Here is a 57671-nt window from a genome sequence, read left to right as displayed (position 1 = left end):
GCCATAGGGCACATCGAAATGGGCCACGCCGTAATAAGGTAAAAATGAAACTACACTGTCAGGTGTTATTTTTAAATCATACTCCGAAGTAAGCTGGATTGTTCCGCCGCTAAGCGGTATCGCATTGTTAGCGCTAAAGGTGTAGTGTTTGGTTTCGATGTTATTTTTAATTGCCGCCCTTTTTTGCTCTTTTTTATTTTGTGCAAAAGATGCAGAGGTCCCTATACCAACTATCAGCATAAGGATCAACAGGTTTCTTAAAGTTTTCATACACTCGTAAGATGAATAACGGAGAACTTTTCCATAAAATTATACAAAATTTATTCCACATTAGTCAATTCCCTGTTGTTTTTGTGTAACACCAGCAGCGTTGGCCGGATGTTAATTTGCACGACCGGGGTAAAGATAACCGTGGTATATCATGCGCGACCGCCGCACACTATTTACTATCAGGGTAGCGTTGCCATCTTCGTATATTTCCAGTACGATCTTGTTAATGTCGTCAACATCGTTAGGCGTCATGGTAACCTGTTGCCCGTTCTTTTTTAAGGTTTTAACACTATATCCAAAATCTAATGACCTGAGGTTTAAATTTGCGGTCTGATCTACGTAAGCATTTCCGGATATGGAGTTGCCTGCGAACGGCAGCACTGAGGTCAAGCTGTCTCTGGTAACCTGCATATAATATGTTTGTCCGCCCTGGGAAGTCACAAAGGTATATTCGATACTATTTACGCTATTCCTGATCGCAAATTTCAGCGCAGCCGCTTTTTCTGCTTTAGTTGATTGAGCATAACTGAGACTACTGCAAATGACCACCAAGGCAGTAAGTAAGGTTTTTGGATATATCATAAAAGGTTTAGAATTAACAAAATAAAGATACTCAAACTTTTTAAGTTTCGACCAAAAAAAGGCCCCGGTTTAACCAGGGCCTAAACATTCTGCTAAAATGATATTTATATCAGGTTAACGCTGCGGTTGACAAACTCCGTCAATTCTGCCCCGGTCAGCAAGCCTTGCGAAAGCAGTGCCAGGTCAAAAGCTTGTTTGGCCAATTGCGATTGTGTCTCTTCACTTTCCTGCTCCAGTATCTTGCTTACCAATTTGTGGTTAGCGTTGATAATTACTTTATAATTGTCGGGCATATTGCCATAAAAGCCCATTCCTCCGCCCATGGCCGCCATTTCCTTCATGCGGCGCATAAATTCGTCCATGGTAACTGTTACGGGCAGGTCGTCAGGATTTAAGCTTTCCAGTTCAACTTTGTAAGCGGGTTTATTAATGGCGTTATCAAAAATTGTTTTTACCCGGGCCGATTGTTCCTCGGTAAGGATATGGGCGGGGTTATCATCTTTTTTGATCAGTTTATCAGCTACATCGGAATCCACACGTTTTAACGATGTTTTTTCCAGTTTTTGCTCCAGGCTGCTTATAAAATGATTATCGATGGGCGAATTCATCAGCAAAACATCGTAACCTTTTTTGTTGGCCGACTGGATAAACGCATCCTGTTTTTGCGGGTCGTTGGTATAAATGTAAACCAGGCGATCGTCCTTGTCGGTCTGAACAGGGGCCACCTTCTCCTTGTATTCCTCCAAAGTAAAATTCTTTTTGTCGGTATTGGTCAGCAGGACAAATTCTTTGGCCTTATCATAAAACTTGTCTTCGCTCACCATACCATATTTTACGAAAAGACCAATATCCGGCCATTTCTCTTCGTATGCTGCGCGATCATTCTTAAACAATTCTGCCAGTTTATCAGCTACCTTTTTAGTAATGTAGCTGTTGATCTTTTTTACGTTACCATCGGCCTGCAGAAAGCTTCTTGATACGTTAAGCGGGATATCCGGCGAATCAATAACGCCGTGCAGCAACATCAGGAACTCGGGCACGATGTCTTTTACCTCATCGGTGATGAACACCTGGCGCGAAAATAACTTGATCTTGTTCCGCTGGAAATCAAAATCATTCTTCACTTTGGGGAAATAAAGTACCCCCGTAAGGTTGAACGGATAATCGACGTTCAAGTGTATCCAGAACAGCGGATCTTCCGAGAACGGGTAAAGCTGTTTATAAAAATCGAGGTAATCCTCGTCCTTCAGGTCGTTCGGCGATTTGGTCCAGATAGGGTTGGTATCATTGATGATATTCGGAACCTCAACCGATTTGAATTTTGGCTTGCCTTCTTCATCCTCTCCATCGTGCTCCTCTTCCGTTTTTGTGCCGAAAATGACAGGCACGGGCAGGAAACGGCAATATTTATCCAGTATTTCCTGCAATTTATATTTACTCAGGAACTCTTCGTTATCCTTGTTGATATGGAGGGTGATCTCGGTACCGCGTTCGGTCAGGCTACCCTCGCTCAATTCAAATTCGGTACTTCCATCGCAGGTCCAATGAGCGGGTTCGGCGCCTTCCTGGTACGATAAGCTTTCAATATCCACCCTGTCGGCAACCATAAAGGCAGAATAGAAACCCAGGCCGAAACGCCCGATGATCTCGTTAGCGTCTTTAGCCTCCTTGAATTTCTCCATGAATTCTTCGGCGCCGGAGAAAGCGATCTGGTTGATATACTTTTTGATCTCTTCGGCTGTCATGCCGATACCATTGTCGGAGATGGTTATGGTTTTCTTAGCCTCGTCAAACGCCACTTCAACGCGCACATCGCCGATGTCACCTTTTACCTGGCCAAGCGAGCTCAGGCGTTTCAGTTTTTGTGTTGCGTCTACCGCGTTGGATACCAATTCGCGAAGGAATATTTCGTGATCGGAATACAGGAATTTTTTGATGATCGGGAAAATGTTCTCGGTATGTATCGAGATCGTTCCTTTTTCTTGCATAATCTATAATGGTTTTGGAGTAATTAATATGTCAGAACCCGGATTTATGAGATTAGAAGAATTGACAGGACTTAAGCATATACCAGTTCCGTAAATTCGCTAATTCAGTAAATTCTGATTCGAATTAGGTTTTATCAATGCTTGTTCCAAACGAGGTAAGGTTGTCAAATTGGCAGTATTAGTTAGATGGTCGGAAGGCTTTTCGGGAAATCAGTCAATAGAATTCAACAAAGCCTTAAATAGTGTCTTTAATTTTTTAACAGTTGCCTCATCGGTGATCTGACCATCGCCGATTTTGGTGCGAATAAAAGATATGAGCAGCGTTGTTTCGGGCACCAGTTTTGCATCTATGGCGCCTAATATTTTGATCATTGCCGCGTGGGCGTTTTCGCCACCGGTAGAAGCCGTAATTAAGGCCGTCGGCTTTCCTGAAAACGAACCGCTTGACACTGTCCAGTCCAATACATTTTTTAAAGCGCCGGGCACCCCAAAAGCATATTCGGGTGTGCAGATCACGACGCCATCCGCGCCAGCTATCTGCTCCCGCAGCCTGGTTACCGGTTCTGGCGGGTCATCATTATCAAGACCGGGGTCGAATGCCGGTATGCCTGCTATTCCATCGTAGATAACAAACTTTACATTTTCGCCGGGCAGGCTCTTTAGATATTCAAGAATGATATGATTCGACGACCCTGACCGTAGGCTGCCTGAAATAGCAAAGATATTTTTCATGATTTTTATTCGCAGCGTCAATTATAACAAATGAAAGGTTAGCGCCCTGTCAAATTTCAAAAATACGGTTAATAAATATGTAGTTTTGAAGCACGACCGGGTCCCATGTTTAGATTTTACAATAAGCATCGTCTTTTAATTGCGCGGGCAGCCCTCATCATTATTTTGATGGTGATCATTCGTACACTTGCGGACGCCCTGTACCATTTTAAGTCTAACTCAGGGTTAACCAATGCCCAACTAAATATGTATTTTATCGGGGCGATGGTGGCTTCGTCGTCGGCGTTGCTTTTATTTTTACTGTACCTTTGGCAAAAGTATAACTGGATGACCATTCTTGCTTTTATTACGGTAATTATATTAATTGGCATTAAGGTTCACTACATGGGTTGGGGCGTTTAGAGGGCGATGTAAATAATAAAACACGATAAATTGCTGTTCACGAATATGTTAAAAATGGGCCACTTTTTAACATGACCTATTTTAAAATTACCTGATAATCAATTAAATATGATAACTGTATATTTGGCAAGCGGCGGCGGCGTGAACACTTAGTGTACCGCGATTTTGTGAGGCAAATTCATAAACCTTTACTATTTTTACCAGCATTATCGCTTTAAATGAAACTTAAACCAACACAATCCCTTACGGCTGTGGTATTGCCGCTTATCCTTTATTCGTGTGCCGCAACCAAACCGCTTGCACCGGCTAACGTACCGACGGCCGGGATACCTGACATAGTTCAACCTGTATCCAATATCGAAGTGCCGGTTACGGTCGACCTTAAAAATTATTTTGTACAAGCCGAACATTCGGTACCCAATAAATATACCGATAACCAACAACCCTGCGAAGGCCTGCGATATCAATATGTGTTTACCCGAACACCTTTTACCATTGCGGGCAATAATAACGTGGTGAACCTCAGCTTTATTGGCAGCTACGGTTTTGCGGCATCCTATTGTGCCAAGTGCGCTATATTCCCCGGGTCGGGGCAAACGCCTATTGTACCGGTGATCTCAGCACAATGCGGCTGGGCAGGCGAGCAGCCGCGGCGTATGCAAATATCCTATCAGTCGACCATCAGCATTACCCCCGATTATCATTTGCGTTCAAAAACTATCCTTTATCCCGTCCCGAAGCCACTCGACCGCTGCAATGTGGTTATGGGAACGATAGACGTGACCGACAGGCTGATACAGTACATTACCGACCCTTTGAATGATTTGGGAAAGCAGGTGGATGCACGCATAGCGGCTTACAATATAAGGCCCATGGTTGAGCAGATATGGAAGAACCTTGCTACCGAGAGCAAAGCGGGGGATATGGGGTATGTCTACATCAACCCCGAGTCGGTGCGGCTGAGCAGTTTTAGCCTTAACGGGTCGCAACTTACATTTTCGGTCGGACTATCAGCCAAACCAATTTTTACCACGGTAAGCACACAACGACCCATAAAACCTTTGCCCAATTTATCGGCCTACACCCCGGCCAACGGTTTTAACGTTTATCTTGACCTGCAGGAAAACTATGATCACCTGACCAAAACTGTAAACCAGCAAGTGGTGGGAATGAAGGCCGACGTTGCCGGAAAAGAATTTATCGTAGATAATACTAAGATATGGGGGAGTGGTAAGCAGATAGTGATGCAGGTTGATTTTAAAGGCTCAAGTGCAGGCACTATTTACCTGGTTGGGACCCCAAATTACGACCCGAAAAGTCACGAATTATCATTCCCTGATCTAAGTTTCGATCTCCAAACCAAAGCGTGGATGCTGAAAGCGGCAAAATGGATGTTCAACGGCAAAATAACTGATATGATACGCCAACGGGCAATCTATAACATAAGTCAATTTTTGACCGATAGCAAAACCCGTGTCCAGAAGGAAATGAGTAAAGATATGGGGAATGGCATTCATTCGGATGTATCGATCCGAGATCTTGATATTAAAGCTATTTATCCAACCACGGAACAGTTGATCATCCGTACATTATCAGACGGACAAATTAAGGTGAAAGTGATCATGTAATAAATGTGTGGATCGGGGCCGGGAGGTAAATTTATTAACTGTAATAATAAAATTTTAAGCGTAATTTATATATTTGATCTGCCTGATTATATTTTACTATTGATTGTATGAAGAAAAAAGTGTTGATCGTCGAAAACGATCAGGATATACGAAACCTGGTTTCGTATATTTTGGAAGATGAGGGTTTTGAGACGTTTAGCTGTCCCGAACCCAAAGACCTGGAGGTGATACAAGAATTTAAACCCCATCTTATCCTTATAGACGAATTTATCAATAATCAACCTGGCCACAGGTTCTGTCTTAAGATCAAACAGTCCGACAATCTTAACAAAATCCCGGTTATCATCCTTTCCACTGCAAATAATATCGAAATGATCGTGGAAGAGTGTAAGGCAAATGATTATGTCCGCAAGCCTTTTGATGTACAGGAGATGGTAGACAAAGTGATGAACCTGATAGACAACACCCCGCTGATCGTTTAGCCCTGACCGCCGAGGGCGGATAGATTAATATGCGAATCTTTTGAATAACTGATATGCTATTGTAAATGCCCTTTTTTAACTAAATTTGATCTGATGAATAAAAGGCAGCAGCATACCGGTCTTTATTATTTTTTCGGGCTTAATAAGGGCACGTGGGTGCTCATTTTAGTGCACTTGTTTATCTTACTCTCGCTTGTTGTGCTTTTTTCTGCCATTATTGAGAAGATGCAGAACTATTAAGCCAACGAAAACTTGTTTTGCTCAACAAAATCCTTTAAACCCCAAAGAATTTTATCCCAGCCTTTTACAGACCGCTCGTACCTTTCTTCCACCCCCTCGCCAACGCCAACGTCGTCTGTAATGTGTACTATCGTTTCGCCGTTAATATATTCCAGTTCATCGGTTACGGTCGAAGAGCCGCCGCGGTCGCCCACCTCGCTGAAGAGCTTGTACCTCAACAACTTGTTTGGCTTCACTTCGGTAATAACACCTTCAAGTTTTATAGGTATCAGCAGGAAAATCCGGCCCTCAAATATGATCGGGCTGCCAACCTGCCAGTCGGAAAGCACCCTGCAGTTAAAGAAGTATTTTTTTGTCTTTTCCGGATTTGTCAGTGCATCCCAAACTACTTCGGCCGGTGCATGGATCGATATACTTTTTTTGACGACAAAATCTTTCATAAAGATTATCTTATGATCGGTATAAGCTGTTTTTCAAATTAAACAACCGCTTTTAGGAAATATTGTTTTAATTCCTGTTTACCGATCGGACTGATAAAAACTTACATGAATATAGCCCGCTTTTTATCCCACAAACTGCAATAAAAATGCAGAACCCTTTCCCTCGGTACTTTGTACCTGGATATTGCCTTTGTGCAATAACATGATCTGCTTACACAAACTGAGCCCTATGCCGCTACCGGTTTTCCGGGTGCTGAAGAACGGGATAAATATTTTGTCGAGCAGCTCCGGCGGCATACCAAGGCCATTATCAGCAACTTTGATTATAGTACGGCCATTGCCCACCTCAGCGGCCAGTGTAATACGAGGATCTTCTCTTTCTTTTACAGCCTCAATAGCATTTACCACCAGGTTGATCAATACCTGTTCTACCAGGTTCAAGTCGGCCTCAATAGCCAACGCCGGGTCGCGCAGCACTATTTCCAACTCGATATGTTTCTTGTCCATTGTTGGCGACATCAGGCTGCTCAGATTCTCGAACAAGTCGCGAACGAAAATCTTTTTCAGGTCAAGCTTGGTGATCTTATTCAGGTTGCGGTAACTCTCCGTAAATTTCAGCAAACCTTCGCTGCGGCGTTTGATGGTATCGATGCCGAGTTCAAGATCTTCCAGTTCTCCGTTCATACCGCCACCTTTTAACTCAGGACTTTGCAGCCTGTTCTTCAACGTGTCGGCCAGGGAAGAAATTGGCGCTACCGAATTCATAATTTCATGTGTCATCACACTAAGTAACTTTTGCCAGGCTTTAGACTCAGTTTCATCTAATGCCTCGCTTACGTTTTGGAAGGCGACCAGTTTGGATATCCGGTCATCGCTGCGCAGCACACTTGCCGAAACCAATATTTTAACCAGTTGTTGGTTACGGGATATAGTAATTACTTTGCTTTCGCCGGGTTTTAGTTTTACGATATCCTGGTAAAGCGCTTCTTCGCGTTTTTCAAGCGAATGGATGGTTTTTAGGTAAGGTACGCCTATGATCTTTTTGAAAGCCTCGTTTATCCACCCTGTCTCACCTGTTTCGTTATCGTAGGACAGGATACCGGTATCTACCAGTTCCAATATTTTTTGCAGGTAGTGGTATTGTGTCTCTCTTTCGCGGCTGATGAGTTTGAACGTGCTGTTGATCTCATTAAAGCCTTTTCGAAGGGGCTTGAGTTCCGTAGGGGCGCGGCGCACATCAAAATGCCTCGAAAAGTCACGGTAGTGTATGGATTCCACAAACTGGCTAACCTCGTCCTGGGCTTTTTTCTGGAAACGTATCATCTCTATCAGCTCATAAACCAGCAGGGGGCAGGTAATAACCAGGTACAGGTAATAACCCTGGCCTTCAACCGCCAGTATGGAAGTTGCGGTAAGGGTGATAAACAGGATAAGCACCCGCAGCAAAAGCCGCCATTCGTATCTCTTAAATATCATATTTGCTCAGTCTGCGGTATAAGGCCGTCCGTGTTAACCCTAATTCTTTGGCGGCACGGGTAATATTTCCATTGTTCTTTTCGATCACCCTCAATATGGCATTCTTTTCAAGCGTGCTCAGGGGAACGTTGTCAGCCTCGATGTTTTCCTCGGTAGGCGCCTCCAGTATAGAGAAGATCAGATCGTCCGCTTTCAACAACTGGTCATCGGCCATAATTACAGCGCGTTCTATAGTATACTGTAATTCGCGCACATTGCCGGGATAATTGTATTGTTTCAGTTTCTGCATTGCTCCCGGATCAAAATCGATTACGGGCTTTAAATATTTAGAGCTGTAAAGTTTGGCGAAATGCCTTGCGAGGATAATGATATCTTCGTTGCGCCGGCGTAAAGGCGGCATATTTATCTCAACAGTATTAATACGGTAAATCAGGTCCTTTCGGAAACGGTTCTCGTTGGCAAGCTCCTGCAGCGGAAGGTTAGTGGCGCAAATGAGCCTTATATCAACATCAACCGCCTTATTGGTACCCAGCCGGGTAACCTGCCTGTTTTGCAGCACTGTAAGTAACTTGGCCTGTTGAAGCAATGAAATGTTGCCTATTTCATCCAGAAACAAAGTTCCGCCGTGTGCGTCTTCGAATCGACCGGGCCTGTCTTCACGGGCATCTGTATAAGCTCCTTTTTTGTGCCCAAAAAGTTCGCTCTCGAATAAGGTGTCGGTAAGCGCACCAACATCCACTTTAATAAAGGGTTTATCGGCACGCAGCGACCGTTCGTGGATCGCCTTCGCCATCAGGTCCTTACCCGTGCCATTTTCACCCAGTATCAGGATATTAGCATCGGTAGGGGCAATCTTATTCACCTTGTGGAATATATCCTGCATTACTTCCGAGTCGCCCAGGATAGAGGTATCACCCGACGACTTTACCGAAGCTTTAGCCGGTTTTACACCTTCCTGCTTATCCAGTAATTCTTTGATCGTCGCTATTAATTTTTCATTGTGCCATGGCTTTACCACAAAATCGTCGGCCCCTTCTTTCAACGAGCGTACCGCAAGGTCGATATCGCCGTAAGCGGTTATCATGATGACGCACACATTCGGCTTCCACTCCTTTATTTTCCGTAGCCAGTATATCCCCTCGTTACCCGTATTGATGGCGCTGTTGAAATTCATATCCAGCAATACCAGGTCGATCTGGTTGCGTTGCAGCAGCCAGTTCAGGTTCTCCGGGTTTTTTTCGGTTATAACTTCACCGGCCTCGGTCTTAAGCAGCAGTTTAACCGCGGTTAATACGTCGGTATCATCATCAACAACTAAAACGGTCGCCTTTTTTAGTATCATATATTTAGTTAATGGTTAAAGGTTCGTAATTCATAGCAATCCCCTAAATTAGTAATATTACAGAAAGCGTACTATCATATATAATACCCGGATGCAATTTTTATGCTAATGATGATGGTTTTGGCAGTTAACGCTGTAATTAATTAACTGTGAACTATTAGGCGTTATCTATTTGCCGGGTTGTACCGGGCGCATTGTATCATAAACGGACACTTGCTGTAACAGAAGCGTACGCTTTAAATAGTTAATTTGATAGTAAATTGCTGAAAAACAGCATTTTAATTTGTGGCATATCTTTTTGTAAACAATACCAAAATATAATTTATAACTGTGGATAGAAAAATTGAAAAAAGCCGCTGGAACACCAAACGTATAATGACCATTGCTGGTATTACGGGCATTGTATTACTTGTTGCAGGCAGCATTTATTTTACCTCCGGAAAAAGTAAATACAATGTTCCGGTAGACAGAATTACGATCAGCGAAATTAAGAAAGGCCCATTTTCGGAATTTATTCCGGTAAACGGCGTGGTAATGCCCCAGACAACTATTTACCTGGATGCCGTTCAAGGTGGTACGGTACAGGAGAAATATGTAGAGGACGGTGCTAAACTTAAAAAAGGCGACCCGATTTTGAAGTTGTCTAATACTGACGTTGAAATAAGTCTCGCAAATTCAGAGAACCAGGTCTATAATGTTCAAACTCAAATGCAGATTTCAAAAAATAATGCGGCCCAAAACACGGTAGGTAAGCTACAGGCAATGGCCGATGCTGAAAGCGCATTTAAGGAGGCAGAACGCTTGTATACTGTAGATAAAAAACTTTATGCCCAAAAGGCGATAGGTTTGCAGGATTACCAGATTGCGGAAAATGCTTACAACTACCAACTGAGAAAAAGGAACCTTACAAGGCAGATATTAAAACAAGATACTGCTTTGAATAAAGTACAGGACGAGCAAGCCCAGGAACAGTATCGGCAAATGAAGAAAAGCCTGGAACTGATGCGAAAAGAAGTTGCCGACCTCACCGTGCGTGCACCCATAGACGGTCAGCTTACTTCTCTCGATGCTGAGATCGGTCAGAATAAAAACAGGGGCGAACACCTCGCCCAGATCGACGGTTTTTCGGGCCTGAAAGTACGGGCCAATGTGGATGAGCATTATATATCGAGGGTTTTTACAGGCATGACTGCCTATTACCCGACGGATGATAAAAACTACAAACTGGTTGTTAAAAAGGTTTTCAGTTCGGTAGGTACCGGCGGAACGTTCCAGGTAGATATGATGTTCGTGGGTGAAGTTCCGCAAGGTTTGAGAAAAGGCCAGACACTGCAGATAAGGCTGGTATTTAGCGACGAAGCGCCTGCATTGCTGTTGCCTAAAGGAGGTTTCTTCCAGCAAACCGGAGGTAACTGGATATTCAAAGTGAGCGATGACGGTAAAACGGCTTATAAGGTTGACATACAGCTGAACAGGCAAAACCCTGATTATTTTGAAGTAATACGCGGGCTGAAACCTGGTGATAAGGTTATCACTTCGAGCTATGAGAATTACGGCGACATACAGGAACTGGTGTTACAGAAGTAAGCCTTAACCAATCCCTCTCCGGTAGAGAGGGGTTTAAGAGGCAAATGTTAAAGGGGATAGCTATAAGAAAACTAATTATTTAACTAACATATAAAAATCAAATCCTTAACAATTAAACACAGGATTAGGAGGCACAAATGATAAAGATTACTGATTTAGAAAAGTACTACCGCACCGAAGAGGTGGAAACCATTGCGTTGAACAAATTATCGATGAATGTGAACACAGGTGAATTCGTTGCGATCATGGGCCCGTCGGGCTGCGGAAAATCAACCTTGCTCAATATTTTGGGTATGCTCGATGACCCGGACGGCGGCAGCTATGTATTTAACGACATAGAAGTAGCTCATTTTAACGAACGCAAACGCGCCGACTTGCGCAAGCATAACATCGGTTTCGTGTTCCAGAGTTTCAACCTGATCGACGAGCTTACCGTGTTTGAAAATGTGGAATTGCCGCTGATCTATACCGGGGTGCCAAGTTCGGAACGGGTAAAAAGGGTAGAAGAGGTATTGGACAAAATGCAGATCATGCACCGTCGCAACCACTATCCACAGCAATTATCTGGTGGTCAGCAACAGCGTGTGGCTATTGCCCGTGCGGTTGTAAACAAGCCTAAGCTGATACTGGCGGATGAGCCCACCGGTAACCTTGATAGCAGCAACGGTAACGATGTAATGGAACTGCTGACCGACCTGAACGAACAGGGTACCACCATCATCATGGTAACTCACTCTGAACACGACGCCCGTTACAGCCACCGCATTATACGCCTGCTCGACGGCCAGACTGTGGTCGAAAATATAATGATCTGATATACCAGGTCAGTCCCGGAACTGTATATAGTTTTATAATAACAGTTGATTAATGTGTCTCCCTAACTCCTTCTTTGAACCAAAGAAGGGGTTAGTTTGAGAGTTTATTTGCCCATTTTTAGTACTAAAAGCTATGTTCAAAAATTATGTAATCATCGCTTTCAGGAATATCAGGCGAAATTTCGGTTACGCATTCCTAAACGTATTCGGCCTGACCTTGGGCATTGCCTCCTGCCTTATCCTTTTCCTGGTGGTGAGGAATGAATTGACCTATGACAACTACGCCAAAGCTGACAGGATCTGCCGCGTTACCTTAAACGCTATTGATTTTAACTCCAATGTGTCGCTGGCCGTTGCGCCTAAGATGCGCAACGACTTTCCCGAGCTGGAGCAGGTTTCGCAGGTAATGTATAACAACAGCGCTATTATTAAGATCAATAGCCAGCGCTTTAAGGAAAACGACGTTGCCTTTGCCGATCAGTACCTGCCGCAGATATTTGATTTTCAATGGATATCCGGCAATCCAAAAACGGCGCTGGCCGAGCCAAACTCGATAGTGCTTACCGAAAGCGTAGCAAAAAAGTATTACGGTAATGATAACCCTATGGGGCAGGTCATCAATATCGAAAATCAATTTAATGCGAAGGTCACCGGCGTTATCAAAGACCAGCCCGGCAACCGCAGTGTGCCCATAAGAATACTGATCTCATTGGAAACGATAAAAGAGCGGGTGAAACAGGGCATGGGTAATTTCTGGAATATTGGTGGCGGTTACTTCACTTTTATTCTTTTACCGCAAAATTATCCTGTTCAACGTATCCAGGCACGTATCCCTGCGTTCCTGCACAAAAATTGGGATCTTAACCCAAAAGAAGTAAGGCTCCCGATCCAGCCCATAAAGAATATTCATTTCGATCAGCGTTATATCAATAACGTTATTACACCCACATCTAAAGATACTTATTATGCTTTATTCGGTGTGGCGTTGCTCATTGTTATTACGGCTTGCATCAACTTTGTCAACCTGGCCACGGCGCAGGCCATCAAGCGCGCCAAAGAGGTTGGGGTACGTAAAGTGCTTGGTGCCACACGCCCGCAACTGATCAAACAATTCCTGGGCGAAACCGCCATATTGGTGTTTTTAGCATTGGTTGCAGGCGTTATCCTGGCTTACACATTCTTATCAGGCGCCAATAACTGGATCGGTATTAATATTGATCCGCATCAACTGCTGCAGCCAATGGTTATCGGGTACATTTTTGGGGTTACCCTGCTGGTGATACTGATTGCCGGTTTGTACCCGGCTTTTGTCCAGTCGGCATTCCAACCGGTGGATTCGCTTAAAGACAAAGCCGGAAAATTTGTGAAGGGATTTTCATTGCGTAAAAGCCTGGTATTGGCACAGTTTGCTATTTCGCAGATCATGATCGTGGGTACGCTGGTGGTAGCAGGTCAGATGAATTATTTTAAGAACCAGGATCTTGGCTTTAAAAAGGATGCCGTAATTTCATTTTATATCCCTGACAATAAAAAAGCAGATGTACTGCGTCACGAGCTCGCCAGCAATCCCGGCATCGACCAGGTTACTTTTTCCAACGGTGCACCATCCTATAATAATGCTTTTAACAGTTTTACAGCGCCTGAATTCGGTATTACCAAAGATGGCATAACCGAACTGAAATTTGTAGACGAGAACTACATTGATCTGTTTGGGATGAAAATGCTGGCCGGGCAAAAGGTTTTTAAAAAATCCCCCCAAGACTCCGCTATAACGGTCGTGGCCAATGAAACCATGATCCATGAAATGAATATCATCGACCCTAATAAAGCCGTGGGCAAACAAATATTTTTTGATAAAACCCCTGCTACCATCATTGGCGTGGTTCAGGATTTTCAAAGTGAGTCCAAACATAAAAAACGCAGGGCGTGTGTACTAAGTTACATCCCCAACGGGTTTTTTATGGCGAGTATAAAAATGCGCCCGGGCAGTATAAATAAAACTATTGCACAGGTAGGGAAAACCTGGAATACGATGTTCCCCGATAACCTGTTTGATTACCAGTTCCTTGATGAACATATCGCGAAATTTTATACGCAGGAACAGAAAGTGTACACGGCGTTCCAGCTGTTCTCGTCCATAGCCATCATCATTGGTTGCCTGGGTTTGTACGGGCTGATCATGTTTGCCGCTGCTCAAAGAACCAAAGAAGTAGGCATCCGCAAAGTTTTGGGAGCTCCTGTCGTGAGTATCATCGCCCTTTTCTCGCGCGAGTTTGTCATCCTCATCGGCATAGCGTTTTTAATTGCAGCTCCATTAGGCTACTGGATAATGAATACCTGGCTAAGCAATTATGCCTATCATATCAGCATTAATGCGGGTCTGTTTATCATCGCGATAACCGCTTCCTTTGCAATAGCAGCGATAACTATAGCATACCAAACCATAAAGGCGGCATTGATTAACCCGGTGAAGAGTTTGCGGAGCGAATAAGCTGTTGTTACTGAAGAAAAGTTGGCAGTTTGCAACTAATGAACCATTGAACTAATGAACTAATACCATGATACGTAACTATTTTAAGATCGCATTTCGCCGCTTACAAAAGAATAAGCTTTACACATTTGTAAACATTGTAGGTTTAACTACAGGTATTGCCAGTTGCCTGCTGATAGGTTTATTTATCATTAATGAAGTAAGCTACGACAGGTTTAATGCCAATGCCGGCCGTATTGCACGGATAACGATGCAATATGACGAAGGCGGCAAACAAAAAGTAGCCCTGAGCGGCACCAAAGCGGGCCCGCAGATACAGCGGACCTTTCCGCAGGTTGAAGCTTTTGTGAGGATCATCGATAATTCGCGTATTGTCAAATACGGTAACGAAGTGTTCACAGAAAACCGTTTCCTGTATGCCGATTCATCGTTTCTGAAAGTATTCTCTTTCCCTTTGCTGGAGGGTGATGCCCGCACGGCGCTTAACGCACCAAATAAGGTATTAATATCGCAAACTACGGCTAAAAAATATTTTGGCAGTACCAATGCTATTGGGAAAACGCTTATAATAAATGATACCAAAGAATACCTGGTTACAGGTGTGCTTGCCGATGCGCCCGAAAATTCACAGATCAAATATGATTTTGTGGCCTCATTCACATCCCTTGATGTTTCAAAAACAGAAGAATGGTGGACTGCCAATTACACTACTTACCTGTTGCTGAAGGATAAAAACCAGTTAAACGGCTTGCAGGCTCAATTGAACGATTATATGCGTGGTGTAAGTAAAAGCGAACTTCACCTTGAGGCAAACAGCCCGTTGCTTTATAATCTCGAGCCTTTGTTAAGCGTGCATCTGTATTCCCAGTTAGACGGTCTTGAGCTGAACGGCAATATCAATACGGTTTATATACTCGGCGTTATAGCCTTGCTTATACTGGTGATAGCTTGTATCAATTATACTAATCTTGCTACCGTGCAATCAACCATGCGTAGTGCCGAGATAGGCATCCGAAAGGTTTTAGGCGCTCAGAAATCACAGCTTTTCAGGCAGTTTATAGGCGAATCATTTTTATTGACGCTGATGTCGCTTATTGCAGGCGTGGTGGTGGCTTACGCGTTGCTGCCGTATTTTAACCATGCTACGGGTAAGGTACTCAGTTTTCACCTGCTGATGCAGCCGCTTCCGCTGTGCGCATTAGCCGCTTTGTGCATACTGATAGCTTTTGCATCGGGCAGTTACCCGGCCGTGGTTTTATCAAGCACCCGGCTAACATCTATTTTAAAAGCGGGTGTGCGGCTTACTTCATCGGGCGGCATGTTCAGAAAATCGCTGATCGTGTTCCAGTTTGGAATTTCGGTGTGCCTGATCATTGCCACCATTGTTGTAGTGCAGCAGATCAACTATATCCAGAAGAAAGACCTCGGGTACGATAAGGAGCATGTGATCGTATTGCCGATAGGGCAGAAGGCGCGGGAACATTACGAGGCCATAAAAACGCAGATAAGCCTTTTGCCACAGGTGACGAGCGTAAGCGGCGCAAACGCGACACCAACTTTTGTTCAATGGAGCGATGGGTTAAATGGAGATTTCGGCAAGGGTAAGGTAAGTCTGTCCATCAAAGCGCTGCCGTCGGATATAGGCTTCATCAAAACCATGGGCATGAAAATTATTGCCGGTGAAGATTATACTGAAAACGATTTGAAACTGGCCGACACCACGGATAATTATAAAAACTTCCGGTATGCTTTTATCCTGAATGAAAGTGCCGTAAAAGCTCTGGGGCTGACGCCGCAGCAGGCCATTGGTAAAAAGGTTGAAAAGAACTTCCCGGGTGAAATAAAGGCGGTGGTAAAAGATTTCAATTTTTCATCTATGCACGAACCAGTCGGTCCCCTGATGTTATTCCTGGACAGAAATTTCACCAATTATATTTTTGTGAGGGTGCATGGCAACGATATCCCGCAAGCCATTGCATCGTTAAGCCAATTATGGCAACAGCAGGTACCGTCGCGTCCGTTTGAGTATCATTTCCTGGATGATTATTATAACAAGCTATATGTTTCAGAACAACGTACAGCTACCGTATTCAGCACTTTTGCAACGTTGGCTATTTTATTAGCCTGCATGGGGCTGTTCGGTTTGGCTGCCTTTACAACCGTACAGCGTACCCGCGAGATAGGTATCCGCAAGGTATTGGGTGCCAATGTGCGCTCGATAGTGATGCTTATCGCCAATGACTTTTTGAAACTGACTTTAGTGGCAGTGATATTGGCTTCGCCGCTTGCCTGGTATTTTATGCATAAATGGCTGCAGGACTTTGCTTACAGGATCGACATTAAATGGTGGATATTTATTGCAGCCGGTGGTATATCGGTGCTTATTGCCTTCCTGACGGTAAGTTTTCAATCCATCAGGGCGGCACTGGCCAACCCGGTTGAGAGTTTGCGTTCCGAGTAATTGTTTGTCAGTGATTAGTTAATTGCTGATTAGAGGTTAGTAATAAAAGTTTGAACTAGAAAATATGAGATCAATAAAGGTTTTTTTAATAGCAGCGGTATTTTCAGCAGGATCAGTTTCTGCGTTTGCCACAATCAAAGCAGATTCAACAGTCACCACCACCCGCAGCATTTCGGGGTTTGACGGCTTGCATGTGCAGGGCCCCTTTGAAGTTTATATAACCCAGGGAACAACCGAATCGGTAAAATTTGATGCTCCGAAAGAGATCGTTCCGCGTATTGTAACAGAAGTGCATGGGAATACTTTAGAAATACACAATAAACACGACAACTGGGGCTGGGGTGAAAAGAGCTGGTACAGCGACAAAAGCTGGTGGCGCAAGCACAATGTAAAGATCAAAGTTTACGTCACAGTGAAAGAACTAAACAATATTAAGCTATCCGGTTCAGGAGGTGTTTCCTTCAAGGACGGTATTACTGCTAATAGTATGAAATTAACCCTGCGAGGTTCGGGTTATATAGAAGGTAAGCTTGATGTTAAAAAACTGCAAAGCGCCATTTCCGGCTCGGGCAATATCAAATTGTCCGGCGACGCCGAAACTTCTTCGGTGAAGATGACCGGCTCGGGTAATTTCAACGCATCGGAATTAGTTACTTCTAATTCTGCTGTGAAAGTTTCCGGTTCGGGTGGTGCGAGGGTAAATGCCAATGGCAGGGTGGATGCGGCTATCAGCGGCTCGGGCGGCGTAAGCTACACCGGCACTGCAAAAGTGGTTAACAGCACCAAAAGCGGCAGCGGCAGTATCAGTAAATTTTAAAGAATTGTCTACTGACAAACTAATCAACCAATACTATGATAAGGAACTATTTCAAAACCGCATTCAGGAACCTTTGGAGAAACAAAGTGTTTTCCATCATCAACATTACCGGCCTTAGTGTTGGGCTGGCCTGTTGCATGCTGATATTTTTGTATACGATGGATGAGGTGAGCTATGACCGTTTTCATCTGAATGCCGCCAATATTTATCACTTGACAGCGGATATGAAAGGTGCGGATGGGCAGGTGCGTAAAATTTCGAGCACCGGGGATATGCCCGGTCCGAATTTCAAAAGGCAATTGCCCGAAATACAGGATTTTGTGCGGATACAAAATGCGAATTTTACTGTAAAACGCGGTACGGAAGTGTTCGACCAGACTGCATTGGCTGTGGACAGTAATTTCTTCTCGGTTTTCACTTTCCCTATGATCGATGGCAATCGAAAGACGGCCTTAAACGATATTCATTCCCTTGTACTGTCTGAAGAGACAGCCGAAAAATATTTTGGCAAGCAAAGCCCGGTAGGCAAAACGCTTGACCTGAAGGTAGATGATAAATTTCAGCCGTTTACAGTAACCGGCGTTATCAAAAAATCGCCGCAAAATTCGTCGATCAAGATCCAGATGCTGGTGTCGAAGAAAACCAATCATGAGGATACTGAATGGCTTAATTTCTTTCAGAACACATTTTTCGTGGTAAGGCCGGGTACTGATATCGCAAGCCTGGATGCAAAGATCAATAAGGTTTATACGATAGATGCCGCTGACCAAATGAAAGAAATGGCAAAAAAATACGGTTTCAAGGATAAGATAACTTATGGCCTGCAGCCTTTACTGGCTATGCATACCAGTACGGACTATCCGGCCGATAATGGCCTGAGTGACAGCAGCAGCCCGGTTTATTCCTACATTTTATCTGGTATTGCCTTGTTCATCCTGCTCATTGCCTGCATCAATTTTGTGAACCTTACCGTAGCCCGGTCACTTAAACGCGCCAAAGAAATAGGCATACGCAAGGTTGTTGGCGGGCAGCGCAAGCAATTGATCATGCAGTTTCTGGGCGAATCATCCATTTTGAGTTTTGTAGCTTTTGTATTCGGAATTGTGGTGGTAATAGTGGTGTTGCCGTTTTTTAATACGCTGGCCAACAAGTCACTTGCTTTCTCTTATTTATTGAGCGTTAAGCTGGTATTAGGATACATCGGGATATTTTTGCTTACAAGCTTGCTTGCAGGGTTTTATCCTGCATTGGTATTGTCGGGCTTTAACCCGGTACAGTCACTGTACAACCGTCAGAATTATCATGGGAAAAATTACCTTTCGAAAGGATTGGTTATCCTGCAATTCACACTGGCTACCTTCCTTATAATATCAACCATTACCATTTACTCCCAGTTCAACTACCTGACACACTTCGACCTGGGCTATAACGATAAAAATGTGGTGACCATATCGGCAGGCGGAATGGACAAACAAAAAATGCCGTTACTTAAAGCCGAGTTGATGAAAAATCCACAGGTGAAAATGGTTACCGCCGACCAGGGTGGCCGCTGGGGCACTGTGGCACACGTTAATAATGGCAAAGATGCCAATTTTGATATGAAACATATTGACGAGGATTATCTGCCAATGTTTGAAGTACCTATTGTTGCAGGCCGTAATTTCTCTAAGGCCATGGTTTCAGATTCGGGCAATGCTGTTTTGGTTAACGAAGAATTTGTAAAACAATCCGGATGGAAAAAACCTATCGGCGAGGTGGTTGATTTCTTTTATAATAAGAAAAAATATACTGTTGTCGGCGTTGTGAAAAATTATCACTTCCTGTCGCTGACCGAGAAAACCCCTGCAATGCTTTATACCATGAAACCTGATTATCCATGGGGCGATGTTTTTGTAAAGATAAAAGATGGTAACAAGGCTGAAGTGCTTCATCATATCGAAAAAACATTCAAAAGCATATTCCCATTCATCCCTTACCAGTATAGTTTCAAAGATGCCAAAAATGCCGAACAATATGACAAGGAATCCAAATGGAAACAGATAGTAACATTCGGCGCGGTACTTACCATATTCATTTCGTGCATTGGCTTGTTTGGTTTAGCTACGCTTTCTGCTGAACGTCGTAAGAAGGAGATAGGCATCCGCAAAGTATTAGGGGCAAGCGTGCAGGGCATTGTGCGTAAGCTTTCTACTGATTTTTTGATCCTTGTTCTCATATCGGCTGCTATCGCAGTGCCTGGTGCCATATGGGCCATGAACAAGTGGCTGCAAAATTATCCGTACCGCATAACGCTGAGCTCCTGGATATTTTTATTGGCTGCTGTGTTTGTAGCGGTAGTTGCTTTAGTGACGGTAAGTTTCCAGGCGGTTAAAGCGGCGATGGCCAACCCGGTAAAGAGTTTACGAAGTGAGTGATCAGTTAATTTGTGATTTGTGATTAGTCGATTTGGGCGAACCAACCAATCACGAGTTAACTAATCACCAATTAACATTCAAATTATTTGAATTCGTACACATTCCATATTACCCTTTATGATGTGTTTTTCTTCGGAATGACATTTATAGGGTTGACATTTGCTTTGCAGTTGTGGCTCATTAAAAGCGCCAACCGCATTGCGAACAGGTTTCTTGCTTTGGCATTGGTTACGATGATCTTGTCGATGGTGCGGATGCTGATCATTGACATCCGGCTCGAAACCTACCTGCCCGGCTGGGACAAGTTACCAATGCAATACCTGCTTGCGCTTGGCCCCCTGATGTATTTTTATGTGCTGAAAATAACCCGCCCCGGGTATAAACTTCACGGGAAAGACTGGCTGCATTTTAGTCCATTGTTGCTTGAATTTGGTGTTCTGGCGCTTGAGATAAGGGAAAGTACCAGGACAGGAGCTGCTACTTACAATACATCGGCGTTTCAATTGTTGAACCCTGTACTGCAATTGCTGATATTTGTTTCGATCATCACCTATATATACAGGTCGGATAAGCTGATTGAAAATTTTTACCGGCGGTTGCCGCTTAAACTAATGGACCGGTCGCTCCTGGAATTCAGATGGCTGCGTCGTTTGTTGGGCGCTACCGCGTTGTTATGGATTTTTTGGATCGTCTGTGCTGCGGCCAATTACTTCGGTTACCGAAATCAGTTAGGAATACACGTTTATTATCCTTTTTATATTTTTTTCGCGGTGATCATGATCTGGACCGCCACTGCTGCTTTCCTGAAACCACAGGCCGGCCTAGCGGCCATGCAGCCTGCTGCGGCAAAGCCGCCCCCGCCGTCCGGATTGAAAGAAAAAGGCGGGTGGCTGAAGAGGATAATGGAGGCCAACTGCTATTATCGCGACCCTGACCTGAGCCTTACCTCGTTAGCTGAAAAGCTTGGCTCAACTTCGCATGAACTATCATGGATCATCAATACGATACTCAAAAAAAGCTTCAGCGATTTCGTGAATGAATACCGCGCGCGGGATGTGATCATCAAAATGCAGGATGCCGCATACGATCATATTACGCTGCTGGGCATTGCGTTTGAGTCGGGTTTCAACTCACAAAGTACATTTTACCGCACGTTCAAGCAATTGACCGGGAAAAGCCCTGTGGATTACAAAAAAGGCCTTAAAAAAGAGTATTCATTTTATAATTCGGGAAATAAGAACCTGCATTCGCCGGTATTTTTGAACCAGGAAACCATAGTTCAATGGTCATCCGGGAAATTAAACCGCAGTCGTATGTTTAAAAATTATTTCAAAACCGCTACCCGTAACCTGAAGAAGAATATCGGGTTTACAGCCATCAATGTGCTTGGTCTTTCTGTAGGGCTGGCTACCTGCCTGCTTATTGTGTTTTATGTAGTTGATGAAATAAGTTACGATAGGTACAATGTTAAAGCCGACAGGATATACCGTGTTTCGGTCGAAGCCGGACTGAACGGGCATGCCGGGAAGTACGCGACATCTGAAGGCCCGCTTGAAGCTGCTCTAAAGGATAATTTTCCCGAGATCGAAAAGGCAGCCAGGCTGATAGATAAAGGCGGGCTGTTTATTTCGCCGCAAAAATTTTCAGTAAGAAAAGGCAATGAAAATGTTCAGGAAAAAAAAGTGGTATTTACGGAATCGAGCCTGTTTGACGTATTCACCTTGCCCATGGTCAGCGGTGAACCTTCGAAATCACTGGACGAGCCGCATTCGGCGGTCATTACCGAAAGCACAGCAAAAAAATATTTTAATAAAACCGATGTGGTAGGGCAAACGCTGACCATAAACGACACCAGTTTGTATAAAATAACCGGTGTGATAAAGGACATACCTTCACAATCGCATTTCAATTATGATTTCTTTTTATCGTTTTCGTCGCTGCCTGAAAGCAGGGTGAATAGCTGGGGTTACAGTGGTGTGCATAATTATGTGTTATTGAAGCCAAATGCCGATGTCAAAAACCTGCAGTTGCGTATTGCTCAACTGGAGATCAAAAATTCGCCTGCGCCTGCTAAAACATGGACTGCGAACGGTAATTACTTCCGCACGGTTTTAATGCCGCTGCTTAAAATTCACCTGAGTTCTGATTATGAATATGAACTGGAAAAAGGCGGAAGTATACAATACGTCTATATTTTCTCCATAATAGCAGCCTTTATATTGGTGATAGCCTGCGTTAACTTTATGAACCTTTCGACGGCGCGTTCGTCAAACCGGGCCAAAGAAGTTGGTGTTCGTAAAGTTTTGGGTTCGGCCAGGAAGAATCTTGTCGCGCAGTTCCTGACGGAGTCGGTTATGGTTACTTTGGCTTCAACTGTTATTGCGGTTGTGCTGGCCATATTATTGATGCCTTTGTTTAACCAGATGGCGGGCAAACAATTGGGCTTTACTTTGGGATCGCTAACCTGGCTGATACCGTCATTACTGGTCGGCGTGGTTGTAATAGGTTTCCTGGCAGGGTCGTACCCGGCATTTTTCCTGTCGGGATTTCAGCCTATCGAAGTATTGAAGGGCAAACTCTCTGTTGGATTAAAGGGTGGATTTTTACGTAGCTTCCTGGTGGTTTTTCAATTTTCGATCTCCATTTTCCTCATTATTGGTACGCTGGTTATCTATAACCAATTAAACTTTATTCAGAATAAAGACCTCGGGTTCGATCGCAGCCGGGTATTGATCGTAAAAAATACAAATGTGCTGGGCAAGCAGGCCAAAATTTTAGATGACGAGTTAAAGCAATTGCCGGGTGTAGCTAACGTCAGCATGTCGCCCTATCAGCCGACCGGAGAAGAGCGTTTGAAGACTGGTCTGTTTCCAGATCGTACCATTGATGTAAAGAAGGATGTGCTTTCAGAATTTTGGACGGCTGACGAGGACTATTTATCAACCATGGGTCTAAAACTGGTAAGCGGGCGCAATTTTTCCAGGCAACTGGCATCTGACAGTATGGCCATTATAGTAAACGAATCCCTCGTAAAGAAATTTGGCTGGAAAGATCCTATAAACAAGCATATCTTCCGCAATTCCGTCGGCTTGCAGGAGTTTCATGTAATAGGGGTTGTGAAAGATTTCAATTTTGAGTCGCTCCGCCACGAAATAACGCCACTGGCATTGGTATATGGCCAGGACAACGGCGCCATCAATGTGCGTATGCGCACTACCGACCTTAAAGGTTTGATTGCAAAGGTGGAAAATAAATGGAAGGAATTGTCGCCCAATCAGCAGTTCAGTTATTCGTTTATGGATACTGATTTTGATGCGACTTACCGCACCGAGCAGAGGGTGGGTACATTGTTCATTTCGTTCAGCACACTGGCTATCGTGATAGCTTGCCTGGGTTTGTTCGGGCTGGCAGCGTATGCAGCCGAACAACGCAATAAAGAGATAGGTATCCGCAAGGTGTTGGGCGCTAGTGTGTCCGGCATTGTGGGGATGCTTTCGGTTGACTTTATTAAACTGGTATTAATATCCATCCTTTTGGCGTCGCCGCTGGCCTGGCTGGCCATGGATAAACTTTTCCTGCAAAACTTCGCCTACCGAACCGAAATGCACTGGTGGATATTGGGTATTGCCGGCGCGATGGCGCTGCTCATCGCTTTTGTGACGATCAGTTTTCAGTCCGTCAAAGCGGCATTGGCTAATCCGGTGAAGAGTTTGCGGAGTGAGTAATTAGTTAATTAGTGATTGGTTGACTTGTGATTAGTTGGTTGGTGATTAGGTCAAACACATCTTTTTACCTGCTTGAGCTGCTGCCATCGGTATGATCCAAATAAATCAGTGAGATCATGCTAAAAAGTGAAAGACTGCTGCAACCTATTGTTCCAAACAGGCGTCTGATAAATAACAAATTGGAAGATCATGATCAGGAACTATATCAAAACCGCTTTCCGCAATCTTTTAAAAAATAAAGGCTTCACGGCCATCAATGTTTTGGGGCTGGCGTTGGGCTTGGCCACGTGTTTACTTATCGTATTTTATGTATTCGATGAGTTGAATTACGATAAATTCAACCTGAAAGCCGACCGTATTTACCGGATCAATAACGAAATAAAATTCGGGGGAAATGAAAGTGCATCGGCAGATGTGCCTGCACCTACTGCTGCTGCATTAAAGGCCGATTTCCCTGAGATTGAACAAGTGGTAAGATTTAGAGACCGTGGTGGCAATCCGGTAAAAAAAGGCACCCAGAACATCCAGGAAAACAGGATGGTATTTGCCGACCCAGCTGTATTCGACGTATTTACATTACCTATGATCGGCGGCGATCCGAAGACAGCGCTGAAAGAACCGCGCACCGTAGTTATTACCGAAGAAATTGCGCGCAAGTATTTTAATACACCCAATGCTGTTGGTAAAGTACTTACTTTCAATGATACTTCGCTTTATAAAGTAACCGGTGTGATCAAAAATATTCCTTCACAATCGCATTTCCATTTTGATTTTTTTATATCGATGGCCGGCTTGCCGGAGAGTAAGGAAAATGCCTGGTTCAGCAATAATTTCAAAACCTATTTACTGTTAAGGCCCGGCGCTAATATCCATACGCTACAAGCTAAATTAAACGAATTTATGCACAAACATGCCGGTCCGCAGTTGCAGGATATTTTACATCTCACCTTCGCGAAATTCGAGCAAAGCGGTAATTATTACAGGTTCAGCCTTACGCCGCTTGCTAAAATACACCTGCAATCTAATATACGCGACGAATTTGAAGCTAACGGCAGCATTCAAACGGTGTACATATTCATCGCTATTGCGGTGCTGATATTGCTCATCGCATGTGTTAATTTCATGAACCTTTCTACCGCACGCTCATCCAACCGGGCAAAAGAAGTAGGGGTAAGAAAGGTTTTGGGATCGGCCAGGAAATATCTTATAGCGCAATTTTTAACAGAGTCGATAATGGTGACGCTTGTAGGCGCCGTTATTGCGGTTTTTACAGCATGGGCGCTGCTTGGTTTATTCAACAATTTGGCGGGTAAGGAATTAGCTATTACACCCGGCATATTATTATGGCTATTACCTTCTTTACTTGTTTTCATCATCGTCATCGGCTGCCTTGCAGGTTCGTATCCGGCGATATATCTTTCCAGCTTTCAACCGATACAGGTGCTTAAAGGCAAACTGGCAGCCGGTTTCAAAAACAGTGTACTGCGTAATGTATTGGTAGTAGGGCAATTTGTGATCTCGATTGGGCTTATAATAGGTACGCTGGTTATTTACAACCAATTGAAATATATTGAGAACAAAGATATCGGTTTTAACCGCGAGCATGTGATGACGGTATGGGACACCTGGACGCTTGGCGACAAGGCCAAAACTTTTAAGCAGGAAATTAAACAGTTAGCCGGCGTACAAAACGTGAGTATGACGGGCTTTTTACCCACCGGTGGCTCTGATAACAATTCTTCTGTTTTTAAAGACCCTGTGCTCGACCAAAAACGTGCTATACTAAGCTCAATTTGGTTTGTAGACGAAGACTATATTCCTACTATGGGCATGAAAATGGTAGCCGGGCGAAATTTTTCCACCCAAATGTCCACTGATACTACAGCCATAATCATTAATGAGTCGGCCGCAAAATTATTGGCTTTCTCAAATCCGCTTGACCAAAAGTTGTATGTACCCCAGGACAACATGGCCAAAATAATGAAGCCTTACCACATTGTAGGTATTGTTAAGGACTTCAATTTTAAATCGTTGCGCGAAAACGTAACACCGATGATCCTTTTCAACAGTGAAGACAGAGGCGCTCTGAATATCCGGATAAAATCGTCTGATATTAAAGCCTTGCAGGAACAGATAAAAAACAAATGGACGGCATTTTCGCCCAATCATGCTTTCAATTTTTCCTTTATGGACCAGGATTTTGATAAGATGTACCGGGCCGAACAACGCCAGGGTCAGATCGCGGTTTCATTTACATCATTGGCCATAGTAATTGCCTGCCTTGGATTGTTTGGCCTGGCTGCTTATGCAGCAGAACAGCGTACCAAAGAGATCGGTATCCGCAAAGTATTGGGCGCCAACGTATCTAATATTGTAAGTATGCTGTCGAAAGACTTTATAGCCTTGGTATTAATAGCCATATTGGTTGCAGTGCCTATAGCCTGGTATTTTATGCATCAATGGCTGCAAGGGTTTGCCTATCATCAAAACGTGCAATGGTGGATAATAGCTGTAGCCGGATCGGGTGCTATATTGATCGCTTTCGTAACCATCAGCTTTCAATCCATTAAAGCAGCCCTGACTAACCCGGTGAAGAGTTTGAGGAGCGAGTGATTTTGTGAATGGTGAATAAATAGTGGAGGGTTATTGCCTATTCACCATTCACCAACTGTATCATTACCGGACATCGGAGTGTTACACAAGCGGACATTTCAATAAAATAGTGTTTTTTAAATTATTGTATATCAATACATTCATTGTTTGGTATCGTTTTTCAGGCTGATTTATAAATCTTTTGATCCATGTTTAAAAACTATCTCAAAATTACATGGAGAAATCTTCTCCGTCAAAAAGGGTTCTCGTTCATCAACATAGTTGGCCTGGCAATAGGTATGGCCAGCGCAGCACTCATCTTGTTCTGGGTTCAGAATGAACTAAGCTACGACCAGTTCCACACAAAAAAAGACAGGCTTTACGAGGTTTATAACCGTTCGGTTTTTGACGGTAAGCTTTGGTGTTGGGGTACCACGCCCAAAATAATGGCCCAGACACTTAAGTCGGGTTATCCGCAGATAGAAGAAACATGCCGCACAAAAAACGCCAATTTTCTATTTACCATAGGCGAAAAACATTTAAACGTTGATGGGAACTTTACCGATCCGGGCTTTTTAACCATGTTCAGTTTTCCGCTGGTCAGCGGTAACCCCAATACAGCTTTAAATAATGGCAATTCGGTGGTTATTACAGAAAAATTGTCGAAAAAGCTTTTCGGAAACGAGAATGCGATGGGTAAGGTAGTGAAGATAGATAGTAATGCCTATTTCACGGTGACCGGCGTAATGAAGGATCTGCCAAACAATACGCAATTTAATTTTGAGTACCTGATGCCCTGGTCGTACCTTAAAAAGCTCGGTGGCGATGATTTGAACTGGGGAAACAATTCATGCCAGACATGGGTGCTTTTGAAACCTAATATCACGCTGGCCGATGCCAACAAAAGCATTATTAACGTCACCCGGTCGCATTCAGAGGTTAAGGACATAGACGTATTCCTTCACCCTGCAAGCAAATGGCGGCTTTACTCAAATTTCGATCAGAAAGGCAATATTTCAGGCGGCCGCATTACAACAGTCAGGACATTTTCAATTATAGCGGTATTTATCCTGCTGATTGCCTGCATCAATTTTATGAACCTGAGCACCGCCCGAAGCGAGAAACGGGCAAAAGAGGTTGGTATACGCAAGGTGGTTGGCGCATTGCGCGGTTCGCTGATCTCGCAGTTTCTCGGCGAGTCGATCATTATCGCCCTGATAGCCGGCGCCCTTGCGCTGCTTGTTGTGCAGTTAAGCATGTCTGGCTTCAATGTTTTAACAGATAAGCATCTTTTTGTGCCTTACGGCAATGCATATTTCTGGCTGGCGAGCATTGGTTTTATCCTGTTTACAGGAATTATCTCGGGCAGTTACCCGGCGCTATATTTATCGTCGTTCAGACCGATAAGTGTACTGAAAGGCACTTTTAAAGCAGCTAACGCCATCATTACCCCGCGTAAAATATTGGTAGTTACGCAGTTTACTTTTGCTATAGTGCTTATTATCTGCACCATCATTATCAGGCAGCAATTGAAATATGCACAAGAGAGAGATTCGGGTTATAAAAAGGATAACCTGGTATATGTAATGATGACCGGAGAAGATGATAAGCATTTTCATTCGATAAAAAACGAACTTTTAAGCAGCGGCGCAGCAGTAGCGGTTTCAAAAACCAGTGCGCCCATTACCCAGGGCTGGAGCGATACCTGGGATTTTTACTGGCCCGGAAAAGATGTGACGAAGAAAATTGATTTTGATGTATTTAATACGGAGGGCGACCTGGCTAAAACCATGGGATTAACCGTTGTGGAAGGCCGCGATATTGATGTTAAAACTTATCCGGCCGATTCGTCAGCGATCTTGTTAAATCAATCGGCTGTAAAAACCATGGGTTTGAAAAATCCTATAGGACAAATAATAAAACGGGGAACCGGTAAGGATGCTGCCAAGCTACATATTGTAGGCGTGGTTAAAGATTTTATCCTTCACTCGCCTTATGAACCAACAAAAAACATGGTTATACAGGGGCCAAATTCTTGGTTCAATGTGATCCATTTCAGGCTGAATAACGCCAATTCCACAGCCGAAAGCCTGAAAAGAGCCGAGGCAGTATTTAAAAAATATAACCCCGAATATCCTTTTGAATACAATTTTATCGACCAGGATTACGCGAAGAAATTTGGCGATGAGCAGCGTACGCAGACATTGGCAGGTTTGTTCTCCGGTTTAACCATTATCATTTCATGCCTGGGATTGTTCGGGCTGGCCGCTTATATGGCGCAAAACAGGATAAAAGAAATAGGCGTGCGCAAAGTTTTGGGAGCATCGGTAACCGGAATAACCGCGCTGCTTTCTAAGGACTTTCTGAAACTTGTGATGATATCTTTCTTCATCGCTTCGCCGATAGCCTGGTATTTTATGGATAAATGGCTTATTGGCTACACATACCGTATACCGATAAGTATATGGGTATTTGTTACAGCCGCCATAGTAACTATTTTAATATCACTGATAACCATCAGTTTTCAAACCATTAAGGCAGCGGTAGCTAATCCGGTAAAGAGTTTGAGGAGTGAGTGAAATGGTGAATAGTCAATAGTGAATAGTGAATAATATATTACTCACAATTGACTATTCACCATTCACTACTGTATCATAACCGAACAATACGGTGTTACACAAACGGACATTTTTGAGTGCGTTGATTTTGTAAATAGTTGCAAATCAACGCATTTAATGTTTGGTATCTATTTTAGGCGATAGGTTTAAAATATTGTTATGATACGCAACTATATCAAGATCGCCTGGCGAAACCTGTACAAGAACAAGGTTTTTTCACTTATCCATATTTTAGGTTTAACCATCGGCATTACCGTTTGCCTGATGATATTCCTGTATATCATGAACGAGTTCAGTGTTGATCGCTTTCATAAAAACGAGAAACAGGTATACCGGGTAATGCGCGGTTTTGATAAGGAGAAAGCCCGTGTCCCTTATCTTTCTGCACCTTATGCACAGGCTTTGTTAACCGACTATCCGGCTGATATCAAGATGGCGGTACGCGTTTGGACCGCGAATTTCCTGGTATCTTTTGGCGATAAGGCATTTGACGAACGCAAGGTTTACACAACCGACGATGGTTTCTTTACCATGTTTTCATTCCCACTGTTGAGGGGCGATGCAGCCACGGCGCTTAAAGACCCGGGGAGCGTAGTGCTGACTCAAAGGATCGCGGAAAAATATTTCGGGACGGTTGACAATGCGATGGGTAAAATCATATCCTTTGATAAGACCCTGCCGATGAAGGTAACCGGCGTTTGCAAAAATCCTCCTTCCAATACCCACATGGATTTTGATATGGTGAACACGCTTTCCAGCTTCCCGGACAGGGCGAATGGCAAAATATGGATCAATAACTTCCTGTTCACTTATGTACTGCTAAACCCCAATACCGATGTTGCAAAGCTGGAGGCTAAGTTTCCCCAATTCCTGGACAAATATATGGGTAAGGAGATGGCGCAATATGGTTTACACCAGGACCTTATGCTGACTGCATTGCCCGATATATACTTTGAACCCTCGTCGGCGTTTGATAACGTAAAGCATGGTGACAAAACGGTGGTTTATATATTTATTTCCATTGCCGTACTCATCATGCTTATTGCCTGTATCAATTTTACAAACCTGGCTACGCTGCGTGCCGTGGAACGTTCAAAAGAAGTGGGCCTGCGTAAAGTTTTAGGAGCGCTGCGCAATCACCTGGTATCACAGTTTATAGGCGAATCTATTTTACTATCTGTTATTTCCTGTATCCTTTCCATCGGGCTGCTGCTGGCCCTGCTGCCAACTTATAATAACATACTTGGCTACAACCTGACCGTCGCCTGGAATTCGTGGCCCATTTATACTTTCCTGGGCGGTGTTATCCTTGTTGTTGGGTTTTTAGCGGGGAGTTACCCGGCTTTTTTTCTCTCGGCTTTTTCGCCTATAGAGGCATTAAAGGGCAAATTGCGCTTGGGTAAGGGCGGCTCTTTTTTCAGGCAGGCACTGGTTGTGGTACAATTTAGCATCTCCGTTTTCCTGATCATTGGCACCATGGTGATCATGAACCAAATGCACTTTGTTAAAAACAAATCGCTGGGTTACGACCAGGCACAGAGCGTGGTAGTGCAAATAGATAATGCCGATATTTACGATCATCGTAATCTATTTAAAACCGAGCTGCAGAATAAACCTGGCATCGCTTCCGTGTCGCTTATGTCGGGCGAGCCAGGGGGCTTTTTTGATGTACAGGCGTATGAAGCGGAGGGGCACCAGGATATTTTAAAGGAGCGTTCGGAATTTGCCGATTTTGAATATGTTAAAACCCTTGGATTGAAGATAATTGCCGGTCGCGATTTCTCGCCGCAATTTGCAACCGATACCTTGAACTCGGTATTGATAAATGCTACCGCTGCAAAAAAGCTTGGCTTCAGCCCTGAACAAGCCGTAGGCAAATGGATAAGAAACACAATTCGCGACGATCATAAGAGAAGGATAATTGGTGTGGTAAGCGATTTTAATTTCCTGTCGCTTAAAGAAAATATGGACGCGCTGATCATTTCGCCGTCCGAAGACAGGAGAGTGGCCGTTATTAAGTTAAAGCCAGGCAACATAGCTTCTTCGCTCGATGATATTAAGAAGGTTTACGCACAGGTGGCGCCGGTGTACCCGTTTGAATATACTTTTCTCGATCAGAAATTTGATACCACTTACAAAGCCGATCTGCGGCAGCAAACCATATTGAGCATATTTTCGGGCCTGGCCATTTTTATAGCCTGCCTGGGCCTGTTCGGTTTGGCGTCGTTCACTGCTGCAAAACGCACTAAGGAGATAGGTGTAAGGAAAGTACTGGGTTCATCGGTACCTAATATCCTGCTGCTGCTTTCAAAAGACCTGCTGAAGCCGGTAATGATTGCGACGTGGATAGCTATTCCGGTAGGCTACTATGCCATGCACAGCTGGCTGCAAAATTTTGCTTACCGTACGCCATTGTCGTGGTGGATATTTGTTTTGGCAGCCGCAATAACGTTTGCGATAGCACTTATAACCGTCAGCTTTAAGTCGCTAAAGGCTGCTTTGGCCAATCCGGTGCAGAGTTTGAGAAGTGAGTGATTAGTGATTAGTTGACTTGTGATTGGTTATTAGTTGATGGGCGGGGTAAAACAGGTGTTCACGGAAAATGCAAAAATGGGGCACTTTTTGAGGTTTTACAAATGCAATTAATTGATTAACAGTTTTTTAATTGTATTTTAAGTTTGGCAAGCGGCGGTGGCGTGAACACTTAGTGTAGCTAAAAAGCTGAATTGGTAATTGAATAAATAAATAAGCATCTATAAATATGTTCAGAAACTACTTTAAAACCGCCTGGCGTAACATTTTAAAGAACAAATTTTACGCGTTCATCAACATAACAGGGCTCACCGTAGGCCTTAGTGTTGGATTGCTCATTTTACTATGGGTGAGTGATGAACTAAGTTTCGATACTTTTCATACCAGGGCGCCCCAGCTTTACCAGGTAAATGCGCAGATAGGCACCGGTACCTCCAAACAAATATGGACCGGCGTACAGCCGCCCATCGCAACGTATGCCCTGCGCGAAGTACCGGGAGTGAAGGCGGCAGTGCGAATGGTTGGCTATTATGGCTACAGCATTTTCCAGTACCAGGACAAAGCACTAAAACCAGGGGATAACGGCATGTATTATGTTGATCCTTCTTTTTTTAAGGTATTGGATTTCAGATTGCTTAAAGGTAATGTGAACCGGCCGTTTCCCAATCAACAGTCTATCGTTATAACAGAAACTACGGCTAAACGGTTCTTTGGCAATGCCGATCCAATTGGCAAAGTGTTAAAAGGCGATAATAGAGACAACTTTATAGTGAGCGGGGTACTTGCCGATTTCCCGCAAAATTCGACGTTTAAGGCGGATGTTTTATTTTCCATAGATCTTAAAGCAAGTTCATATTCTCCCACAGATTATTGGAAATCAATGGATGGAGACTGGGGCGATTATTATGCCACAACACTTTTGCAATTACAGCCCAATGTTTCGCTCAAATCGGTGCAGGATAAACTGACGGCGATCCACATCCGCAATCAGCCCGGCGAAGATGCCTCAAAGGTGAAATACCTGTTGCAGCCGCTTACCCGGTTGCACCTTTACCATGCTGATGGTACCGAATCGGGTATGCAAACGGTTCGGATATTCCTTATTGTAGCGGTACTGATACTATTGATAGCCTGTATCAACTATGTGAACCTATCGACCGCAAGGGCCATGCTGCGCTCAAAAGAAGTGAGCGTACGCAAAATCATCGGGGCCGAAAGAATGCAGCTGTTCGCACAATTTATTATCGAAACTTCATTATTCTTTTCTATAGCCCTGGCGCTGGCATTTTTTATGGTAAAAACGTTAATGCCATTTTACAACGACCTTTCGGGCAAGCAAATGCAGTTTAATTTGCTTGATCCGGGTGTATGGAAAGTGATAGGGTTTACGGTTATAGGCACATTAGCGGCATCCAGCATATACCCGGCTTTACTGCTTTCGTCGTTCAAACCTATCAACGCGCTCAAGGGCAAGCTTTCTCTTGGAGTGGGTAATACGCTGTTTCGCAAGGGCCTGGTAGTTACTCAATTCATATTTTCAATCGGCCTTATTATCAGTACGCTGGTTATCAATAGCCAGCTAAAATACATCCGCGAAAAGGAATTGGGCTACGACAAATCTTACGTGTTCGCCTTCGGTATGGGTGGTATGCAAAAAAACTATGAGGCTCTGCGGACCGAGCTGCTAAATAAGCCGGGCATTCATAATATAGCCAGCGGGGCAGGGAACATCATGCTTGCAGATAACACCACATCAGATACCAATTGGGATGGCAAGAATCCAAAAGAATCGTTCCTGATCCACCCGATGTATATCGATAAATACTACATAAGCTTCTTCAAATTGAAGATGGCAGCGGGCGGGACCTTTACCGGTATGGCAAGTGATTCGGTGCATTATATACTGAATGAAACAGCAGTAAGAGAGGCGGGTATAAAAGACCCCGTAGGCAAAATGTTCAGTCTGCACGATAGACGCGGAACCATTATAGGTGTTGTTAAAGATTTTCATATGGCATCGCTTAAACAGAAGATCGAACCCGCAATTTTTGTCTACCAGCCTTCCTGCTGGAAGATGTTTGTTAAAACAAGCGGGAAAGATGCGCCGCTTGCTGTTGAAGCCGCTAAAAAAGTGTGGGCGAAATATAATCCCGGTTTTCCTTTTGAATATAGCTTTATGGACCAGGATTATGATTCGATGTACAAAACTGATCAGCGTTCTGGTATGCTTTTCTGCGTATTTGCAGGGATAGCCATTTTTATATCATGCCTCGGGTTATTTGGCCTTGCTACCTATACCGCGCAAGTAAAGGTGAAAGAAATAGGTATACGGAAAGTTTTGGGGGCGAGTGTTTCTAACATCACCATGATGTTGTCCGGGGACTTCCTGTTACTGGTGATGCTATCGCTGGTGATAGCTACACCGATTGCGTGGTATGCTATGAACAAATGGCTGCAGGATTATGTGTATAAAACATCCATTCAATGGTGGGTATTTGTACTGGCGGGTGTATCGGCTTTATTGATAGCGTTCATTACAATCAGTTTCCAGGCAATAAAGGCAGCCCTTGCCAACCCTGTGAAGAGCTTGAGAAGCGAATGATCAGAGATTAATTAACTTATGATTAGTGATCAGGTCGTCAATAAACTATTGAACAATTAAACCAATGAACCAATTACCATGATAAAAAATTATCTCAAAGTAGCCTGGCGCAATCTGTGGAAGAACCGGGTTTTTTCGGCCATTAATATTATCGGCCTGGCTGTAGGTATGGCGGCTTGTATCGTTATCATGCTTTTTGTTCACTACGAAAAAAGCTTTGATAACTTCCAGACACAAAATATCTACCGCCTTAACGAAGTTCAAACTATCGGTAGTGAAGGCGCCAAGCAAAAGGTGGCTTTATCCATGTTTCCGATGGGGCCTACGCTGCAGCAGGAGTTTCCCGAGATAAAGACCTTTACCAGGATATCGTGGCGGCAGAAATACCAAATGACGGAAAAGGATAAAAAAATATTCCTGCCGCAGGCATTTTTTGTGGATTCCACCTTTCTGAAGATATTCAACTTCCAGGTTATCAAAGGCGATAAACTGACGGGATTGCTGAAACCTCATTCGGCTATGATTACCGAAGAAACGGCACATAAACTTTTTGGCGACGAAGACCCGATAGGGAAAACCATAACGCATTACAGCAATGATACCACCACTTTTGTAGTGACGGGCGTTTTGGCCAATGTTCCAAAAAACTCTCAGCTACAGTTCGATGCTTTGCTTTCGTTCAATACAATAATTAACCCTGATATGTATAAAAATTGGGGCGGCAACTGGCTTGATACCTATTTTGTGCTCGCTCCCGGAACAAACCAGGCAGCCATGGAGGCCAAATTCCCGGCTTACCTGAAAAAATACCTGAAAGGCGATGGCTGGAAGTATTATCAGTTGTTCCTGCTAAAGTACAAGGATGTTCATGCCGGCGCGGCAGATATAGGCCTGGATTATATCAATTTTCAAAAGTTTGATAAAAAAACCACCAATCTTTTTGCCATTATCGCGCTCATCGTGCTGGTGATCGCCTGTGTTAATTTTATTAACCTTTCAACCGCGAGATCGGTGGAGCGTGCGAAAGAGGTGGGCATACGAAAATCGATTGGAGCGTACCGTTTCCAGTTGGCCGCACAGTTCCTGAGCGAAACGGTGCTGATCTCACTTATTTCGCTGGTTTTTGCTGTAATTCTTGTCGAATTATCATTGCCTTATATCAACAACCTAAGCGAAAGGGACATTACCTTAAACGTGTTTAATAATTTTGGAGTGTTAGGTACTGTTTTTGGGGGCACCATACTCGTTGGCCTTCTGTCGGGGATTTATCCTGCTATTTATCTATCCTCTTTTAGGGCCGTTACGGTGCTGAAAGGCTCTATACAGGTAGGGAAAAATAAAGGACTTATGAGAAATGTGCTGGTGGTGACACAGTTCTCAAGCGCTATATTCCTGATGATAGCTACCGTGTTCGTGTTGCGGCAGCTGAATTTCATGCAGAAACAGGACCCCGGCTATAACCGCGACCAGATTGTTAACGTGAAACTGGACGGCATCACTTATAAAAACTACGATAAATTTAAAAATGCACTTTCGGGCAATACATTGGTACAGGGTGTTACCGCATCGCAGGACATCCTGGGCAGCCATCTCGATCAGACCGGTGTAACGTTCCGTCCGCACGACGGGCCGCGGCAGGACCTGGGCACGACGCTGCTGGTGGTTGACAGTAATTACCTCTCATTATATAATATGAAACTGCTTTACGGTAATAATTTCTCGGGCGATACGGCGATGGACGCAAAGCAATATATTGTAAATGAATCCCTTGGGCGCGAACTGTTAAAAGATCACCCTAAACGATCATTATCATCCCTGGTAGGTGAGCATTTTGGTTTTGATTCGTTGGGAACGATCGTCGGCATCGCCAAAAATTTCAATTTCAACTCATTGCATTACAAAGTTGAGCCGCTGTTTATGATCAGCGCCCGGAAATTTGGTTTTGGCAATGTGTCGGTTAAAATAAACGGGGCCCGTACCGCCGAAGCAATTGCATTTATCAAATCGAAATGGAATAGTATTAACCCGGACAGCCCGATAGATTACCAGTTTCTTGACGATCATTTTAACGAAGTTTATAAAGCTGACAGCCAGAAAAGCCAGATCGTAGGAATACTTTCGGGGCTCGCGATATTTATATCCTGCCTCGGCCTGTTTGGCTTAGCTTCGTATTCCGCTGAAAAACGAGTGAAAGAGATCGGTGTACGGAAGGTATTGGGGGCATCTGTGCAGCGCATAGTAGTGTTATTATCAATAAATTTCCTTAAGCTGGTACTGATCGCCAATATCATCGCTATACCGCTTGCGGTGTGGGCCATGCACGAGTGGTTAAAGGACTTTGCTTACCGCATTGATCTTTCATGGATCATATTTTTCACTGCTGCAATAGTTTCTATAGTAATTGCATTGATAACCATCAGCTTCCAGGCAATTAAAGCGGCTACGGCAAACCCGGTGAAGAGTTTGCGAAGTGAATAAAATTGCTGCAAAAGGTGGCCAATTAACAAGCAATTTTAAGTTATGATAAAAAACTATTTTAAGATCGCGCTCAGAAATATTCAACGCAATAAACTTTATTCGTTGATAAATATCGCAGGCCTTACTATCGGCCTTACAGCCTGTTTGCTGGTAGCAACGGTTGTTTTGGACGATCTGTCGTACGATCATCAATGGAAAAACGCAGACAATATTTATCGTATCATTAGCATTGACCAAAGCAGCAAAAATGCTATTCAGCAGTTCCCGCAAAGCTTTACCGGCCTGGGACCGACCTTTAAAAAGACTTTCCCCGAAGTGGAGGAATATTGCCGCATGCACACCGCGAACCAGCGCTTTAAAATGGGGAGCGATAAAGACGGTGTTAAAATTCATACATTATCGGCCGAGCCATCTGTTTGGGATGTTCTGAACTTTGATGTGGTTGAAGGTAAACCACAAGTGTTTGTTAAAGGCTATGACAACATGGTCATATCCGAAAAAGTCAGGAAACTATATTTCCCCAATTCAGACCCCGTAGGGAAAATAGTTGTCGATCTGCCAGAGTTTGGTAAACCTGTCAGTTATATGATAACCGGCGTTATAAAAGATATCCCTGCGAATTCCACGCTGCGGGCGGACATACTTACGATAGGCCAAATGAGGCCGGATGATGATATTGTGCATGCTGAAGGTTACGGCACTTATGCAGAGCAATACCTATTACTGAAACCAGGGGCATCCGCAAAAGTATTACAAAGCAAGGCCAATAAATGGATCGCTGGTTATTTCGCTAATAAGGAGATGCATTATTCAGTTAGCCTTCAACCCATGAAGGATATTTATCTCAGGTCAGCTGATCTGTCGGGAGGCGGAGATGTTAAAGGTGATATTAAAAATGTATATATCTTTTCGGGCGTAGCAATATTCCTGCTGCTTATAGCGTGTATTAATTTTGTGAACCTTACAACTGCGCGCGCTTTAAAACGCGTTCGCGAAGCAGGTATACGCAAGGTCCTGGGCGCCGACAGGCGCGAACTGATAGCACAATTCCTTTTCGAATCCCTATTGTTTTTCTGCATCTCATTTGGGTTAAGTATGTTTCTATACATAGCGTTTTTGAAACCTGTTGAAACCTATCTCGGTCACCCGTTAACCATTACGCTGCAAAATAATATTTTATTGTTTGGTATAACCTGCGGTATTATGCTGATTGTTAGTGTGCTTACAGGCATATATCCAGCCTTATTAGTTTCAGCGCAAAACCCAATTTCGACGTTGAAAGGGAAGATTAGTGAGCACGTTGGCAGCAATTTTCTCAGAAAGGCGCTCGTGGTCATTCAGTTCACTATATCTGTGGCCGTCCTTACGGTTACTATCATTGTACAAAAGCAGCTGCACTTTATGGACAATAAGGATTTGGGTTATGATAAAAATAACCTGCTTCGTTTCAGCGATTTAGATTGGAATGGAAAAGGCAACGCTTTTAAACACCAGGTATTATCCATTCCGGGTGTTGAAAATGCAAGCATAGCAACCTGGTATCCCGAAAGCGGCGGTGGCGGATATATGACGCTTAACGCGGACGATCCGACTCAGAAAGGTAACAAATTGAAGGTTTGGTATATCAATGCTGATTTTGATTTTGTGAATACTATGAAATTTCACCTGTTGAAGGGGCGTCTGCTTGACCCCAAATTTAGCAAGGATGCCATAAACGCCGATTCACTAATGGCGAAAGGCGGGAATAAGCTGGATTCAGCCAGGATTGATCAATCTATGCTTATATCTGCTTACACGGCAAAAATGTTTTCTATAAAAACGCTTGGACAAACTGTTAAAGGCGCGACTGGCACTCCAGTTGGAATTATCAATAATTTCAACAATGAGTCGCTGAAAGAGGATATGAAGCCGGTATTTATCAGCGCGTCCAAAAGTATGCGCTACGGAAGTATGCTGATGCGAATTCAACCCGGGTCAGAGAAAGCTGTCCTGACAAAACTTTACAAGGCCTGGCAGCATTTCTTCCCGGATAAAGTATTTGACTACGCATGGGTAGACCAGGAGCTTAATAAGCAATATGCCGCTGAACAAAAATTGCAGCAAATGTTCGCTACGTTCAGCTTCCTGATACTAACGCTGGCTGCATTGGGATTATTCGGTTTAACAACTTTCATCGCCGAAATGAAAATAAAAGAGATCGGTATACGAAAAGTATTAGGTGCTTCTGTATCAGCTATATCAGTTACACTATCTAAAGACTTTATTAAACTGATTTTGATCTCTATTATAGTCGCCTCTCCCGTTGCCTGGTATTTTGCTAATAAATGGCTGCAAAATTATGCTTACAAAATAACGCTTAGTTGGTGGCTCTTTGCCTTATCAGGTTTGGGTGCGATACTGATAGCTATCATAACCATCAGTTACCAGACTATAAAATCAGCCACCGCAAACCCGGTGAAAAGTTTAAGGTCTGAATAAAATAAATACGAACTGCGTGCAACGTATTTAAAGGAATTACTGTCTGATAGATATAAACAACTCAAAAAGCAATGAAAACCTTTTTAACACTATTTATCGTCGCCTGCCAAACCACATTCGCTTTGGCGCAGGACGACAAAACTCCCTATATGACCAAATCATTAGCCAATGATGCTATCAGCCATGTGGAGGTAAGCACTTCGGCAGGAGGAATACTGGTAAGCGGCAGAAGCGGTGAAGCGCCGCGTATCGAAGTGTATATCAGGGGGAACAACAATCATGACCTTTCAAAGGCTGAGATCGAGAAGAAATTAGCCGAAGATTACGAAATGAGCATTGATGTTAATGGGCATGATCTGAAGGCTGTTGTGAAAACAAGGCACGAGTTTCACAACTGGAACAACGGAATTAGTATCTCCTTCAAAATATATGTTCCGCAAAATGTTTCGACCGATCTTCAGACGAGCGGCGGCGGCATTAGCCTGGATAACCTTAAAGGAAATGAAACCTTTAAAACAAGCGGCGGCGGGTTAAATATCGACCGCTTAAGTGGTGTTATACGCGGCAGAACGTCAGGCGGCGGCATCAGGGTTACAAATTCGGACAACGACATTGACCTGAACACAAGCGGCGGAGGTATAACTGCCAGGGGCTGCAACGGAAAAATACACCTGGTGACATCAGGCGGCGGCCTTGAACTGGATGATCTGAAAGGAGATATTGATGCACACACCAGCGGCGGCGGCATCAGGGGTAATAATATCGAAGGTGAATTGGTTACCGGCACCAGCGGCGGAGGCATCGACCTAAGGAACATGGACTGCGCCTTACAGGCTAACACCAGCGGTGGCAGTTTATCGGCCGAAATGAAACATGTAGGCAAATACCTCCGGTTAAGCAGCAGCGCCGGCAATGTAGAGGTGGAGCTGCCCGCAAAACAGGGGCTCGATCTTAACCTGCGCGGCGATAAGGTAGAACAAAGTCAATTTAGCGGATTTAAAGGTGATTGGGATAAAGAACATGTGCACGGCACAGTTAATGGCGGTGGATCTCCGGTCGACGTTTCGGCAAATGGAAATGTAAGTGTTCGCTTCAACTAACAGATAAACAAATCAATAATAAACCATAGGATCATGAAAAAATATTTAATTCTCTTTATAGCAGCATGCCAGGGGTTAACAACCTTAGCGCAGGATAACAAAACCCCGTACCTAACCAAATCGCTGAGCAATGCAGGTATCAAGAATGTATATGTTTCCACATCGGGCGGCAGCATTTCGGTAAGTGGCGCTTCAGGTGAAGAACCCAGGATAGAAGTGTACGTTTCGGGCAACAATGGCCTGTCTAACTTGTCGAAAGACGAGATCAAAAAACGTCTTGAAGAAAATTATACACTTGACATAACTACAAGCGGCGGCGAATTGAAAGCTATTGCCAAAAACAAGCACGATCATAACTGGGATTGGCGCCGGTCGTTAAATATCGGTTTTAAAGTATACGTGCCTCAAAATGTAGCTACAAAGCTGGAAACCAGTGGCGGCAGTATTCACCTCGATAATCTTAGCGGGCAGGAAGTATTTGAGACCAGCGGTGGCAGCCTTCATATAGATAAGCTGACAGGCAATATCCGCGGCCGTACTTCGGGTGGCAGCATCACGCTTATGAACTCCAAAGACAACATTGACCTGGAAACAAGCGGCGGCAGCATAAGAGCTAGTAACTGTTCAGGAAATATCCATTTAGAAACATCAGGCGGCTCTATCCGCCTTGAGGATCTGAGCGGTAAGATAGGAGCTGAGACCAGCGGCGGCAGTGTTGGAGCTAACAATATTAAAGGTGAATTGAAAACAGGTACTTCAGGCGGCAGCATTAACCTAACCAATTTAGCTTGCAGCCTGGATACTTACACCAGTGGCGGCAGTATCCATGCACAATTAAAGGAAGCCTCGAAATTTGTCAAGATAGATGCCAGTGGCGGCCATGTCGACCTGGAACTGCCATCAAAACAAGGCTTTGACCTGAACCTGCGTGCCGATAAGGTAACCGCCGAACTGGGTGGCGGCAGTTTCAACGGAACAAAAGAAAAGGACCGTATTGAAGGCAAGCTGAATGGCGGTGGTATATCGGTAGATGTAAATGGCAGCAACCGCGTTAACCTTACTTTGAACTAAAATTGTTTTCCAAATATTGACTACAGGGATCAGCTTTAGTATTTTTATAGTAAAGCTGATCTTTTTTAAGATTGATACCACCAAAACGAATTAATAAGCCAACCTATGATAAGAAACTATATCAAAACCGCCTGGAGAAATATTAAAAAGCATGCAAGCTTTTCATTGATCAATGCTGGCGGATTGACGCTTGGGATAGCCAGCTGCCTGCTGCTTTTGCTATATGTTTCGTATCATTTAAATTTCGATCATCAGTTTAAAAATCTTAATAACATTTACCTTGTCGAGAATAATCAGCCGGGCGATGGAAAGATATATACCTTTGCGGCTACACCAAAACAAGCTGCGTTTTCTATAAAAGAAGAAATCCCGGGAGTGGTACAAACTGCAAGGGTAATAAGTTACAACGCAGGCGGCTTGCTGACGTACAATAATAACAGCTTTAAAAAAGCGGGCCTGTTTGCCGACCCGGCTTATGTTTCCATATTTTCCTATCATTTCATTGAAGGGAGCGCGGCTTCAGCGTTGACAAGGCCAAATTCCATTGTTATTACAAAAGATCTTGCAAAAACATTATTTGGAAGTGACAATGCCATGGGTAAAACGGTTACCCGTAATAATAAGTCGCCGTTACTGGTAACCGGCGTAATAGATAACGTGCCGGCCAACGCATCCTTCCAGTTTGATTTCATTATACCATGGACCCTTTTTGAGGCCGAAAATACATGGACGAAAGACGCAGGCTGGGGCAGCAATTATGCCCGCACTTTTGTTCAATTAAAGGACCCCGCATCGCTTGCGCAGGCGAACCGGGTAATGAAGGGGATGGTAGAGCGCCATGATAAGAACAACAAGAACGAATTGTTCCTGTTTCCGTTCGCCAAAATTCACTTGTATTCAAATTTTGAAAATGGCAAATCGGTTGGGGGGATGATAAGCCAGGTACATTTATTTGAAATACTGGCCTTGTGTATTTTACTGGTGGCATGCGTCAACTTTATGAACCTTTCAACAGCACGATCCGAAGAAAGGGCCAAAGAAGTTGGTATTCGCAAAGCAATAGGCTCAAGCCGTAAGCTTATCATCGGCCAATTTATTACCGAGTCCATGATCTTGTCGTTTTTGTCAACAATGCTGGCAGTTGTAGTTATGATCCTCGTTATTTCGCCATTCAATAACTACTTCAACATTAAGATGTCGTTCCCTTACAGCGACTGGACCACATGGGCATTTATTGTCGCACTGGCGGCTGTTTCCGGTTTTGTGTCCGGAAGCTACCCGGCCTTTTATTTGTCATCTTTTCAGCCCATCAAAGTACTTAAAGGAATGTTCAAAGGCGGTAAAGGAGCGCTGTCGGTACGCAAAGTGTTAGTGGTGCTGCAGTTTGGCCTGGCGGTTTTCCTCATCACTGCTACGATATGTATATACAGGCAGATCAGGTATATCCAGGATAAACCTATCGGCTTTGATAAAAACAACATGGTTGAGATTTCTGCCGAAGGAAACCTTGATAAAAAAGCCGATGTGTTTATCGACGAATTAAAAAGAAAAGGTGCAATAACAGGTGGGACACAACTTTCGATGAGCATTTCCGAAACCGGCAACAATACCTGGGGCGTTGAATGGCAGGGTAAGCAACCTGATCAGAAAATACTGTTCGAGATACTGAACGCTGGTTATGATTTCACAAAAACTACCGGTATTAAATTAATTGCAGGTCGCGAGTTCTCCAGTCAGTACCCTATAGATACAGCCGGGAAAACTATGATGATAAACGAGACAGCGGCCAAACTGATGAATTTGAAAGAAACTGTTGGAGCAGAGATTAAATGGGGCGGAAGACCTTATACTATCATCGGTGTTTATAAAGATTTTGTACGCGGTTCGCCTTATCAAAAGGTGCCGCCAATGATAACCGGCTTTGTGAACTCCGGTGCCGATGAAATAGACCTGAGGCTGAATCCTGATAAGAGCATAACGGCTTGTGTCGACCAGATCAACAAGACACTGAAAGAGATCAACCCGGCATACCCGCCTGTTGTCAATTTTGTGGACGCCGATTTTGCCAGGAAGTTTGAGAACGAAAAAGTATTGGCCATGCTCGCTAATCTGTTTGGCGGCCTTGCTATTGTGATCTCATGCCTTGGGCTGTTTGGATTAGCTGCATACGCGGCAGAGCAGCGCACCAAAGAGATAGGTGTGCGAAAAGTGCTGGGGGCCAGCGTAAGCAACCTTGCAGCTTTGTTATCGAAAGACTTCCTGGTACTGGTAAGCATCGCTATTGTATTGGCTGTGCCGGTATCCATCTGGTCGTTAAGCAAATGGCTGAACAATTATGAATATCACGTAGCTTTAAGCTGGTGGGTAATTGCGCTGGCCGGTTTAATAACGATAGTTGTGGCTCTGCTTACGGTAAGTTTCCAGGCTGTAAAAGCCGCTTTGGCGAACCCTGTGAAAAGCTTGAGAAGCGAGTGATTTTGTGAATGTCAATGGTGAATGGTGAATAAATAGTGGCGGGTTATTACCTATTCTCTATTAACCAACTGCCAACCAACCCTGTATCACCGCCGTACAGCAAGTGTTCTATTTACGAACACTTTCGTATACAGAAAGATTTCTAAATTGTTTATAATCAATTGGATACAAAACTGGCACATTCTTGAATATAAACAATTCTAAAAAACTGGTTTATGATACGGAATTACCTTAAAACCGCCTGGCGTAACCTGGCCAAAAACAAAGTATTCTCTTTTATTAACGTGTCCGGGCTGGCGGTGGGTTTAACCTGCTGTATGTTCATTGCGTCGTACCTGTATTCCGAACTTACTTATGATACCTATTCGGTTAACTCGAAGCAGCTTTACAGGGTAGGGCTTAACGCATTGGGTAACGGAGGTACTTCCGATTTTCCAATGCCCGATGTTGCAGTTGGCCCCGGCATGAAACGCACATTCCCGCAAATTTTAGACTATACAAGGCTCACAAATGGTAAGCCCGCATTTTTTAATTACAAAGACAGGGAGTTTAAAGAGCAGAAAACCGTTTATGCGGATGCAAACTTCCTGCGCTTATTCTCGATACCGTTGCTGCAGGGCGATGACAGAACCGCTTTGAACGAACCTCATAGTATTGTGCTCAACAGCGCCCTTGCTAAAAAATATTTCGGCGATGAACAAGCTGTCGGGAAAACACTAAAAGCCGGGAATGAAGTTTTTAAGGTTACCGGGGTAATTGATAAAGTACCCGATAACTCACATTTCCATTATGATGCTTTCATCAGCATGTCGACCATAGAGCCGCAAATGCAGCAAACCTGGAGCAATGTTGGTTTTTACACTTATTTGCTACTGGATAAGAACGCCGATCCTAAAAAGCTTGAAAAACAATTTCCTCAACTGGTAGCCAAATACGTGGTGCCCGAAGTGCAGCGTGATATGGGTGTTAGCCTGGCTGAGGCACAAAAGGCTGTGAATACTTTCGTTTTTTATTTAAAACCCATAACCGATATCCACCTGCATACATCCACTAAATTTGATATGGAGCCTAACGGCGACATTAGCTATGTGTACATTTTCGGCGCATTGGCTATATTCATTTTATTGCTTGCCTGTATCAATTTTACCAATCTTTCCACGGCAAGTTCGGCAAGGCGTTCTAAAGAGGTAGGTATCCGCAAAGTATTGGGTTCGCTAAAAGAATGGCTGGTTACGCAGTTTTTGGTCGAATCGGTTATGCTTACACTATTTTCCATGCTGCTGGCATTGGGACTGGTTTTCGTGTTATTGCCCTATTTTAACGACCTGGCCGGAAAGCATATAACTATGGGGTTCTTTTTGAATTTCAAAGCCATAACAATTGGTGCAGCTGTAATATTACTGGTCGGCATTTCGGCAGGCTTATACCCTGCTTTTTTTATATCGTCATTCAAGATACTGAATGTGTTGAAGGGTACTACCGGAACCGAGCCAGCGAAAAAGAATTTTTTACAGAGCAGCCTTGTGGTATTCCAGTTTACGGTTTCTACAGCTTTGATCATAGCCACCTTTATTGTATACCAGCAATTGAATTTTATGCAAAACAAAAAACTGGGATATGATAAAGATCAGTTATTAGTTTTGAATGACACTTATACCCTGGGTAATAACGAGTACGCCTTTAAAGATCAATTAACGCACGACAGCCGTATAGTAAACGCCACGGTCTCAACCAATATCCCCGGAAACGGAAATGTAGGCGGAACTCAAATATATGCGCAAGACCACGCTTCGGATGAGACGCGGAGCGAGATCCACTGCAATATTTACCAGGTAGACGCCAATTACCTGCCGACCTTCGGGATCAAGCTTGCAAAGGGCAGAAACATATCGCCTGATTTCCCGGCGGATTCGGCATCGGTTGTTATCAACGAGGCGGCACAACGCGAACTGGGTTGGGGGAATGTTGATCCGATCGGGAGGTCGATAGTAAGATCGGGTAGAAGGGCCTATACCGTAGTGGGTGTGGTTAGGGATTTCAATTATACTTCAGCAAAAGAAAAGGTGGCGCCGCTAATGCTGCTGCCCGTTCACCGGCATGGCGCCATTGTGCTGAAAGTGAAAACAGCCAATATGAGCAGCTTACTGGCGGACATCAAAAAGCAATGGACCGATTATAAAGCCGAAGGGCCGTTCAGTTATTATTTTGTGGACGAACAGTTCGCGTCATTATATTCTGCAGAACAACGCACAGGCAGGATATTTACTTCGTTTGCAGTTATTGCTGTCATTATAGCAGGGCTGGGTTTATTTGGCCTGGCGGCATTCATGATAAAGCAACGGGTAAAGGAGATCGGTATCCGCAAGGTGCTGGGAGCTTCATCCGGGACGATCACGGTGATGCTTTCAGCTGAATTTCTTAAACTGGTTTTGATCGCCGTTTTAATTTCTTTCCCGCTTACATGGTTTGCCATGTACAAGTGGCTGCAGGATTTTGCTTACCGGGTTGAAATTCACTGGTGGGTATTCGTACTGGCAGGGACGGCTGCATTACTGATCGCTTTTATCACGATCAGTTTTCAATCGATCAAAGCAGCAATAGCGAACCCGGTTAAGAGCCTTCGTTCGGAGTGATTGAAGGGTTTTAACTTGTTATGAGTAGATTGGTGATTGGTTAATTCCGCTTTTATGCGATATTACTTAACTAATCACCGATCGCAAATTAACTAACAACCCATTGTAACGTTTCTTTCCGGGAAGTTGTCTTATTGATTAGTACGAATATAGTAACGCACAAATTTCCCCGTCATGATAAAAAATTATCTCAGAAGCGCCTGCCGTAACATTGCGCGGCACAAGTTCATTTCGTTCATCAATATATTTGGCCTCACGGTCGGACTCACCTGTTGCCTGCTCATTATTACTTATATCATCAATGAACTGAGCTATGATAAGTTCAACGTAAACGCCGACCGCACTTACCGGGTAACACGCATTTTTTATTCGCGTAACGGCGAAGAAAACCTGCACCTGAGCGCGGTCGCTCCGCCATTCGGTCCTTTGTTGAAGAATGCCTTCCCTGACATTGAAAAAGTAACGCGCATTTTGCCGAACGGCACCACTATCTTCAAGTATAAGGACAAGTTGTTTAATGAGAAGAGCGGCGCTTTTGCCGATGAGAATTTCTTTGACGTTTTCAGTGTAAATGTTACCCAGGGCGACAAAAAAACAGCATTAAACGATCCCTACAGCGTTATGCTTACTGACGAAATAGCCAAAAAGTATTTCGGCAATGAGGACCCGATCAACAAAACCATTATTTTGGACAATATCAAACATGAGTTCAAGGTAACAGGTGTTTTTGAACCGCTGCCGTCTAATTCGCACATGCACCCCAATATATTGATGTCGTTCAACACACTGAAGGATACTGCCATATATGGTGAAAAGCAGTTAGAGACCAATTTCGGCAATAATTCTTTTTACACTTACCTACTGATGCCTAAAGGGTATAACATGCAGGTGATAAGCGGGCAGTTAAATGCCTTTCTGGATAAATATGTGCACCTTCCGGGCATGCCGCCTAATGTAAAAACACACCAGGCCACAAAACTGACGATACAAAAACTGACCGACATCCATTTACAATCGCACCTGGATGACGAGATGGAACCCAATGGCAACACAAAACGCGTATATATCTTTTCAATTATTGCGGCATTCATCCTGATTATAGCCTGTATCAATTATATGAATCTTTCTACCGCGCGCTCAGCTTTACGCGCCAAGGAGATCGGCGTCCGTAAAGTTATCGGCGCCCAGCGTAAAGAGATCATCAGGCAGTTTTTAGGCGAATCTGTGCTGGTTACCTGGGTAGCTTTGGTTTTTGCAGTCGGCCTCACATGGATTTTACTCCCGTATATTAATGGAATCTCGCATCTCAATCTCCAGTTTAACAGCCTATTCAAATGGAATATCCTGCTGGGCGTTTTGTGCCTGCCATTTGTGATAGGATTAGTAAGTGGTATATATCCTGCAATTTTTATGTCGTCGTTCAAACCGGTACAGGTACTTAAAGGCATGCTAAAAGTTGGTGGCGGCAATATCTCTTTCCGAAAGGTTTTAGTGGTATTACAGTTTTCCATATCCATCATTTTAATCGTAGCAACCAGCATAGTTTTTCAGCAGCTGCGTTTTATTCAAACTGCATCGCTGGGCTTTAATAAGGACCATATATTAACTACAGCCTATTCGGGCACTTTAACCAATCAATTTGAATCGTTCCGGCAGGAATTGCTAAAAAATCCGGCCGTTAAAGATGTGGGCCGTTCGTCACGTATACCATCGGGACGCTTGCTGGACGACCAGGGAGCGCAGGTTATCGAGGGCGGTAAAACCACGCCAACCAATATCGAACTGAAATACATAACCACGGACTATGGTTTCGTTTCAACTTATGGTATGCAGATGGCGGCCGGCCGCAACTTTTCCCGCGCATTTCCTACCGACACAGCCAACTACGTGATCAACGAAACCGCCGTTCGGCAACTGGGCTGGAAAACAGCTCAGAACGCTATTGGGAAAGATATGATCTACGGGGGTACAAAAGGAAAGGTGATAGGCGTGGTACGCGATTTTCATTTCGAATCGCTGCACCAGGGAATTATCCCTATGATATTCCTGCTTCCGCCACCTAAAAGTGGTTACTACAACACTATATCGATAAAGGTGAATGGCAATAATGCGCAATCTGCGGTCAGTACCATCCGCGATACCTGGCATCAATATGTACCTGATGTACCTTTTGATTACACTTTCCTTGACGAACGTTTTCAGAAGCTGTACGTAAGCGAACAGCAGGAAAGCCAGTTAGTTACTATATTTTCGTGCCTTGCCATATTTATCGCCTGTCTTGGATTGTTTGGCCTCTCGGCATTTACCATATCACAAAGGGTAAAGGAGATAGGTATACGCAAGGTGCTGGGCGCAAACGTACCGCAAATAGTAGGGGAGCTGTCCAGGGACTTTTTAATCCTCGTGCTGATTGCAGCAGCTATTGGATTACCTATAGCCGGTTGGCTGATGCATGAATGGCTGGAAAGTAATTTTGCCTTCAAGATAACCCTGCTATCGAGCTGGTGGGTATTCCTGCTTGCGGGAATTATTGCTTTGATCATCGCATTTGTGACCATTGGTTTCCAGGCAGTAAAGGCAGCATCGGTAAATCCGGTGAAGAGTTTGAGAAGTGAGTGAGCCCCACCCAAACCCTCCCCGGAAGGGAGGGCTTTAAAAAATCTCCTCAACCGGGGCAGATTTCGAGCGGGCTACCAGTCACTAACACTGTATCATATCCGTACACCCTATGTCCGCTTGCGTACATAAGGTGTGCGGTTTTTTATTTTAAATGGTTTATTATCAGTTTGTTAATTGATTGGTACAAGTTTTTGTATCGTTTTACGATTAACCGTACGGACCATGTTCAAAAACTACTTAAAAACTGCGCTCCGCAGTTTCAGGCGACATAAGCTATTCACATTCATTAATATTATAGGATTGGCCATTGGAATCAGCGCGGCATTGGTCATATTCCTGATCGTTGATTATGACTTTACTTTCAACAAGAATTTCAGAGAAGGAGACAGGATATACCGGGTAGTAACCGACTACGCTTTCCAGGGCGAACCATTTTATAACAGCGGGGTTTGCGGACCGTTACCCGAGGCGGCAAAGAATGAGGTAACCGGGCTGGATGCAGTTGCCCCGCTTTACAACCTAAATTATAAAGTCACTATACAGGCTAAAACGCCTGCCAAGTTTAAAAACCAGGATGTAGTTTATGCCGATAAAACATATTTTGCTCTGTTTCCGCGGCAATGGTTGGCCGGTTCGGTAAAAAACGCTCTGAATGCGCCTTTCCAGGTGGTGTTATCTTCAAAACAAGCTCAGAAATATTTCCCGTCCCTTGCCTACGATCAGATAATAGGCAGACAGGTTGTTTACGAAGACACCATCAGAACTACGGTAACGGGCATAGTAGCGGAACCCGAAGGGAATACCGACCTGGCTTTTCACGATTTCATTTCATATGGAACGATGAACAGCATAAGCGACCTGAAAAAACAGCTGACCAGCTGGGGCGGAACTACGTCAAGTTCGCAGGTGTTTGTTAAACTTGGGGTTAAAACCAGCGCTTCAAACATAGTTAAACAACTCAATGCCATTTTGTTAAAGAACAGGCCCGAGCTAAACAAGCCGGGTGGATACAAACCCACCTTTGTTATGCAGCCATTAAGCGACCTGCATTTTAACGCCCATTATGGCGCTTTTGATAAACCTGTTGCTAATAAAACAACACTTTACCTGCTCATCGCTGTTGCTTCATTTCTTCTTTTGCTGGGTTGTATCAATTTCATCAACCTTACTACCGCGCAAGCGTCGGAAAGGGCTAAAGAGATCGGTATACGTAAAACTATGGGCAGCAACCGCGGGCAAATAATTACGCAATATCTTAGTGAAACGTTTTTGGTAACCCTGTTAGCTGTCACCATTTCGATAATACTGGCGCCGTTCATATTAAAACTGTTTGCCGATTTCATTTCACCGGACATTAAATTCAACCTCCTTAAGCATCCGGTACTTATCGGTTTTATGATCGTGCTTACCATTGTAGTAAGCTTTGTTTCGGGCTTTTACCCGGCCCTGGTATTGTCCAAATTCCGGCCGGTACAAGTATTGAAGAACCAGGCTTACACGGGTACCAATAAAACCCGTAATGCCTGGCTGCGCAAATCGCTCACGGTAACCCAGTTTATCATTGCACAGTTTTTTATTATGGCCACTGTACTGGTAAGCAAGCAGATACATTATGCGTTGCATAAAGACATGGGATTCAGAAAAGATGCCATTGTTAACATTTTTATGCCTTATAATCTAAAAAACAAAGGTTTGAAGGACGTTTACACCGAGAAAATAAAGCAACTACCACAGGTTGACCTGGTAAGCCGGGGGGGCGATATACCATCGACAAATGGCTGGAGTTCGAATGATGTAACCTACCGGGACGGGAAAAAAGAGATACGATCTGAATTGTATAATAAGGCCGGGGATGAGAATTATATCAAAGTTTATCATATCAAATTGCTGGCAGGAAGGAACGTACAACTAAGCGATACTGCCACCGCCATGCTTGTAAACGAGAACTATGCGCACCTTATCGGTTTCAGAAACGCACCTGATGCGGTTGGTAAATTCGTGGAGTTCGGCAATACAGACAAACGCCAGATAGTAGGGATATTTGCAGATTTTCACCAGGCATCATTGCATGCCCCTATAAAACCAATGGCAATTTTTCCGCAGAATTATAATAGTGATGGCTTGCATATAGCCCTGAAGCCCGAAACGGCCGGCGGCAATGAATGGAAAGCGGCTACATCAGCAATGGAAACCCAGTGGAAACAGCTTTTTCCGGATGACGACTTTCAGTACAGCTTTTTTGATGAATCGATAGCTAAAATGTACACTAAAGAGCAGCAGATATCTAAACTGCTGACCTGGGCAATGGGACTGTCGATCTTTATCAGTTGCCTGGGCCTTTTAGGGCTGGCTATGTTCACAACCGGCGCGCGCACAAAGGAGATTGGTGTACGGAAGGTACTTGGTGCCACTGTGTCGCAAATAGTTACTTTGCTGTCGACAGAATTGGTTTTGCTGGTGTTGCTTGCCTTTGTAATTGTAACGCCCCTGGCGTGGTACGCAATGGGTAAATGGATACAGAATTTTGCAGACCATACCGCTGTAAGCTGGTGGGTGTTTGCTTTAAGCGGTGGAGGAATGCTATTAACAGCGCTGTTGACATTGAGTTTTCAGACCATAAAAGCAGCTGTAGCTAACCCGGTAAAGAGTTTACGTTCGGAATAATACTGCACAAGCAACTATCAATTGAACCAATAAAGTACAGATATGATCAGAAACTATTTCAAAATTGCCTTTCGCAGTTTCAAAAAGCACAAGCTTTTTACGTTCATTAACGTCATCGGCTTGTCGATAGGTATAAGTGCGGCTGTGGTTATCTTTCTCATTGTCAACTATGATTTTTCCTTCGATAAATTCCATAAAGATAGCGACAGGATATATCGCGTTGTGACGGATTTCTCGTTTGCAGGTAATTCAGGCTATAATTGCGGTGTTACCGGTCCTATGCCCGAGGCAGTGCGAAACGAAGTGACAGGAGTAGAGTCTTCCGCACCATTTTTTACTTTGTATGATTTTTCGGCGAGTATTCCGGATGGGTCTAAGTCTCCAAAAAAATTCAATCACGAACAAAGTTCGGTGCTTGCGGACGGGCGTTACTTCAACATGTTTCAATATAAATGGCTTGTTGGGTCGGCATCTACTGCGCTGAACGGGCCCTACCAGGTAGTATTAACATCAGAACAAGCCAAAAACTATTTTCCTTCGCTTTCCTACCAGCAAATGCTGGGAAAAGAGATCATTTTTGAGGATACGCTGCGCACAACGGTAACGGGGGTAGTAGAAACATTAAAGCAAAATTCCGATCTCACTTTTAAGGATTTCATTTCGTACAGCACAATTAAAAGCTCCCACTCACTGCAGGACCAGGTACAGCCAACGGAGTGGGGCAGCACCACTTCGGCTTCGCAGTTTATTGTTAAACTGTCGTCGGGTAGCGTAGCCGCAAATATTGAGAAACAGATAAACGCGTTATACAAAAAGCACAACCCACCCAAGCCCGAAGACAAAGGCAGCACTACCGAATACCGCCTGCAGCCACTAAGCGACCTGCATTTCAACTCAAAATACGGCAGTTTTGATTCGGGGAGCGTGGCAAATAAATCGACTTTGTACGGTCTTCTTTTTATAGCTGCATTTCTGCTGATATTAGGTTGTATCAACTTTATCAACCTTACCACGGCACAAGCCTCGCAGCGCGCCAAAGAAATAGGCATACGTAAAACCATGGGTAGCAGCAGGGGGCAGTTGATCGGGCAATTCCTGAGCGAAACTTTCCTGGTTACTTTATTTGCCGTTATTATATCCATCGTTTTGGCTCCGTTTATTCTTAAACTATTTTCAGATTTTATCTCGAAGAATATCCGGTTTGATCCGCTCGGCCACCCGGTATTGATGGTGTTTATTTTAGGATTAACCGTCCTTGTAAGCTTTATAGCCGGTTTTTACCCGTCGATGGTATTGTCCAATTTCCAACCCGTGCAGGTTTTAAAAAATCAGGCTTTCAGCGGCAGCAGCAAAACCCGAAGCACCATGTTGCGCAAATCGTTAACGGTTACGCAATTCATTATCGCCCAGTTTTTTATCATCGCGACCATATTGGTAAGCAAGCAAATTTACTATGCGCTTCATAAAGATCTGGGTTTTAAGAAAGACGCTATCCTTTACGTAACCACACCTTATAAAAACAATACAGCGAGCAAAAAGCAGGTTTTTTTAGCTGAACTGAAAGCACTTCCGCAGATCGAACTGATCAGTATCGGAAATGCTCCTCCGTCATCAGGTGGCACCAATTCAACGACGGTAACCTACAAAGACGGGAAGAAGGAAATTAAAACCGATCTTGAAATAAAATTTGGCGACGAAAACTATATCAAATTATACAAAATAAAGATGCTTGCCGGCCGCGACCTAACCGCAAGCGACACATCCGGCCAGATGGTTATCAATAATACTTTTGTTAAAGCACTTGGTTTTAAGACACCTCAACAGGCAATAGGCAAACTAATTGACCGCAGCGACAAACCCCGTGAAGTGATTGGCGTGGTAGCCGACTTTTATCAAAAATCGTTACGGGCACCCATACGCCCCCTCGCCATCGTGTACCATCCTGTTAAGTACAACAACAATACGTTTCATATTGCCCTAAAGCCGCAAACTGCAGGTGGCAATGAATGGAAGGCCGCCATAGCAGGGATGGAGAAGACCTGGAAGCAATTGTATCCTGACAACGATTTTCAATACCAGTTTTATGACGAAAGTATCGCCAGATTTTACGAAAGCGAACGGCATACTTCAAAACTGCTTAGCTGGGCAACGGGGCTTGCCATACTTATAAGCTGCCTTGGCCTGCTGGGACTGGCAATGTACACTACCGGCTTACGTACCAAGGAAATTGGCGTTAGAAAGGTACTTGGTGCAACAGTAACCCAGATAGTAACCTTGTTGTCGAAAGAGCTGATACTGCTTGTTTTACTGGCATTTGTAATTGTAACACCTTTATCCTGGTGGGCTTTGCAAAAATTGTTCCTGCAAAACTTTGCAGATAAAACATCACTAAGCTGGTGGGTATTTGCCTTAAGTGGTACCGGGATGCTTGCGGTAGCTTTAATAACCCTAAGCTTTCAAACCATTAAAGCGGCTATAGCTAACCCGGTAAAGAGTTTGCGAAGCGAGTAAGGAGTTTGCAGTTGATAGTTGGCAGTTTGCAATACCAATAAACTAATAAACCAATACCATGATACGGAACTACATTAAAACAGCCTGGCGCAACCTGGTAAAAAACAAGTTTTACTCGGTCATTAATATTGCAGGATTGACATTGGGGCTGGCCATTGGCATACTGATTTTATTATGGGTGCAGGATGAGCTAAGCTTTGACAGTTTCCACAAAAACGCGGCTAATATATACAGGCTGGAGATATCTGGCGGAACGGGTAAAAGCAAACAAATATTTACCGCCGGAGTAGCGCCGATAGGTCCGCTTTCAAAACAGCAACTGCCCGAAGTTACGGAGCAGGTGCGACTGACAGGGAACGGTTTTTATTCGTTATATAAATACGGGGATAAGGTATTTGGCGACGAATATGCCATGTTTGCAGACCCTTCATTTTTTTCCGTGTTCGATTTTCCGTTGATAAAGGGTAATAATGCAAGGCCTTTTGTTGATGACAACTCGGTGGTAATAACTGAAACAACCGCCGAAAAATTCTTCGGTAATACTGATCCGATAGGAAAAGTAATAGTGGCCGACGACAAGCAGAACCTAACTGTTAGCGGTGTAATTGCCGACTTCCCGAAAAACTCAAGTATGCGCTATGATATGCTGATGCCTATGAGCTTTAACCTGAAGGCCATGCTGAAACAGGGTATGGATATGGGCAATAATTTTGGGTACCTGGATTATGATACTTACCTGGTGTTAAAGCCGGGCACATCATTAAAAACGCTTGCAACCCAAATCAGGCAGATACATTTGAACCATAAACCTGATGATACTGACGCGGAATACCTGCTTTTGCCTTTGGCTAAAATGCATTTATATAATGCCGACATGACGGACAAGGGCATAAGTACCATCCGAATGTTTATCGGGATAGCCTTACTGATCCTGGTTATAGCGTGTATTAACTATGTCAACCTTTCGACGGCGCGATCGATGCTGCGATCAAAGGAGATCAGTATGCGGAAAATAGTTGGCGCGGGCAAGGCGCAGCTTTTTTTACAATTTATTATTGAAACAGCTTTACTGTTTTCATTGGCCGCCGTGCTGGCACTGGGACTTATTTATGTGCTGATGCCTCTGTTTAACCAGGTGGCAGGCAAACAACTGGTGCTAAACCTGGCCGACTACCATATCTGGATGGTGATTGCTGTCGCTATAACAGCCACACTGATCGCTTCCAGTATTTATCCGGCTATCCTGTTATCATCGTTCGAGCCATTGAAAGCCCTTAAGGGTAAAATATCGGCCGGTGTTGGCGATGTCATGTTCCGGAAGATATTGGTAGTTACACAATTTGCATTCTCCATTTTGCTCATCATCGGTACGATAGTTATTACCAGCCAGTTAAACTATATCAGGTCGAAGAACCTGGGCTTTGATAAAACGGATGTTATATCGGTATGGATGCGGGATATGGACAAACATTACGATGCGGTTAAAGCCGAATTACTGAAATCGCCGGGCGTACTGGACGTAACACGTTCAAACCAAAACATAGTAAGGTTCCAGGGTTTTACCGGATCGGTTGATTGGGATGGAAAAGACCCGAAGGATAATGTCATCATGCATCCTATTGTAGTTGATAAGAACCTGATATCTTTCTTTAAAATGAAGCTCGTATCCGGGGCATCATTTACAGGCGCAGTTAATGATACAGCACATTTTATTTTAAATGAAGCCGCTATAAAACAAATGGGCATAAAGGATCCTGTGGGCAAACGGTTTACCATGCAAGGCAACAAAGGGACTATCATTGGCGTGGTAAAGGATTTTCACTATGCTTCCATGAAGGAAAAGATAGCGCCGGCTATATTTTGGTATGCCCCCAGGTATATGAATAAATTGTATATAAAAACAACCCGCCGCGATGCACCAAAGGCCCTGGCAGCAGCAGAAAAACAGTTTAAAACCTATAACGGGCAATATCCTTTCGGCTACGCATTTTTGGACGAGGTGTTTAATGGCCTTTATCAAAGCGAACAGCAGGAGGGAACCCTGTTTACTTATTTCGCTTCTATCGCCATCGCGATATCTTGTTTGGGTTTATTGGGTTTGGCAGCTTATACGGCACAGGTACGTACGCGGGAAATTGGTGTACGAAAAGTATTGGGCGCTTCAGTTACCGGCATTACAGCCATGCTGTCGTTTGATTTTATAAAGCTGGTGCTTATTGCTATAGTCATCGCGTCGCCGGTGGCCTGGTATGCTATGAATAAATGGTTACAGGATTTTGCATATCGCATCAATATGCAATGGTGGGTGTTTGCAGTAGCAGGTTTGCTGGCTATCATCATAGCGTTTGCTACCATTAGTTACCAGGCTATAAAGGCAGCGTTGATGAATCCGGTAACGAGTTTGCGCAGCGAGTAATTGGTGAATTGTGTTCAGTTAATTAGAGACTAGTTGAGGATAGTTTTAAATATTAAATAAATATTGAATGAGGAAGACCGCCACGTTGATTGTTTTATTGTTATTATCTGTTATTGCCTATGGCCAGGCGCCGGATACATCAGTATTTACGTTAACTGTGGTAAATGAGAAGTTGCAGCCTGTTGACGGCGCTACAGTGCAGTTATTAAGGGCAGAAAAATTGGTAAAAGCAGCCATAACCGATGTAAAGGGAGCAGCTGCATTCAGCAATATCAGCGGCGGTGATTATACCTTTTCGGTTACTTATACCGGGTATGCAAAGAAAAATTCCGCGGTTTATCATTTTCCCGCAGATATAAAAACCGGCACGCTTGCGCTGGAGCCTTCGGGCACCACTTTGCAGGAGGTAAGCATAACCGCGCGCAAGCCATTGATAGAGCAAAAACAGGGCAAGGTTATCGTAAATGTGGAATCATCGGTTACCAGCGTAGGTTCGACAGTGCTGGAAGTGCTTGAAAAATCTCCGGGCGTAATTGTCGACCGTAACGGTGGTATATCGCTTAAAGGAAAGAACGGCGTGCTGGTAATGATAGACGATAAGCCAACCTATCTTTCTGGTGACGACCTGAACAATTTGCTGAGCAGCATGAGCGCCGCCCAGGTACAGCAGATCGAACTGATCACCAATCCATCGGCCAAATACGATGCAAGCGGAAATGCGGGGGTTATCAATATCAAAACTAAAAAGAACAGGCAAAAGGGCTTTAACGGGTCGCTTACCACATCGGTGGGCCAGGGGGTTTATCCCAAAAATACCAATAGCCTGGTGATGAATTATCGTAACGGTAAAATTAACGCCTTTGTGAATTATAATGTAAACCTGGTTAAATACCTCACCGACCTATATGCCCTGAGGAAATACTTTACCGAACAGGGCGAATTAAGTTCGATGTTGCAGCAACCGGCTTATTTTAAAGGAAATTTCGCTAA

At 43.9% G+C, this 57671-nt stretch carries 33 protein-coding genes (2 of these 33 running past the window's edge); 26 read left to right on the top strand and 7 right to left on the bottom strand.

The window, feature by feature from the left end; all coding sequences use genetic code 11:
• From VL525_RS22710 to VL525_RS22695, 4 genes are all read right to left on the bottom strand, one after another.
• Positions 1-270 carry the 5' portion of a DUF4251 domain-containing protein gene (locus VL525_RS22710; RefSeq protein WP_325390050.1) on the bottom strand. The gene continues 210 nt to the left of window position 1, outside the view, so only the first 270 of its 480 coding nucleotides appear in the window; the start codon lies at positions 268-270; its stop codon lies off the left edge, out of view.
• 111 nt (positions 271-381) lie between these two features.
• Positions 382-852 carry a DUF4251 domain-containing protein gene (locus tag VL525_RS22705; RefSeq protein ID WP_325390048.1) on the bottom strand — a complete coding sequence of 157 codons (471 nt, stop codon included), beginning with the start codon at positions 850-852 and terminating at the stop codon, positions 382-384.
• Positions 853-956: 104 nt separating this feature from the next.
• On the bottom strand, positions 957-2840 hold the full coding sequence (gene htpG, locus VL525_RS22700) for a molecular chaperone HtpG (RefSeq protein WP_325390046.1): 1884 nt from the start codon (positions 2838-2840) through the stop codon (positions 957-959).
• A 210-nt stretch (positions 2841-3050) separates the two neighbouring features.
• Entirely contained in the window at positions 3051-3572 is a 522-nt protein-coding gene (locus VL525_RS22695) for an NADPH-dependent FMN reductase (RefSeq protein ID WP_325390044.1), read from the bottom strand.
• 105 nt (positions 3573-3677) lie between these two features.
• On the opposite strand from VL525_RS22695, the gene VL525_RS22690 reads away from it, so the two are divergent.
• The 4 genes from VL525_RS22690 (at position 3678) to VL525_RS22675 (ending at position 6324) form a co-directional block, all read left to right on the top strand.
• The gene (locus VL525_RS22690; RefSeq protein WP_325390042.1) at positions 3678-3974 is read left to right on the top strand and encodes a hypothetical protein; all 297 of its coding nucleotides are present in this window, start codon (positions 3678-3680) and stop codon (positions 3972-3974) included.
• 218 nt (positions 3975-4192) lie between these two features.
• The gene (locus tag VL525_RS22685; protein WP_325390040.1) at positions 4193-5602 is read left to right on the top strand and encodes a DUF4403 family protein; all 1410 of its coding nucleotides are present in this window, start codon (positions 4193-4195) and stop codon (positions 5600-5602) included.
• Between the two features lie 107 nt (positions 5603-5709).
• A complete protein-coding gene (locus VL525_RS22680) occupies positions 5710-6084 on the top strand; it encodes a response regulator (protein WP_325390038.1) in 375 nt (124 codons plus the stop codon).
• 93 nt (positions 6085-6177) lie between these two features.
• The gene (locus tag VL525_RS22675) at positions 6178-6324 is read left to right on the top strand and encodes a hypothetical protein (RefSeq protein ID WP_325390036.1); all 147 of its coding nucleotides are present in this window, start codon (positions 6178-6180) and stop codon (positions 6322-6324) included.
• Here the strand turns inward: VL525_RS22675 and VL525_RS22670 are convergent.
• The 3 genes from VL525_RS22670 to VL525_RS22660 all read right to left on the bottom strand — a co-directional run bounded on the left by VL525_RS22670 (position 6321) and on the right by VL525_RS22660 (position 9582).
• Positions 6321-6764 carry an SRPBCC family protein gene (locus VL525_RS22670; RefSeq protein WP_325390034.1) on the bottom strand — a complete coding sequence of 148 codons (444 nt, stop codon included), beginning with the start codon at positions 6762-6764 and terminating at the stop codon, positions 6321-6323. The two genes, VL525_RS22675 and VL525_RS22670, sit on opposite strands and share 4 nt — an antisense overlap.
• 123 nt (positions 6765-6887) lie before the next feature.
• The gene (locus VL525_RS22665) at positions 6888-8240 is read right to left on the bottom strand and encodes a sensor histidine kinase (RefSeq protein WP_325390032.1); all 1353 of its coding nucleotides are present in this window, start codon (positions 8238-8240) and stop codon (positions 6888-6890) included.
• The gene (locus VL525_RS22660) at positions 8230-9582 is read right to left on the bottom strand and encodes a sigma-54 dependent transcriptional regulator (protein WP_325390030.1); all 1353 of its coding nucleotides are present in this window, start codon (positions 9580-9582) and stop codon (positions 8230-8232) included. The genes VL525_RS22665 and VL525_RS22660 overlap by 11 nt, the downstream gene beginning before the upstream one ends.
• 330 nt (positions 9583-9912) lie before the next feature.
• On the opposite strand from VL525_RS22660, the gene VL525_RS22655 reads away from it, so the two are divergent.
• From VL525_RS22655 to VL525_RS22550, 22 genes are all read left to right on the top strand, one after another.
• Positions 9913-11169: an efflux RND transporter periplasmic adaptor subunit gene (locus VL525_RS22655; protein WP_325390028.1), complete on the top strand. Its 1257-nt coding sequence runs from the start codon at positions 9913-9915 to the stop codon at positions 11167-11169.
• 137 nt (positions 11170-11306) lie between these two features.
• A complete protein-coding gene (locus tag VL525_RS22650; RefSeq protein WP_325390026.1) occupies positions 11307-11984 on the top strand; it encodes an ABC transporter ATP-binding protein in 678 nt (225 codons plus the stop codon).
• 133 nt (positions 11985-12117) lie between these two features.
• On the top strand, positions 12118-14475 hold the full coding sequence (locus VL525_RS22645; RefSeq protein WP_325390024.1) for an ABC transporter permease: 2358 nt from the start codon (positions 12118-12120) through the stop codon (positions 14473-14475).
• Between the two features lie 67 nt (positions 14476-14542).
• A complete protein-coding gene (locus tag VL525_RS22640; protein WP_325390022.1) occupies positions 14543-16936 on the top strand; it encodes an ABC transporter permease in 2394 nt (797 codons plus the stop codon).
• Positions 16937-17000: 64 nt separating this feature from the next.
• Complete coding sequence (locus VL525_RS22635) at positions 17001-17753, top strand: head GIN domain-containing protein (RefSeq protein ID WP_325390020.1); 753 nt, start codon at positions 17001-17003, stop codon at positions 17751-17753.
• Between the two features lie 35 nt (positions 17754-17788).
• Complete coding sequence (locus VL525_RS22630; RefSeq protein WP_325390018.1) at positions 17789-20167, top strand: ABC transporter permease; 2379 nt, start codon at positions 17789-17791, stop codon at positions 20165-20167.
• 86 nt (positions 20168-20253) lie between these two features.
• On the top strand, positions 20254-23892 hold the full coding sequence (locus tag VL525_RS22625) for an ABC transporter permease (protein WP_325390016.1): 3639 nt from the start codon (positions 20254-20256) through the stop codon (positions 23890-23892).
• 189 nt (positions 23893-24081) lie between these two features.
• On the top strand, positions 24082-26505 hold the full coding sequence (locus tag VL525_RS22620) for an ABC transporter permease (RefSeq protein WP_325390014.1): 2424 nt from the start codon (positions 24082-24084) through the stop codon (positions 26503-26505).
• 188 nt (positions 26506-26693) lie between these two features.
• A complete protein-coding gene (locus VL525_RS22615) occupies positions 26694-29063 on the top strand; it encodes an ABC transporter permease (RefSeq protein WP_325390012.1) in 2370 nt (789 codons plus the stop codon).
• Between the two features lie 198 nt (positions 29064-29261).
• A complete protein-coding gene (locus tag VL525_RS22610) occupies positions 29262-31637 on the top strand; it encodes an ABC transporter permease (protein WP_325390010.1) in 2376 nt (791 codons plus the stop codon).
• A gap of 226 nt (positions 31638-31863) precedes the next feature.
• Positions 31864-34236, top strand: coding sequence for an ABC transporter permease (locus VL525_RS22605; RefSeq protein ID WP_325390008.1), 2373 nt, complete (start codon positions 31864-31866; stop codon positions 34234-34236).
• A 78-nt stretch (positions 34237-34314) separates the two neighbouring features.
• On the top strand, positions 34315-36714 hold the full coding sequence (locus VL525_RS22600) for an ABC transporter permease (protein WP_325390006.1): 2400 nt from the start codon (positions 34315-34317) through the stop codon (positions 36712-36714).
• Positions 36715-36756: 42 nt separating this feature from the next.
• Positions 36757-39192, top strand: coding sequence for an FtsX-like permease family protein (locus VL525_RS22595; RefSeq protein WP_325390004.1), 2436 nt, complete (start codon positions 36757-36759; stop codon positions 39190-39192).
• A 71-nt stretch (positions 39193-39263) separates the two neighbouring features.
• On the top strand, positions 39264-40292 hold the full coding sequence (locus VL525_RS22590; protein WP_325390002.1) for a DUF4097 family beta strand repeat-containing protein: 1029 nt from the start codon (positions 39264-39266) through the stop codon (positions 40290-40292).
• Between the two features lie 33 nt (positions 40293-40325).
• Entirely contained in the window at positions 40326-41363 is a 1038-nt protein-coding gene (locus tag VL525_RS22585; RefSeq protein ID WP_325390000.1) for a DUF4097 family beta strand repeat-containing protein, read from the top strand.
• Between the two features lie 105 nt (positions 41364-41468).
• On the top strand, positions 41469-43838 hold the full coding sequence (locus VL525_RS22580) for an ABC transporter permease (protein WP_325389998.1): 2370 nt from the start codon (positions 41469-41471) through the stop codon (positions 43836-43838).
• 215 nt (positions 43839-44053) lie between these two features.
• Complete coding sequence (locus VL525_RS22575) at positions 44054-46471, top strand: ABC transporter permease (protein ID WP_325389996.1); 2418 nt, start codon at positions 44054-44056, stop codon at positions 46469-46471.
• Positions 46472-46645: 174 nt separating this feature from the next.
• Complete coding sequence (locus VL525_RS22570) at positions 46646-49090, top strand: ABC transporter permease (RefSeq protein WP_325389994.1); 2445 nt, start codon at positions 46646-46648, stop codon at positions 49088-49090.
• Positions 49091-49312: 222 nt separating this feature from the next.
• Positions 49313-51754, top strand: a complete 2442-nt coding sequence (locus VL525_RS22565) for an FtsX-like permease family protein (RefSeq protein WP_325389992.1) — start codon at positions 49313-49315, stop codon at positions 51752-51754.
• 42 nt (positions 51755-51796) lie between these two features.
• Positions 51797-54265 (top strand): ABC transporter permease, encoded by a 2469-nt coding sequence (locus VL525_RS22560; protein ID WP_325389990.1) that lies wholly within the window; start codon positions 51797-51799, stop codon positions 54263-54265.
• Between the two features lie 58 nt (positions 54266-54323).
• Positions 54324-56681 carry an ABC transporter permease gene (locus tag VL525_RS22555; protein ID WP_325389988.1) on the top strand — a complete coding sequence of 786 codons (2358 nt, stop codon included), beginning with the start codon at positions 54324-54326 and terminating at the stop codon, positions 56679-56681.
• Positions 56682-56748: 67 nt separating this feature from the next.
• Positions 56749-57671, top strand: partial view of an outer membrane beta-barrel protein gene (locus VL525_RS22550; RefSeq protein ID WP_325389986.1) — the 5' end (the start) only. It continues 1495 nt past the right edge of the window; the window shows 923 of its 2418 coding nt (coding positions 1-923); it begins with the start codon at positions 56749-56751; the stop codon falls past the right edge of the window.

This window comes from Mucilaginibacter sp., assembly GCF_035492695.1.
Taxonomy (GTDB): Bacteria; Bacteroidota; Bacteroidia; order Sphingobacteriales; family Sphingobacteriaceae; genus Mucilaginibacter.
Note: the sequence above shows the minus strand (reverse complement) of the source record. Positions and strands in the feature narration are given on the sequence as shown.

Excerpts from the sequence above, each read along its gene's own strand:
- VL525_RS22705 (WP_325390048.1), bottom strand. The coding sequence starts at position 852 with ATGATATATCCAAAAACCTTACTTACTGCCTTGGTGGTCATTTGCAGT.
- htpG (WP_325390046.1), bottom strand. The coding sequence starts at position 2,840 with ATGCAAGAAAAAGGAACGATCTCGATACATACCGAGAACATTTTCCCG.
- VL525_RS22695 (WP_325390044.1), bottom strand. The coding sequence starts at position 3,572 with ATGAAAAATATCTTTGCTATTTCAGGCAGCCTACGGTCAGGGTCGTCG.
- VL525_RS22690 (WP_325390042.1), top strand. The coding sequence starts at position 3,678 with ATGTTTAGATTTTACAATAAGCATCGTCTTTTAATTGCGCGGGCAGCC.
- VL525_RS22685 (WP_325390040.1), top strand. The coding sequence starts at position 4,193 with ATGAAACTTAAACCAACACAATCCCTTACGGCTGTGGTATTGCCGCTT.
- VL525_RS22680 (WP_325390038.1), top strand. The coding sequence starts at position 5,710 with ATGAAGAAAAAAGTGTTGATCGTCGAAAACGATCAGGATATACGAAAC.
- VL525_RS22675 (WP_325390036.1), top strand. The coding sequence starts at position 6,178 with ATGAATAAAAGGCAGCAGCATACCGGTCTTTATTATTTTTTCGGGCTT.
- VL525_RS22670 (WP_325390034.1), bottom strand. The coding sequence starts at position 6,764 with ATGAAAGATTTTGTCGTCAAAAAAAGTATATCGATCCATGCACCGGCC.
- VL525_RS22665 (WP_325390032.1), bottom strand. The coding sequence starts at position 8,240 with ATGATATTTAAGAGATACGAATGGCGGCTTTTGCTGCGGGTGCTTATC.
- VL525_RS22660 (WP_325390030.1), bottom strand. The coding sequence starts at position 9,582 with ATGATACTAAAAAAGGCGACCGTTTTAGTTGTTGATGATGATACCGAC.
- VL525_RS22650 (WP_325390026.1), top strand. The coding sequence starts at position 11,307 with ATGATAAAGATTACTGATTTAGAAAAGTACTACCGCACCGAAGAGGTG.
- VL525_RS22645 (WP_325390024.1), top strand. The coding sequence starts at position 12,118 with ATGTTCAAAAATTATGTAATCATCGCTTTCAGGAATATCAGGCGAAAT.
- VL525_RS22640 (WP_325390022.1), top strand. The coding sequence starts at position 14,543 with ATGATACGTAACTATTTTAAGATCGCATTTCGCCGCTTACAAAAGAAT.
- VL525_RS22635 (WP_325390020.1), top strand. The coding sequence starts at position 17,001 with ATGAGATCAATAAAGGTTTTTTTAATAGCAGCGGTATTTTCAGCAGGA.
- VL525_RS22630 (WP_325390018.1), top strand. The coding sequence starts at position 17,789 with ATGATAAGGAACTATTTCAAAACCGCATTCAGGAACCTTTGGAGAAAC.
- VL525_RS22620 (WP_325390014.1), top strand. The coding sequence starts at position 24,082 with ATGATCAGGAACTATATCAAAACCGCTTTCCGCAATCTTTTAAAAAAT.
- VL525_RS22615 (WP_325390012.1), top strand. The coding sequence starts at position 26,694 with ATGTTTAAAAACTATCTCAAAATTACATGGAGAAATCTTCTCCGTCAA.
- VL525_RS22610 (WP_325390010.1), top strand. The coding sequence starts at position 29,262 with ATGATACGCAACTATATCAAGATCGCCTGGCGAAACCTGTACAAGAAC.
- VL525_RS22605 (WP_325390008.1), top strand. The coding sequence starts at position 31,864 with ATGTTCAGAAACTACTTTAAAACCGCCTGGCGTAACATTTTAAAGAAC.
- VL525_RS22600 (WP_325390006.1), top strand. The coding sequence starts at position 34,315 with ATGATAAAAAATTATCTCAAAGTAGCCTGGCGCAATCTGTGGAAGAAC.
- VL525_RS22595 (WP_325390004.1), top strand. The coding sequence starts at position 36,757 with ATGATAAAAAACTATTTTAAGATCGCGCTCAGAAATATTCAACGCAAT.
- VL525_RS22590 (WP_325390002.1), top strand. The coding sequence starts at position 39,264 with ATGAAAACCTTTTTAACACTATTTATCGTCGCCTGCCAAACCACATTC.
- VL525_RS22585 (WP_325390000.1), top strand. The coding sequence starts at position 40,326 with ATGAAAAAATATTTAATTCTCTTTATAGCAGCATGCCAGGGGTTAACA.
- VL525_RS22580 (WP_325389998.1), top strand. The coding sequence starts at position 41,469 with ATGATAAGAAACTATATCAAAACCGCCTGGAGAAATATTAAAAAGCAT.
- VL525_RS22575 (WP_325389996.1), top strand. The coding sequence starts at position 44,054 with ATGATACGGAATTACCTTAAAACCGCCTGGCGTAACCTGGCCAAAAAC.
- VL525_RS22570 (WP_325389994.1), top strand. The coding sequence starts at position 46,646 with ATGATAAAAAATTATCTCAGAAGCGCCTGCCGTAACATTGCGCGGCAC.
- VL525_RS22565 (WP_325389992.1), top strand. The coding sequence starts at position 49,313 with ATGTTCAAAAACTACTTAAAAACTGCGCTCCGCAGTTTCAGGCGACAT.
- VL525_RS22560 (WP_325389990.1), top strand. The coding sequence starts at position 51,797 with ATGATCAGAAACTATTTCAAAATTGCCTTTCGCAGTTTCAAAAAGCAC.
- VL525_RS22555 (WP_325389988.1), top strand. The coding sequence starts at position 54,324 with ATGATACGGAACTACATTAAAACAGCCTGGCGCAACCTGGTAAAAAAC.